The organism is Streptomyces sp. NPDC053673 (assembly GCF_055585225.1).
In genome coordinates this window covers 1-43,710 of record NZ_JBVJKN010000017.1, presented here as the reverse complement: position 1 = coordinate 43,710, position 43,710 = coordinate 1, and the positions used below count along the sequence as shown (strand labels likewise).

37 protein-coding genes and 2 pseudogenes are annotated in these 43,710 nt (G+C 70.9%); 23 read left to right on the top strand and 16 right to left on the bottom strand.

Features of this window, described 5'->3' with window-relative positions:
• Nucleotides 1-244: 244 nt before the first annotated feature.
• From ACZ6ZQ_RS23505 to ACZ6ZQ_RS23490, 4 genes are all read left to right on the top strand, one after another.
• Nucleotides 245-1,336, top strand: a complete 1,092-nt coding sequence (locus ACZ6ZQ_RS23505; protein ID WP_469770552.1) for an energy-coupling factor transporter transmembrane component T — start codon at nucleotides 245-247, stop codon at nucleotides 1,334-1,336.
• A complete protein-coding gene (locus ACZ6ZQ_RS23500) occupies nucleotides 1,333-3,261 on the top strand; it encodes an ATP-binding cassette domain-containing protein (protein WP_469770458.1) in 1,929 nt (642 codons plus the stop codon). The genes ACZ6ZQ_RS23505 and ACZ6ZQ_RS23500 overlap by 4 nt, the downstream gene beginning before the upstream one ends.
• Nucleotides 3,225-4,082, top strand: coding sequence for an ECF transporter S component (locus ACZ6ZQ_RS23495; RefSeq protein ID WP_469770551.1), 858 nt, complete (start codon nucleotides 3,225-3,227; stop codon nucleotides 4,080-4,082). Before ACZ6ZQ_RS23500 ends, ACZ6ZQ_RS23495 begins: the two co-directional genes overlap by 37 nt.
• A 302-nt stretch (nucleotides 4,083-4,384) precedes the next feature.
• Nucleotides 4,385-4,786 (top strand): aggregation-promoting factor C-terminal-like domain-containing protein, encoded by a 402-nt coding sequence (locus ACZ6ZQ_RS23490; protein ID WP_469770457.1) that lies wholly within the window; start codon nucleotides 4,385-4,387, stop codon nucleotides 4,784-4,786.
• A gap of 72 nt (nucleotides 4,787-4,858) precedes the next feature.
• Here ACZ6ZQ_RS23490 and ACZ6ZQ_RS23485 read toward each other — a convergent pair whose 3' ends face one another.
• The 3 genes from ACZ6ZQ_RS23485 to ACZ6ZQ_RS23475 form a co-directional block, all read right to left on the bottom strand.
• Entirely contained in the window at nucleotides 4,859-8,929 is a 4,071-nt protein-coding gene (locus ACZ6ZQ_RS23485) for a trypsin-like peptidase domain-containing protein (RefSeq protein WP_469770456.1), read from the bottom strand.
• Nucleotides 8,926-9,225: a trypco2 family protein gene (locus ACZ6ZQ_RS23480; protein WP_469770455.1), complete on the bottom strand. Its 300-nt coding sequence runs from the start codon at nucleotides 9,223-9,225 to the stop codon at nucleotides 8,926-8,928. The genes ACZ6ZQ_RS23485 and ACZ6ZQ_RS23480 overlap by 4 nt, the downstream gene beginning before the upstream one ends.
• A 129-nt stretch (nucleotides 9,226-9,354) precedes the next feature.
• Entirely contained in the window at nucleotides 9,355-10,524 is a 1,170-nt protein-coding gene (locus ACZ6ZQ_RS23475) for a steroid 3-ketoacyl-CoA thiolase (RefSeq protein WP_469770454.1), read from the bottom strand.
• Nucleotides 10,525-10,801: 277 nt separating this feature from the next.
• On the opposite strand from ACZ6ZQ_RS23475, the gene ACZ6ZQ_RS23470 reads away from it, so the two are divergent.
• Entirely contained in the window at nucleotides 10,802-12,052 is a 1,251-nt protein-coding gene (locus ACZ6ZQ_RS23470; RefSeq protein ID WP_469770453.1) for a cytochrome P450, read from the top strand.
• Between the two features lie 124 nt (nucleotides 12,053-12,176).
• On the opposite strand, the gene ACZ6ZQ_RS23465 is transcribed toward ACZ6ZQ_RS23470, so the two are convergent.
• The 4 genes from ACZ6ZQ_RS23465 to ACZ6ZQ_RS23450 form a co-directional block, all read right to left on the bottom strand.
• Nucleotides 12,177-12,896: a hypothetical protein gene (locus ACZ6ZQ_RS23465; RefSeq protein ID WP_469770452.1), complete on the bottom strand. Its 720-nt coding sequence runs from the start codon at nucleotides 12,894-12,896 to the stop codon at nucleotides 12,177-12,179.
• Between the two features lie 129 nt (nucleotides 12,897-13,025).
• On the bottom strand, nucleotides 13,026-15,026 hold the full coding sequence (locus ACZ6ZQ_RS23460) for an RICIN domain-containing protein (protein WP_469770550.1): 2,001 nt from the start codon (nucleotides 15,024-15,026) through the stop codon (nucleotides 13,026-13,028).
• 483 nt (nucleotides 15,027-15,509) lie between these two features.
• Nucleotides 15,510-15,776 (bottom strand): DUF397 domain-containing protein, encoded by a 267-nt coding sequence (locus ACZ6ZQ_RS23455; RefSeq protein ID WP_469770451.1) that lies wholly within the window; start codon nucleotides 15,774-15,776, stop codon nucleotides 15,510-15,512.
• On the bottom strand, nucleotides 15,733-16,584 hold the full coding sequence (locus tag ACZ6ZQ_RS23450) for a helix-turn-helix domain-containing protein (RefSeq protein ID WP_469770450.1): 852 nt from the start codon (nucleotides 16,582-16,584) through the stop codon (nucleotides 15,733-15,735). The genes ACZ6ZQ_RS23455 and ACZ6ZQ_RS23450 overlap by 44 nt, the downstream gene beginning before the upstream one ends.
• Before the next feature lie 93 nt (nucleotides 16,585-16,677).
• Between ACZ6ZQ_RS23450 and ACZ6ZQ_RS23445 the strand changes: the two genes are divergently transcribed.
• Nucleotides 16,678-17,097 carry an ATP-binding protein gene (locus ACZ6ZQ_RS23445; RefSeq protein ID WP_469770449.1) on the top strand — a complete coding sequence of 140 codons (420 nt, stop codon included), beginning with the start codon at nucleotides 16,678-16,680 and terminating at the stop codon, nucleotides 17,095-17,097.
• A 4-nt stretch (nucleotides 17,098-17,101) separates the two neighbouring features.
• On the opposite strand, the pseudogene ACZ6ZQ_RS23440 reads toward ACZ6ZQ_RS23445, so the two are convergent.
• Nucleotides 17,102-17,666: pseudogene (locus ACZ6ZQ_RS23440) on the bottom strand (SDR family NAD(P)-dependent oxidoreductase).
• A 344-nt stretch (nucleotides 17,667-18,010) separates the two neighbouring features.
• On the opposite strand from ACZ6ZQ_RS23440, the gene ACZ6ZQ_RS23435 reads away from it, so the two are divergent.
• From ACZ6ZQ_RS23435 to ACZ6ZQ_RS23420, 4 genes are all read left to right on the top strand, one after another.
• A complete protein-coding gene (locus ACZ6ZQ_RS23435) occupies nucleotides 18,011-20,158 on the top strand; it encodes a hemopexin repeat-containing protein (RefSeq protein WP_469770448.1) in 2,148 nt (715 codons plus the stop codon).
• A 287-nt stretch (nucleotides 20,159-20,445) separates the two neighbouring features.
• Nucleotides 20,446-21,558, top strand: coding sequence for a DUF2330 domain-containing protein (locus ACZ6ZQ_RS23430; RefSeq protein WP_469770549.1), 1,113 nt, complete (start codon nucleotides 20,446-20,448; stop codon nucleotides 21,556-21,558).
• A gap of 21 nt (nucleotides 21,559-21,579) precedes the next feature.
• Nucleotides 21,580-22,248, top strand: coding sequence for an O-methyltransferase (locus tag ACZ6ZQ_RS23425; RefSeq protein WP_469770447.1), 669 nt, complete (start codon nucleotides 21,580-21,582; stop codon nucleotides 22,246-22,248).
• Nucleotides 22,249-22,346: 98 nt separating this feature from the next.
• Entirely contained in the window at nucleotides 22,347-22,664 is a 318-nt protein-coding gene (locus ACZ6ZQ_RS23420; protein WP_469770446.1) for an antibiotic biosynthesis monooxygenase family protein, read from the top strand.
• Between the two features lie 125 nt (nucleotides 22,665-22,789).
• Here ACZ6ZQ_RS23420 and gdhA read toward each other — a convergent pair whose 3' ends face one another.
• Nucleotides 22,790-24,151 (bottom strand): NADP-specific glutamate dehydrogenase, encoded by a 1,362-nt coding sequence (gene gdhA, locus ACZ6ZQ_RS23415; protein ID WP_469770445.1) that lies wholly within the window; start codon nucleotides 24,149-24,151, stop codon nucleotides 22,790-22,792.
• A 350-nt stretch (nucleotides 24,152-24,501) separates the two neighbouring features.
• Between gdhA and ACZ6ZQ_RS23410 the strand changes: the two genes are divergently transcribed.
• Entirely contained in the window at nucleotides 24,502-24,981 is a 480-nt protein-coding gene (locus tag ACZ6ZQ_RS23410) for a GNAT family N-acetyltransferase (protein WP_469770444.1), read from the top strand.
• A 161-nt stretch (nucleotides 24,982-25,142) separates the two neighbouring features.
• Here the strand turns inward: ACZ6ZQ_RS23410 and ACZ6ZQ_RS23405 are convergent, their stop codons facing one another.
• On the bottom strand, nucleotides 25,143-27,209 hold the full coding sequence (locus tag ACZ6ZQ_RS23405) for an MDR family MFS transporter (protein WP_469770443.1): 2,067 nt from the start codon (nucleotides 27,207-27,209) through the stop codon (nucleotides 25,143-25,145).
• Between the two features lie 159 nt (nucleotides 27,210-27,368).
• Here ACZ6ZQ_RS23405 and ACZ6ZQ_RS23400 point away from each other — a divergent pair, with 159 nt between their 5' ends.
• Nucleotides 27,369-28,559 carry a peptidoglycan-binding domain-containing protein gene (locus tag ACZ6ZQ_RS23400; protein WP_469770442.1) on the top strand — a complete coding sequence of 397 codons (1,191 nt, stop codon included), beginning with the start codon at nucleotides 27,369-27,371 and terminating at the stop codon, nucleotides 28,557-28,559.
• Between the two features lie 50 nt (nucleotides 28,560-28,609).
• On the opposite strand, the gene ACZ6ZQ_RS23395 is transcribed toward ACZ6ZQ_RS23400, so the two are convergent.
• Nucleotides 28,610-29,398, bottom strand: a complete 789-nt coding sequence (locus ACZ6ZQ_RS23395; RefSeq protein WP_469770441.1) for a class I SAM-dependent methyltransferase — start codon at nucleotides 29,396-29,398, stop codon at nucleotides 28,610-28,612.
• A 372-nt stretch (nucleotides 29,399-29,770) separates the two neighbouring features.
• Between ACZ6ZQ_RS23395 and ACZ6ZQ_RS23390 the strand changes: the two genes are divergently transcribed.
• Both ACZ6ZQ_RS23390 and ACZ6ZQ_RS23385 read left to right on the top strand, forming a co-directional pair.
• Nucleotides 29,771-31,171: a hypothetical protein gene (locus ACZ6ZQ_RS23390; RefSeq protein ID WP_469770440.1), complete on the top strand. Its 1,401-nt coding sequence runs from the start codon at nucleotides 29,771-29,773 to the stop codon at nucleotides 31,169-31,171.
• A gap of 235 nt (nucleotides 31,172-31,406) precedes the next feature.
• Nucleotides 31,407-32,078 (top strand): HAD-IA family hydrolase, encoded by a 672-nt coding sequence (locus tag ACZ6ZQ_RS23385; RefSeq protein WP_469770439.1) that lies wholly within the window; start codon nucleotides 31,407-31,409, stop codon nucleotides 32,076-32,078.
• A gap of 456 nt (nucleotides 32,079-32,534) precedes the next feature.
• Here ACZ6ZQ_RS23385 and ACZ6ZQ_RS23380 read toward each other — a convergent pair whose 3' ends face one another.
• Nucleotides 32,535-33,119: a TMEM165/GDT1 family protein gene (locus ACZ6ZQ_RS23380; protein ID WP_469770438.1), complete on the bottom strand. Its 585-nt coding sequence runs from the start codon at nucleotides 33,117-33,119 to the stop codon at nucleotides 32,535-32,537.
• Nucleotides 33,120-33,386: 267 nt separating this feature from the next.
• A pseudogene (locus ACZ6ZQ_RS23375) lies at nucleotides 33,387-33,509 on the bottom strand (ABC transporter permease); the annotation flags it as partial.
• A gap of 281 nt (nucleotides 33,510-33,790) precedes the next feature.
• Between ACZ6ZQ_RS23375 and ACZ6ZQ_RS23370 the strand changes: the two are divergent.
• The 5 genes from ACZ6ZQ_RS23370 (at nucleotide 33,791) to ACZ6ZQ_RS23350 (ending at nucleotide 39,772) form a co-directional block, all read left to right on the top strand.
• On the top strand, nucleotides 33,791-34,444 hold the full coding sequence (locus ACZ6ZQ_RS23370; protein WP_469770437.1) for an HNH endonuclease family protein: 654 nt from the start codon (nucleotides 33,791-33,793) through the stop codon (nucleotides 34,442-34,444).
• Nucleotides 34,445-34,530: 86 nt separating this feature from the next.
• Nucleotides 34,531-36,216 carry an alkaline phosphatase D family protein gene (locus tag ACZ6ZQ_RS23365; protein ID WP_469770436.1) on the top strand — a complete coding sequence of 562 codons (1,686 nt, stop codon included), beginning with the start codon at nucleotides 34,531-34,533 and terminating at the stop codon, nucleotides 36,214-36,216.
• 31 nt (nucleotides 36,217-36,247) lie between these two features.
• Nucleotides 36,248-38,260 (top strand): FAD/NAD(P)-binding protein, encoded by a 2,013-nt coding sequence (locus ACZ6ZQ_RS23360; protein WP_469770435.1) that lies wholly within the window; start codon nucleotides 36,248-36,250, stop codon nucleotides 38,258-38,260.
• 58 nt (nucleotides 38,261-38,318) lie between these two features.
• A complete protein-coding gene (locus ACZ6ZQ_RS23355) occupies nucleotides 38,319-38,783 on the top strand; it encodes a DoxX family protein (RefSeq protein WP_469770434.1) in 465 nt (154 codons plus the stop codon).
• A 344-nt stretch (nucleotides 38,784-39,127) separates the two neighbouring features.
• The gene (locus ACZ6ZQ_RS23350) at nucleotides 39,128-39,772 is read left to right on the top strand and encodes a DedA family protein (protein ID WP_469770433.1); all 645 of its coding nucleotides are present in this window, start codon (nucleotides 39,128-39,130) and stop codon (nucleotides 39,770-39,772) included.
• Here the strand turns inward: ACZ6ZQ_RS23350 and ACZ6ZQ_RS23345 are convergent.
• Together ACZ6ZQ_RS23345 and ACZ6ZQ_RS23340 are read right to left on the bottom strand one after the other, a co-directional pair.
• On the bottom strand, nucleotides 39,741-40,001 hold the full coding sequence (locus ACZ6ZQ_RS23345) for a DUF2277 domain-containing protein (protein ID WP_469770432.1): 261 nt from the start codon (nucleotides 39,999-40,001) through the stop codon (nucleotides 39,741-39,743). The genes ACZ6ZQ_RS23350 and ACZ6ZQ_RS23345 overlap by 32 nt on opposite strands.
• 115 nt (nucleotides 40,002-40,116) lie before the next feature.
• Nucleotides 40,117-40,473 carry a hypothetical protein gene (locus ACZ6ZQ_RS23340; protein WP_469770431.1) on the bottom strand — a complete coding sequence of 119 codons (357 nt, stop codon included), beginning with the start codon at nucleotides 40,471-40,473 and terminating at the stop codon, nucleotides 40,117-40,119.
• A gap of 404 nt (nucleotides 40,474-40,877) precedes the next feature.
• Between ACZ6ZQ_RS23340 and ACZ6ZQ_RS23335 the strand changes: the two genes are divergently transcribed.
• From ACZ6ZQ_RS23335 to ACZ6ZQ_RS23320, 4 genes are all read left to right on the top strand, one after another.
• Nucleotides 40,878-41,114: a hypothetical protein gene (locus tag ACZ6ZQ_RS23335; protein ID WP_469770430.1), complete on the top strand. Its 237-nt coding sequence runs from the start codon at nucleotides 40,878-40,880 to the stop codon at nucleotides 41,112-41,114.
• Nucleotides 41,111-41,722, top strand: a complete 612-nt coding sequence (locus tag ACZ6ZQ_RS23330; protein WP_453668393.1) for an RNA polymerase sigma factor — start codon at nucleotides 41,111-41,113, stop codon at nucleotides 41,720-41,722. Before ACZ6ZQ_RS23335 ends, ACZ6ZQ_RS23330 begins: the two co-directional genes overlap by 4 nt.
• Before the next feature lie 7 nt (nucleotides 41,723-41,729).
• A complete protein-coding gene (locus ACZ6ZQ_RS23325; protein WP_469770429.1) occupies nucleotides 41,730-42,440 on the top strand; it encodes a hypothetical protein in 711 nt (236 codons plus the stop codon).
• Between the two features lie 286 nt (nucleotides 42,441-42,726).
• Nucleotides 42,727-43,164, top strand: coding sequence for a protein-tyrosine phosphatase family protein (locus ACZ6ZQ_RS23320; RefSeq protein ID WP_469770428.1), 438 nt, complete (start codon nucleotides 42,727-42,729; stop codon nucleotides 43,162-43,164).
• Nucleotides 43,165-43,562: 398 nt separating this feature from the next.
• Here ACZ6ZQ_RS23320 and ACZ6ZQ_RS23315 read toward each other — a convergent pair.
• Nucleotides 43,563-43,710, bottom strand: a 148-nt coding sequence (locus tag ACZ6ZQ_RS23315; protein ID WP_469770548.1) for a LuxR C-terminal-related transcriptional regulator, incomplete at its 5' end; no start/stop codon positions are given.

The following is a 43,710-nucleotide window of genomic DNA, read 5'->3' as shown; positions in this document are numbered from 1 at the left end:
CGACACGTTCCTCGCCCGTCCGGCGACGCCTGAAGACGGCACGTTCCCAGCCCGTCCGGCGCTTGAGGACGGACACGCCGGCCGCGCCCACGAGAACGGCGCGATTCCCGCCCGTCCGACGGCGCCTGACGACGGCGCGTCTCCAGCCCGCCCGACGACGCCTGCGGACGGACACACCGGCCGCCCCGGCCGGGACGCGGCACACCGCGGGCGCCCGGGACGGCGCCCGCCCCGCGGCGGAGTCCTGCGCGCCCCCGAGGCGAGCCGAAGCAACGCGCTGCCCCCGGGGGCGTGGTGGGTGTGGGCGCTGGGTCTGGCCACCGCCGCGTCCCGGACCACCAACCCCCTCCTCCTGGGCCTGCTGGTCGGTGTCGCCGGGTACGTCGTGGCGGCGCGCCGCACCGACGCGCCGTGGGCCCGCTCGTACGGCGCCTTCGTCAAGCTGGGGCTCTTCGTCATCGCGGCCCGGCTGGTCTTCTCCGCCGTCCTCGGCTCGCCGATTCCGGGTACGCATCTGCTGGTGACGCTGCCGGAAGTACCGCTGCCCGACTGGTCGCAGGGGATCAGGATCGGCGGCCGGGTGACGGCCGAGCAGCTGGTGTTCGCGCTGTACGACGGCGCGAAGCTGGCCACGCTGCTGATCTGCGTCGGTGCGGCGAACGCCCTCGCCAATCCTGCGCGGCTGCTGAAGTCGCTGCCGGGTGCGCTGTACGAGGCGGGCGTCGCCGTCGTCGTCGCGATGACGTTCGCGCCGAACATGGTCGCGGACGTGGTGCGGCTGCGCACCGCCCGCCGGCTGCGCGGCCGCCCGACCGGCGGGGTGAAGGTGGTGCTGCAGATCGGGCTGCCGGTGCTGGAGGGCGCGCTGGAGCGGTCGGTCGCGGTGGCCGCGTCGATGGACGCGCGGGGGTACGGGCGTACGGCACAGGTGCCGCCCGCGGTCCGGCACACCACGTCGGCCCTCACGCTCGGCGGTCTGCTCGGGGTCTGCGCCGGCTCGTACGGACTGCTCGCCGCCGAGGGAGCGGGGTACGGGCTGCCGGTGCTGCTGGGCGGGTTCGCCGCGGCGCTGGCGGGGCTGTGGCTCGGCGGGCGCCGTCAGGTCCGTACCCGCTACCGCCCCGACCGCTGGGGCGTCCGGGCCTGGCTGGTGGCCGGGTCGGGTGTGGCGGTCGCGGCGCTGATGATCCGCGCGGGTTCGTACGATCCGGAGGCCCTGCACCCAGGCGTCGTACCGCTGACCGCGCCCACCCTGCCGCTGTGGCCCGCGGTGTCGGTCCTGGTGGGCCTGCTGCCCGCGTTCGTAGCTCCAGCACCGCCGAAGGAGTCGTCGTGATCCGCTTCGAGAACGTCTCGGTGACGTACGGCGACGCCGCCGCGCCCACGATCGCCGGGGTGGACCTGACCGTCCCGGAGGGCGAACTGGTTCTGCTCGTCGGCCCGTCGGGAGTCGGCAAGTCGACACTTCTCGGTGCCGTCTCCGGGCTGGTGCCGCATTTCACGGGCGGCACGCTGCGGGGCCGGGTCACGGTGAACGGCCGGGACACCCGCACCCACAAGCCGCGTGAGCTGGCCGATCTCGTCGGCACGGTGGGCCAGGACCCGCTCGCCCACTTCGTGACCGACACGGTGGAGGACGAGCTGGCGTACGGGATGGAGTCGCTGGGCCTGGCCCCGGACGTGATGCGCCGCCGCGTCGAGGAGACCCTCGACCTGCTGGGCCTGGCCGGTCTTCGCGACCGCCCGATCGCCACGCTCTCCGGCGGCCAGCAGCAGCGCGTCGCGATCGGCTCCGTGCTGACCCCGCACCCGAAGGTGCTGGTTCTGGACGAGCCGACGTCGGCGCTCGATCCGGCCGCGGCGGAGGAGGTGCTGGCGGTCCTCCAGCGGCTCGTCCACGATCTGGGCACGACCGTCCTGATGGCGGAGCACCGTCTTGAGCGGGTCGTCCAGTACGCGGACCAGGTCGTCCTGCTCCCGGCTCCTGGCGAGCCCCCGGTGACGGGCGTCCCCGCCGACATCATGACCGTCTCCCCGGTCCACCCCCCGGTCGTCGCCCTCGGCCGCCTGGCGGGCTGGGACCCGCTGCCGCTGTCGGTACGGGACGCGCGGCGCCGCGCGGGAGACTTGCGGGCGCGGCTGTCGGGGACGGAGCCGCGCGTTCCGGGTGCGGCCGCTGTTCCCGCCCCCACCCCGCCCCTTCGCGAAGCCGTGGGCAAGCCCCCAGCCCCCCGCCGCGGACCCGCGACGCCGGCCGCCGCCCCGGGGGAGACGCGGGGTACGGAGTCGGACACCGGCCCGCTTCGCGGAACCGACGAGGCCCCGACCGCCCGAAGCCTGTTCGGCAGGCTCCTGCGGCGCAGCCGCCCCGCGGCAGCCGACGGCGGGGACCTCGCACCCGGCACACCACCCGCACAGGTGGTGGAGGGAACCCCGCCCGGCCGCCAGGCCGGGCGCGCGCACCACACGGCCGCCGGCGTACACCCGTCCGCACCGAGCACCCGACGGGGCCGGCCCGCGGCCGAAGCGCACGGCCTCGCCGTGCGCCGCGGACGGGTCGAGGCGCTCCGGCGCGTCGACCTCACCGTGACGCCCGGCGAGACCGTAGCGCTCATGGGCCGCAACGGCGCCGGGAAGTCCACGCTGCTCGGCACGCTGGTGGGCATGGTCGAGCCGACCGCCGGCGCGGTCACCGTGAGCGGGCTCACCCCGCACCGCACCCCGCCCCGCGAGCTGATCCGGAAGGTGGCGCTGGTCCCGCAGGAGCCGCGGGATCTGCTGTACGCGGACACGGTGGGCGCAGAGTGCTCCGCCGCGGACGCGGACGCGGGCGCCGCGCCCGGGATCTGCCGGGAACTCGTCACCGCGCTGCTGCCCGGCGTACCGGACGAGACGCACCCCCGGGATCTCTCCGAGGGGCAGCGCCTGGCGCTCGCCCTCGCGCTCGTGCTGACGGCCCGCCCCCCGCTGCTGCTCCTCGACGAGCCGACGCGTGGTCTGGACTACGCGGCGAAGGCCCGGCTCGTCTCCGTGCTGCGCGGTCTCGCGGCCGATGGTCACGCCATCGTCCTCGCCACGCATGACGTGGAGCTCGCCGCCGAGCTGGCGCACCGGGTGGTGATCCTCGCGGACGGCGAGGTCGTGGCGGACGGCCCGACGGCCGACGTCGTGGTGTCGTCGCCCGCCTTCGCGCCCCAGGTCGCGAAGATCCTCGCCCCGGAGCCCTGGCTGACCGTGGCCCAGGTCGAGGAGGCCCTGTGACGGCCCGCCCCGTCCGTCTCGGCCCCCGCGCCGTCGCCGCACTCGCCCTCGTCAGCGCGATCGGCGTCGTCGCCTTCGGCTGGCCGCTGCTCGCCGGCGCTGACGCGGCCGTCACTGACCACGCCCAGGACGCCCCCTGGCTCTTCGCCGCGCTGCTGCCGCTTCTCGTCGGTGTCGTCGTCGCGACGATCGCCGACGGCGGCATGGACGCGAAGGCCGTCGCGATGCTGGGTGTGCTCGCCGCCGTGGGCGCCGCGCTGCGCCCGCTCGGCGCGGGTACGGCGGGCCTGGAGCCCATGTTCTTCCTGATGGTGCTGAGCGGCCGGGTGCTCGGCCCGGGCTTCGGCTTCGTACTCGGCTCGGTCACGATGTTCGCGTCCGCGCTGCTCACCGGCGGTGTCGGGCCGTGGATGCCGTTCCAGATGCTCGCGATGGGCTGGTTCACGACGGGCGCGGGCCTGCTGCCCGGCCCCGACCGCGTCCGGGGCCGTGCCGAGCTGCTGATGCTCGCCGGGTACGGTTTCGCCGCGGCCTTCGCGTACGGCACGGTCATGAACCTGTACGGCTGGACGATCGTGCCGGGCATGGCCTCGGGGATCTCCTTCCACGCGGGCGACCCGGTCGGCGAGAACCTGGTGCGCTTCTTCGCGTACGTCCTGGCCACCTCGGTCGGCTGGGACCTGGGCCGCGCCGCCCTCACCGTCGTCCTGACGCTCACTGTCGGTCCGACGCTGCTGAAGGCGCTCCGCAGGGCGACACGGCGCGCGGCCTTCGAGGCCCAGGTCACATTCGAGGCCTCCAAAACCTCTTCCGAGGGGTGAGGCGGCCCACAGGACTTTGGTCCCAAAACGATCGGCCTTCGTAGTCGGTCTCCCAGGACCTCCGCCCACCGGCCACTGCCCCTGACCTGCACATAAACCCCATATGTCCAGCTTGGGACTTTCGACCCTCCCTGCCCCCTCTACGTCGTATCTACGGGGTGAGTCCGGTCACGGCGGCGGGTCCGGAGTCCTGGCTACAACTGTTCTCGTCGCAAGGCGCCGCAGGGCCTCGAAGCCCAGCACACGAGCCCGGCTCGGCCCGCCCCTCGCGACAGCACAGTCCCCGAACGTTAGGTGCCGCCTTGTCCCGCTCGCTGATCACCCGTTTCACTGCCCGCAACAAGTCCGTTGTCGCCAGTGCCGCCGTGCTTCTCGGTGCGGCCGGTGCGGTGATGGGGACGACGTCGACGGCCTCGGCAGCCACGCCGCAGGAGCTGGCGAAGCAGATGATGCCGGCCGCCGAGTTCCAGTGCTTCGACAAGATCGTGCAGCACGAGTCCAACTGGGACCCGACCGCCACCAACGCCTCCTCCGGCGCGTACGGCCTGGTCCAGGCCCTGCCGGGCGGCAAGATGGCCTCGGCCGGTGCCGACTGGAAGACCAATCCCAAGACCCAGATCAAGTGGGGTCTGGAGTACATGAACGAGCGCTACGGCAGCCCGTGCGGCGCCTGGAACTTCTGGCAGGCCAACAACTGGTACTGAGCCGACGGGCGGCAGGCGCAGCATCTGAGGGCCCGGTGGCCGACGCGAGGGCGTCGGCCACCGGGGCCTTTGTCATACGGCCGTGCCCTCTCCGTCGTCGCGCGGCTCCGGGTGGCGGTCGGAGATCGCCGCGAGGAGGGCGGTAGCTCTTCCCTCCGCCCTGGCCCGCTCGACGAGATCCGCCACGGACTCCATGAACGCCTCTTCGGCGCCGGCAGGGATCAGTCCCTGGCCACGGAGATGCCGAACGAGCGAGACCAGTTGGCGGTACTCGTCCCCCAGCTTCTCCGCGTCCTCCGGCTCCTCCTCGAAGCGATCGAGCATGAGCGCGATCAACCGCAGCGCCACCGGCGCGCAACGCTCGGGACCGCACACCGCCATAAGCCGCACAGGGGCAAGCGGGTCCATGCGCAGCATCTGATCGTCGTCCGCGAACGCGGCTGCTTCCGCCACCGAGGCCGCCTCGTGGGGATGTCCCGCCCACAGCAGCAGCCGCGCGACCCTGAGTTCCCGCTTGAGATCTTCCTCGCCGGCCAACGCCACGAGAATGTCGTCGGCCTCCGCTCCCAGACGTGTGAACAGGAGACGTTCCACCACGTCGAGCCGGTCTCCCGCCGGGATGCCGCCATCTCGGAGGTTCCGCAGCAGCGCGTCCACGTCCTGGAAATCGCTGGTCTCGTACCGGACCAGGCTCGTGTGGAGACGGAGAGCGGTGTGCTCCTGATCGACCGACAACGCGGCCACCGCCTCGCGGACGACATCACGAAACCCTGACCGGTCGGCGCTCCTCAGAAGATCGGCGAAATGCTCCGGTGCCTTGGGGACACACGCGAGAAGGACCGGGTCGACACCGACCGGTTGCCCTGCCGACGCCCTGATGACGTCCAACGGAACGTCAGGATCACCGGCCTGCAGCAGCGCCAGCAGCAACCGATGGATCAACTCCGCGTGGTAGCTCCTTATGTCCTTGCGTCGCGGTCCGTCCCATTCCTTCGCCGCGGCGCGGAGAACGTCGCCGGCGATCCTCGGCACGGGCTCCAGAACGCCTGCCTCCACGAGACATTCGAGCGCGGTGATGGCTTCGTCACGCGAACTGGGGACACTGGCGGCCTCGGTCGCCAACGCGACGGCGGCTCCGGTGGCACCCGATGCGAGCAGCCGTGTGATCGTGAGGCTGTCGGCCGACTCGGAGCGCAGCAGGTCCTCTACGCGGCCGGGTTCCCCGAGAGCGATGAACCCGTCGGCGAGGAATCCTCGTGTCGTCGACGCGGCATGTCCTTCCTTCCCGCCAAGACCCTCGTACGCCTCCCGCGCCATCCTCCCCGCCGTGCGCTGCGCCTCAGCGTCCTCCGACCGCGCCAGGACGGAGGCGACGATCGCGCGCGGATCCGCGGCACTGATCCACACGCCGCCGCCGCGGACGACGATGGTCTGGACTTCAGGCGGAGCCTGCGCCAACAGCCAGTGGGCCGCCTCCAGCGCTGCCTCGGCCCCGGAGTGCCGGCCGAGTGCGAGCAGAACATCGCACCGGGAGTTGAATGCCAGAGATTCGTCGGCGAGGATCCGTTCCAGGGCCTGACGACCCGGCTCCGGGTCCGGCAGCGCGTGCAGAACGTCGCCGAAGAGGTCGAAGTGGAACCGCGAGTGAACGCGCTCGGCCAGGCGTTGTGTGACGGACGAGCGCAGGCTCCCTGACATCTGAACGCCGTCGGCGAGCAATCGCCCCGCCAGCAGGCCGTACCGGTCCGGAGTGTTCCCGTCCATCACTCCGTCCCGCCCGATCATCGCCTTGCTCGTGTGGACGACATAGTCCGCGTACCGGTCGCTGCGGTCCATCAGCAGCCCGGCAAGTCGCTCCGCCGCCCGCTCGCCCCGCTCGTGCGCCCAGCACGCCACGGTCAGCAGTGCCAGGTCGTCGGGGGTCTCCGACAGCGCTGCCGTGAGGAGTTCGTCGGTCTGCCACTCCCGGCCCGGCCAGTCGTCGGGGAGACTCCTGGAGGTGTCCCGCGCCACCAGGTATTCGGCGAGGCTCCGGTGGCCCCAGCGCAGTTCACCCGTGGCGGTCACGCCGTAGAAGAGACCGGTGCCCGTCAGCAGGCCGCCGACGGTGTCCGGCCAGGCCGCGAAGAAGTCCGGCGGATCGGGTACCCGGTCCTTCGCCCAGGTGACGGCATCGTCGATGGTCACCGCAGTGTCGGAGGCGAGGGTCAGCCGGGCCAGATGGGTCAGCAGCGGTACGCGGTTGCGGTGGAGCCAGTCCGCGAGGGACTCCTCGCCCCCGGCCTCGACGACCGTTCTGCGCCACGCCGTTCGACGACCGCCGTCCGCGTCCCGGCGGTTGAGGAGGTGCTTCAGAAGCTCCTCGTAGAGGCCCGCACGGCCGGTCGGCAGACCGCCGGGCGGCATGCGCCGGTACACCATGAGCGCAATGGCGGCGAGCAGTGGGGTCCTGATGATCTGGCGCAGTCCCTTGGCGTCGATGTGCTGGAGGAAGCGCTCCACGACGTCCTCGCCCGCACCACCGCACGCGTCGGCGGCGTCGGCATCGGCATCGAGCCAGCGGCGTGCCAGCAGCCGCAGCTGCGCGTCGTCGAAAGGGGCCAGCACATATCCGGCGACACCGTCGCCCCGCAGCGAGGCCAGTTCCGCCGTCGGCATGGGGCGGGTGGCCACGACCCAACGGAACGGACTGGACGGGCGTTTCGCGTCCGTCGCGATCGCGTCGATCACATGACGCCGTACGGTGACGTCGACGATCTCGTCCAGACCGTCGACCAGGACCAGCCACTCGACGCCCGGGACGGTCTCCTCGAAGACTCCGGCCGGCAGACCGGGCGACAGCATCGCGCCGAGCCGTTTGTGCACCGATCCGCGCAGCAGTGCCGGAAGCGGCTCGGGGCCTGCGAGGTCCTGGGCCGTCACGCGTACCGGAATGACTCTCCGGTTGAGCAGTTCCGCACTGTCTCCGCCGTCGTCCCCGGTCCCGGTGGTCCAGGCTCGGGCGAGGGTGCGCGTGATGTGGTGGATGAAGGTGGACTTGCCCGCGCCCGGTGGTCCCTCCAGTACGACGTGGCGGTGCTGGGCCAGGGCCGATTCGGCCTTCACCAGCTTGCCGACGGTCATCGTCCGCGCACCCGGGGCACCCGGGGCACCCGAGACGCCCAGTGCGCCTGAGGCGTCCGGAGCACCCGAGGCGTCGGCCGTCACCTCGACCCGCTGCTGGACATAGGCGTCGTGAAGCGACGGGTCGGCCCGGTCGTGCAGCCGGTAGTGGTGCACCGGGGAGGCGTTGAGCTCGGCGTCCAGCAGCGCGTACAGCCCCCGGTTCCGGCGTACGGCCGCCACGTCGGCCGGCGGAAGGTCGACGCGGACCTCGGTCAGCCCGGCCGGGGTGAGCGGAAGCCCGATGAGCTCGTTCAGCCGTGCCGTGTCCGCGGGCGTGAGGTGTTCGTACCACCGGTCGACACGCGTGGCGGACAACTCCCCCGGTCCCTCGTCCTCGTGGTGCTCGGTGACGAGCCCGATGAGGCAGCCCATGCTCCACACGGCGGCGCCGGACATGCCTTCCCACGGGCTGTGCGCGGCGGAGGCATCGGTCTGCGGTGACGCGAGGGTGTGAATGGCCAGCCTGCGCTCACGGCTGTTGGAGAGGACCGGAGCCTTCCCGTCGGCGAGATGGTGGGCGTCCCTGAAGGGCGCCGAGCCGTCGGCGGGCCGACGCAGCTTGTACCGGGGGAAACCGAGCGAGGAGCAGGTCACCGTGCCGTCCAGCGCCGGGACGGCCCCGAACCGTACGGCGGGCAACTCCGTCTCCACGGCGGGGAATTCCTCTCCCTTTCGCTCCTCCGGGCCGTCGGTGGCGCCGATCGCGACGACGGCGATGTCGAGCAGGTCGTCCGCCCAGACGACGACGCCTTCCGCCGACCACTCGTCCGGCCGGTCGGGCCGGAAGACCACACGGAGCTCCGCGGCCGCACGGACGACGTGGGCGGCGGTGAGCAGGTGCCCCGGGGCCACCCGGTAGCCGGAGCCACGCTCGTCGCCGCCCGCGTGCGTGGTGACGAGGACTTGCGCGGCCCTGTCCTGGTCCAGACCCGAGGGGCCGGGCAGCATCCACTGCCCGGCCACGAGGTTCGCGCTCACCTCTCCCCGGTCACGGCCTCGCCGGACACATGAGGCCGCCTACCGGTGGACTTCAGCCTGGGCTGCAGCGTCAGCTTGAGGCGCTGGGTGTCGGTGCTGTTCTTCTTCTTGTCGCCGCCCAGTTCGAGGACCCAGAACTTCACCTTCCCGGATCCGCCTCCGCCCTTCTCCAGGGCGACGGACAGTTCGAGCTCGATGTCGCCGAGCTCCAGCTCCAGTTCCTCACCGTCCGCGGCCCGCCTGGCCTCGTTCAGCTGGCTGCGCAGGTCACGGATCACATGGGACAGTTCGATCAACGCGGCTCCCCTTACGGCGTTTTCGGAGGGTCGATCGTACTGCGAAACGCGACCGCACCGCCGCTGCAATCGGGCTGGAGCCACGTCCGGTGGATCAGACGCGAGCCCAGCAAGATCCACCGGACAGGACTACAGCCGCTGGATGATCGTCCCGGTCGCCAGGGCCCCGCCCGCGCACATCGTGATGAGCGCGAACTCCTTGTCCCTGCGCTCCAGCTCGTGCAGCGCGGTCGTGATCAGCCGCGCCCCGGTCGCACCCACCGGATGCCCCAGCGCGATGGCCCCGCCGTTGACGTTGACCTTCTCCAGGTCCTGCTCGAAGACCTGGGCCCAGCTCAGTACGACCGAGGCGAAGGCCTCGTTGATCTCGACGAGGTCGATGTCCTTGAGCGACATGCCCGCCTTCCCCAGCACCGCCCGGGTCGCGTCGATCGGCCCGTCCAGGTGGTAGTGCGGGTCGGCGCCGACGAGGGCCTGGGCGACGATCCGGGCGCGCGGTTTGAGCTTGAGCGCCCGGGCCATGCGCTTGGACGCCCACATGATGGCGGCGGCGCCGTCCGAGATCTGGGAGGAGTTGCCCGCGGTGTGAATCGCGGTGGGCATGACCGGCTTCAGCCCGGACAGCGCCTCCATGGAGGTGTCCCGCAGACCTTCGTCACGGTCGACGAGCCGCCACATGCCCTGCCCCGCGTGCTGTTCCTCCTCGGTCGTGGGGACCTGGACGGCGAACGTCTCGCGTTTGAAGCGCTCCTCGGACCAGGCGACGGCCGCACGCTCCTGCGAGATCAGGCCGAGCGAGTCCACGTTCTCGCGGGTCAGCCCGCGATGGCGCGCGATGCGCTCCGCCGCCTCGAACTGGTTGGGCAGATCGACGTTCCACTCGTCGGGCCAGGGCTTTCCCGGCCCGTGCTTGGAGCCGCTGCCCAGCGGTACGCGCGACATGGCCTCGACACCGCAGCTGATGCCGATGTCGATGACGCCGGCCGCGATCATGTTCGCGGTCATGTGCGAGGCCTGCTGCGAGGAACCGCACTGGCAGTCGACGGTCGTCGCGGCGGTCTCGTACGGGAGGCCCATCGCGAGCCAGGCGTTGCGGGCGGGGTTCATGGACTGCTCGCCGGCATGGGTGACGGTGCCGCCGACGATCTGTTCGACGCAGTCGGCGTGGATGCCGGTGCGTCCCAGGAGTTCACGGTAGGTCTCGCCCAGCAGGTAGGCGGGGTGCAGATTGGCGAGCGCGCCACCGCGCTTGCCAATGGGTGTGCGTACGGCTTCGACGATGACGGGTTCCGCGGCCATGAGCTCGTCCTCTCCTCAGCACAGCGGCGGGGCGTCCCGGCGACCCGCACGCAAGAACCGCAAGAAGAACTAGTACGCGTTCTAGTTCTCTGAGCAGTCTTATGAGGGTTACCCCAGGTACGCAAGGCTCCTGCACGCAACAGTTCCCGCCGCGACCCTTGCCACTTGTAGAACCCGTTACTACCTTGCGGGCAATTCTGATGGGCCGTCAGAACCTTTCAGCCGCCGCACAGCTGTCCAGCCGCCAGCTGTCCAGCCGCCAGAACTGGAGTTGCCGATGCCCTGCCCCCATCTCCCCGAAGGGTTCGACGCCACCGATCCCGATCTGCTGCAGAGCCGCATACCCTTCCCGGAGTTCGCCCAACTGCGGCAGACCGCACCTGTCTGGTGGTGCCCGCAGCCCCGCGGCATCACCGGCTTCGACGACGAGGGCTACTGGGTCGTCACACGGCACGCGGACGTCAAGTACGTCTCCACGCACCCGGAGTTGTTCTCGTCCACCGAGAACACGGCGGTCATCCGCTTCAACGAGCACATCACCCGTGACCAGATCGAGGTCCAGAAGCTGATCATGCTGAACATGGACCCGCCGGAGCACACCCGGGTCCGCCAGATCGTCCAGCGCGGCTTCACCCCGCGGGCGATACGGAGCCTGGAAGCCGCACTCCGCGACCGCGCCCGGAAGATCGTCGAGGAGGCGAGGGCGAACGCGGACGGTACCGACGGCAGCTTCGACTTCGTCACCAACATCGCCGTGGAACTGCCGCTCCAGGCCATCGCCGAACTCATCGGCGTACCCCAGGACGACCGGGCCCGGATCTTCGACTGGTCGAACAAGATGGTCGCGTACGACGACCCCGAGTACGCCATCACCGAAGAGATCGGCGCCGAGGCCGCCATGGAACTCATCGGCTACTCGATGAACCTCGCCGCCGCCCGCAAGGAGTGCCCGGCGAAGGACATCGTGACCCAGCTCGTGGCGGCGGAGGGCGAAGGCAATCTGTCGTCCGACGAGTTCGGCTTCTTCGTACTGCTGCTCGCGGTCGCCGGGAACGAGACGACGCGCAACGCCATCAGCCACGGCATGCACGCGTTCCTCACCCATCCCGAGCAGTGGGAGCTCTACAAGCGGGAGCGCCCGGCGACCGCCGCCGAGGAGATCGTCCGCTGGGCCACACCCGTGGTCTCCTTCCAGCGCACCGCGACCCAGGACACCGAGCTCGGCGGCCAGAAGATCAAGAAGGGCGACCGGGTGGGGCTGTTCTACTCCTCCGCCAACAACGACCCCGACGTCTTCGACCGACCCGAGGTCTTCGACATCACCCGCGATCCGAACCCGCACCTCGGCTTCGGCGGCGGAGGCCCGCACTTCTGCCTCGGCAAGTCCCTCGCCATCCAGGAGATCGACCTGATCTTCAACGCGCTCGCCGACACCCTGCCGGACCTGCGCCTGGCCGGCGACCCGCGCCGGCTGCGGGCGGCCTGGCTGAACGGCATCAAGGAACTCCAGGTCGCCATAGGCACCTGAGAGCCGGGCGCCGCACCCGGCCATGGGAGGCGGGGGCCATCCCCCCTACGCCCCGCCCCCGTCTCCCGCCGGAGCGGCGCAAGGAGGCGCAAGGAGGCGCAAGGACCGGACCGCCTGCCTCGGGTCAGCGGTCGGCTCGCGACCGAGCGCGCCGGGTACGCCATACGACGCCGACCGCGGCCGCACACACCAGAAGGGCTGCACCCCCCGCCACCAGCAAGGTGCCGGTGCCGGTCCCCGTACCGGAAGCAGCGGGGGCGGCGGCCGCGCCGGTCCCTTCCCCGCGGCCGGGGCGCGCGGGTCCGGTGCCACCGGAGCGCGCGGAGTCGGTGCCGCCGGGGCGCGCGGAGTCGGTGCCGCCGGGGCGCGCGGAGTCGGTGCTCGTGGTGGTCCCGGGCCGTGCCGTGCCCGGTACGGCCGAGACCTCGGGCTGCGCAGGGCCCGGGGCGGCCGTCGGCGAGGCAGGGGTGCCCGGAGAGACCGTGATCTCCTCCTGGTCACGGCCGAGCCCCGGATAGCCCACCTCCACAGTGACCTTCCAGCGCCCGGGCGGCAGCGCCTCGGCGGTGGCGTAGCCGGTCGTCGCCGCCGGGTCGCGGACCAGCTTCCAGGGGCCGACGGTCCTTCCGTCCGCGCCGACCGCGTTCACGGTGGCGGCGACCCGCTCGTCGACCGGGTCGTTGTCGTTCTCCCAGACGACGGTCGTCCGCACCCGGCCGAAGTCGTGTCCGGTGATCTCCACCTTCAGGGTGTCACCGTGGGCCTGGGCACCGGTGGCGGTGGCCAGGGAAAGAGCCGATCCCGCCAGGGCGGCGGCTACGGCCGTAAGAAGGGCTCGGCGCATGACATGTGCTCCATGGGGGTGAGGGGGCGGTGAGTGGGGTGAGGTGAGGACGGCCGGCGGGCTCAGGCCCGCCGGCCGTCCTGCGAGATGCGGGGGTCCGGAAAGATCCGGAGGACAGGCCCCGGAGACTCAGGACGCCTTCTGGACCGTCCACACCTGGGCCGGTGCACCCGCCGCGTTCTGCAGCTCGATCAGCCAGGACCCGTAGTACGGGCGGTTGCTGACGCCGAGGACATAGCCGCTGTCGCCGGCGGTCACCTTCACCCCGCCGCCGCTGCCCGCGATCCTCCACCGCTGGGCCGCGATGTCGCGGCAGGGCTGCTGCGCCACCCACATACCGGGGGCGGGGGCGCCGCCGACCTGGAGGCACTTGCCCGAGACGGCCGAGCGGATGCGGCTGTAGCCGTTGCCCGCGCCGTCGAAGTACCACTGCTGCTGGGCGTATCCGTTGCGCTGCGAGCCGACCAGGACGGTGTTGTCCGCGCTCCGGCCGCCCCAGATCTCCGCGGCTGCCCCGGTCGCGCCGTTGGTGAGCAGGTAGCGCGTGCCGGGCGTGGGCGTCGTGCCGCCGCCGTCGCCACCCGCGGTACGGAACGAGGTCGCCCTGCCCCGGCCGCTGTCCCGGCCGGAGGAGTCACGCACCGAGACGGCGACGGTGTAGTCCGTACCCGGCTTCAGGTTGTAGACGCGGACACTGGTCGTCTGCACCCAGCCCACGGCCTGGCCGTTCAGGAAGATCTGGTACCAGACCGCGCCGCTGACGGGCTTCCAGCCGGCGACGGCGGAGTCCGGGGCGATCTGGCCGACCGTGACGTCGGGTCCGGTGCCGGATCCGTTCGTCGGGGTGGGCCGCGGGGTGGGCCCCGTGGTCGGCGTCGGGCTCGGGGTCGGGCCGGGGTTCGGGGTGGTCCCGGTGGCGGCCCTCATCAGGAACTGGTTGTCGGCGATGTTCCAGTGCGTGGCCAGATAGCTGCCCGGCCTGGGGTTGGTGTGGAAGTAGTCGTCGTGGTTGCAGTCCAGACGGTTCTCGTACTCCCCGGCCTGGCAGATGCTGCGCATCTTGGGGTAGTACGGGCTGTCCGAGTAGCACATGACGTCCCACTCGTCCGTGCAGTGCGCGCCCCGGCTGGTGTTGGGGGCGCTGTTGTTCACCGCACCGAGGTTGTGGCCGAGCTCGTGCGCCGCCGTGTGTCCGCCCCAGCAGCCGGTGTCGGTACGGCCGTAGGAGGGGCCGAAGTTGCTGAGGTTGCTCTGGCCCGGACGCTCGTCACCGGCGAAGGTGCCGATACCGCAGTAGACCTGAGTGTCCGCGAAGATCATGTACTTGCGGTCGCGGCGGTCGAGGCCCTTGCCGGCCAGCGCCCTGTTGGTGGCGCTGAACTCGGCGAGCGCGGACGCCGGGAGCTCGATGTTGAGCACCGTCGGCGTGCAGTCGGCGGCCGTCACGTAGCGGATGTGCCGGACACCGCCGGTGTCCTTGGCGCTCTCCGAGTAGATGAGGTCGGCGTCGGCGGCCCACTTGCGGAACGACGGGAGGTACTCCGCGTACCGGTCCCTTCCGGGGGCGTGCGCGTACACGACCTGGACGCGATTGCCGGTGTTGCCGTCGCTGTCGCACTGCACGGTCTGCCCGGCGGGACCGTTCGCCGCGGGAGCGTTCGATGCCGAACCCCCGGCGGCGGGAGGGCCGCCGGCCTTCCGGGCCGCCCCGTCGAGTGCGGGTGCGGCGGTGCGGGGAAGTTCACCCCCGGAGGACTTCGCGCTCCCCGCCCTGGTCGGGTCCTCGGCGGGCGCGGCCGCCTTCACGGCGGGCGAGGTGTCCTTCTTGATGTCGACGCCCTTTGGAGGGGCGTCAGGGCCATGGGTGCAGTGACCGCCTGACGTGCGGTACACCCCCGCGCACGGATCCCCCTCGGGCGCGGGCTTCAACCCCTCGTAGACCATGCCCCGTTCCGGCTCGCTCTTCGGGACCTCGTCGAGCGGATCGGGTTCCTTCTCGCGCGCCGGCTCCTTCGCCGGCTCCGAGGCCACGGCGGGCTCCCCGGCGGTCTCCCCCTGGGCGAGCGGCAGCGGGCGGTCCTCCCCTCCCGGCTGCGCCACCTCGTATGCCAGTCCGGCCACGACCGCCATCACCGCGACGGCGGCCGTGCCGAGTATGAGTCGGCGGGACCTACGACGCTGAGGCTTCTTGAGTCTTCGACGTCCGGGCAAGTTGCACCTCTTCCTTGGTCAGGGAACGGTGCGCGGAAGCTTGCCAGAACGAAAAGATGGAGAATTCAGACAAACGGGACGGCCATTTACTGAAGTCGTCCCGTTACCGGCGCTATTGAATTGATGAACTGTCAACTCACTTGCGACGCAAGGTAGTTACGCGCGCCACGCGGCCGTGGTCCAGCCCTTCTTAAGGATGTCGTAATCTGATCGAGATCTGGATCCGGGTTTGAATTGAGTTTCCGTCAATCGCGTTACTTACAGGCCGAATTGCTGCGATCACGAACGGTATGGAACGCCGGAATCGCCGATGCTCCGGAACGGACCGACGGGTCGACGGGTCGACGGGTCGACGGACTGACGGGCCGGTCGCCGGGAGGTCGCGCCCAAGGAGCGCCCGTATTACCGCAGCGAGTCGACGAAGGCACTGAAGGCGTCCGGGGTGAGGGTGAGGTGCGGGCCGTCGGGGACCTTCGAGTCGCGGACGGCGACGAGGTGGGGGGTTTCGGCGATCTCGACGCAGTCGCCGCCCTGGTCACCGCTGTAGCTGGACTTACGCCAGGCGGCGCCGCCGAGGGGGGCGCACTCGACGCAGGAGCCCCCCTGGTCGCTGCTGTAGCTGGACTTACGCCACTGGGCGCCGGTCGGATGCGAGTTGCTGCTCCCCATAGCGATCCTCCATCGTGCGCCGAATCAGCGCGGCCGAGTCCTTGATGGACAGGGCGGCGGCCTGGAGGTGATCGTAACGGAGCGAACAGTCCTTGACCGTGTCCGGGTTGGCCGTCGGATGCCCGGCCCCATAGCCCTCGGTGTAGACAATGGCCGGGTCGCCCGCGAAGCGGTAGAGGTTGAATGAGCCTTGCAGACCGGCATGGGCTCCCGCCGAGAACGGCAGCACCTGGATGTTCACGCGGAGGTCGTCCTCGTACGCCAACAGCTGGGCCAGTTGCTCCCTCATGACCACCGGGCTGCCGATCTCCTGGCACAGCGCCGCCTCCCCGAGGATCGCCCAGAACGCGGGCGGCTCGCCCGTGTCCAGAATGCGCTGCCGAGCGAGCCGGACCGTCGTGCGGTCGTCGAGTTTGCTGCGGTCCAGGGCGCCGAGGACGGCACGGGCGTACGCCTGCGTCTGCAAGAGCCCGTGCACCATGTGCGTCTGGAAGGTGCAGATCTCCGTCGCGCGTGCCTCCAACTCGGCCACCTGTTGGAACCACGCGGGCAGTTGACTCCGCAGCACCAGCCCGAGCATCCGGGTCAGCAACCCACCCGTCCCCAGCGCCGTGTCCACGGCCTGACTGAATGCCTCCGTCGGCAGCTTCCGCGCCGTCTCGATCTGCCCGACCAGCGACCCCGTGTAGTTGATGATCGCGCCCAGCTGCTTCTGCGTGAGCCCGGCCGCTTCGCGGTAGCGACGGAGTTCGTAGCCGTAGTAGTCGAGCGGCGAGGCGCCCGGGTCGAGGACGTTGATGTGGGTCACGCCGGTACCCCCTCGTACGCAACGCCGCCCACTCCAGGACGGGTTGTATTCGGTCGGTAGCCGAGAGTAGCCGCCCGCCTCCACTCTCGTACCGTGAACGAAGACATCGCCCCCACCCCCGCCCCCCAGTACGGCATGCACTTCACGGTCGGAGACCACTCGGCCCGCCATGTACGCCGCATCCTCCGCAGCTACCTGACCCTGTGGGACATGGCGGGCCTGGCCGACGACGCCGCGCTCGCGCTCACCGAGCTCCTCGCGAATGTCGTCCACCACGTCCCGGACCGACGCTGCGCGCTCGTGATCGAGCGCTGCCCGGCGGGCGTCCGGGTGGAGGTCCGCGACGAGTTCCCCGCTCTCCCCCGCCTGCTGGGCGCGTCCCCCGACGCCGAGATGGGGCGCGGGCTGGCGCTGCTGGACGCGGTGGTCCACAAGTGGGGGGTGGAGCAGAGCGGCGCGCCCGGCAAGACCGTCTGGTTCGAGTGCCGTGAACACCCGGTGGTCCAGGCCTGAGACGTCATCCTGCCGTTGTGGTGGACGGGCTCATGGATTCGAAGTGGAAGGCGTTGATGTAGCAGTCCCGTGGCTGCTGGATCGCGAAGCTGATGCGGTCGAGCAGGGACTGCGCGGCAAGGGGGTCATGGGCGCCGCGCGGTGTCGCGTCCCACTCCGGCGACAGGGGGTCGCGGGCACTGTCGAAGTCCGACGGGAACAGCGAGATGATGCGGTGCCCGTACCACCTGAGGCGAGGGTATCGGCACGTCCTCGTCGGTGGCCGAGAACAGGTCCGGGCCGTCCAGCCGGCGGGCTCCGTTGTTGACCAGAACGTCGACGTGGTCGGTGCGTTGACCGGCCTCCTGGGCGAACGCACGTATCGAGGCGGGATCGGACAGGTCACAGGCGAATGCGTGCACCCGGTCGTGACCGCGGTCGAGGATCTCGGCCCGGGTGCGCTCAGCTGCTTCCCGGGTGCGTGCGGCGAGGAAGACCTCCGCGCCGAGGCCGGCGAAATGGTGAGCCAGGGCGCGGCCGAAATCCCGGTCGGCGCCGGTGATGACCACGCGGCGGTCGGCGAGGCTCATGCGGCGGCTCCACCGGAAGCGGCAACTGCCGAGCGCCGGATGGGAGAACGCCGCCGGGCGGCCGGTGTGCTGGGGATGCGAGGCGACCAATCGTGACCGACGCTGGAGACATGAGAGTCCTGTAGTCCTCTCGTGATCCCCTCTCGAGGCGGTAGGACCCGCCACCCGTCGCCGCTGCCTCAGCGCGACCCGGGCGCCGGGTTGCTCACCCTTCTGAAGCCTCTGGGGTCGCCCTTCCACCGTGAGGAGCCGAACCGATGCACGACGTCTTCCGGCTGGCAATCCGTGGAGAACCGACCTATCGCCGGGGGGAACCGGTCTCTCTCACTTTCGAGATTGAGAACGTGACCGACACCGATTACAGGATTCTGGTCTGGAACACACCGCTCGAAGGTGAAGTCTTCAACTTCCTGGAGGTACGGTGCGGGGAATACGTCGTTCCCTATGACGGGCGTCTCGTGCGACGCGGAGACCCGACCCCCAACTCCTACCGCAAGATCACGGCCGGTGAAACCGTCGTCGAAGAGCTCGACATCTCGGAGTCGTACGCGCTGGACGAGCCCGGCTGCTACGACATCACCCTGCGGGTGAGGTTCGCCGACGTCATCCCGGACGTCGGGATGGCGCTCACCGCGCGGACCCGTCAGGAGCACCGAGGATTCGCCCTCGATCCGGTGACCACACGGTTCGAACTCCTTCCGGACGGCAGCCCACGCCCCACTGCCGGCGAACGGGCGCGCCGCGAAGAGCCGAAGGACGGGCCTCAGCGGCTCACGGTCGATCCCCGTACTGTGCAGCGGGACGCCGAGCTGCTGGATCTCCCGCCGGGGTTCGCCGAGGTCTGGGCCGCGCATACGAACGCCTGCGCCTGGCTGGACGCGGCGAACGCCGAGCTGGCGAGTTGGAGTGGTCAAGCGGACAACACTCTCTACACGGAGTGGTTCGGGGCCGACAGCGCCTCCCGATACCAGAAGGTGCGAGACCGCTTCTCCGCGATACGCGCATGGATGAACGGACCCTTTGTCTACGATCTGAGCCCGCCGCACTGCCCGCCCGACTACTACGCCTACGCCTACCACGGATCCAGAACGGTCCACATCTGCTCGGGGTTCTTCACCGCACCGGCAACGGGCTTCGATTCGCAGTTCGGCACCATCGTGCACGAGTGGAGCCATGCAGCCGTCCGTACTGAAGACTTTGAGCACGGACAGACCAAATGCCTTGAGCTCGCCGCCACCAATCCGGACGGAGCGCTGAACAACGCGGACAATTACGGCTACTTCGTCGAAAAACTCGGCAGCCGCATGGTGACCGCGCCCGTCTTCTGGCCCAACGGCAAGGTGTACCTGTTCACCGGTGGCTGGTACTACCGCTACGACCCCGCCCTGCAGAACGTGGATCCCGGCTACCCGAAACCGATCGCCGGCAACTGGCCGGGCCTGTGGGGCGACCGGATCGACGCGGGCGTCGTGTGGCCCAACGGCAAGGCGTACTTCTTCCGCGATTACGAGTACATGCGCTACGACATCGCCGCGGACAGGGTGGACGACGGGTACCCGCTGCCCATCGACCCTTACTGGCCAGGCCTGTGGGGCGACCGGATCGACGCGGGCATCGTGTGGAACAACGGCAAGGCGTACTTCTTCCGCGACAACCAGTACATGCGCTACGACATCGAAGCGGACAAGGTGGACGCCGGCTACCCGCTGCCCATCGTCCCCAACTGGCCGGGCCTGTGGGGCGACGGAATCCAGGGCGCAGTGATGTGGAACAACGGCAAGGCGTACCTGTTCCGCGGGTGGCAGTACACGAGCTACGACATCGCCGCGGACAGGACCGACCCGGCCTATCCGCGAGCGATCGGGGAGAACTGGCCCGGACTCTGGAACGAGGGCGGTATCGACGCGGCGATCATGTACAACAACGGAAACGCCTACTTCTTCCGCGGGGAGTACTACAGGGCTTTCGACATCGCGCAGGACCGAGTCATCTACCCCAATTACCGGCTGCCCGTCGCCGGTAACTGGCCCGGCCTGTGGAAGAGGGTCGAATCGGGCATCCCCTGGCCCAACGGCAAGGTGTACTTCTTCCGCGGTCCGCAGTACATGCGCTGGGACATCGCGACCAACCGGGTGGATCCCGGCTACCCGAAGCCGATCGCCGGCAACTGGCCCGGACTGTGGAGCGACCGGATCGACGCGGCCGTCCTCTGGCCCAACGGCAAGGCGTACTTCTTCCGCGATTACGAGTACATGCGCTACGACATCGCCGCGGACAGGGTGGACGACGGGTACCCGCTGCCCATCGACCCTTACTGGCCAGGCCTGTGGGGCGACCGGATCGACGCGGGCATCGTGTGGAACAACGGCAAGGCGTACTTCTTCCGCGACAACCAGTACATGCGCTACGACATCGAAGCGGACAAGGTGGATGACGGCTACCCGCTGCCCATCGGACAGAACTGGCCCGGCCTGCCGGGCCGAGTCCGCTAGCTGGTCGGCGGACGTACGTCGTCAGAACTCGCCCACCCAAGGTGACCGTGACCTGCACCCGATACGACGGCTGCAGGTGAGCCGCAGACCACTTGCAGGCAAGCCGCAGCCCCTCTGCGGCCAGTCCGCAGACCACCTGCCGGCCGGTCGTCGCGTGATCGAATGGCGCGACCACCGCAATGGGCGGATCATGGCTTGACGCGGCGATCCACCCGAGGGGGCGCCCTGTGGGCGCCCCCCGGGCCGACGTCCGGAACCGTACAGTCCATCGCGTCGTCCGAATGGGCATGCGGGGGATGAACAGAATTCTGCTGGTGGTGTGCGCGCTGTTCGCGCTGCAGCTGGGCTCACTGATCGCACCGGCGTACGCGTGCGGCTGCGGGGCGATGATCCCGGACGGGAAGTCGCGGATCCAGGTCGATCACGAGACGTCGGCGGTCCACTGGGACGGGCGTACGGAAGAGATCGTCATGCGCTTCACGGTGGACGGGGACGCGCCCCGGGCCGCCTGGATCATGCCGGTGCCCGGCCGGGCCACGGTCGAGCTCGGTGACGGCGCGCTCTTCGACGAGCTGTGGGAGCTGACCCAGCCCGAGGAGCGGACCCGGCACTACTTCTGGCCGCGCCAGGGCGACTGGCCGTTCGACGTGACGGATGGCGTCGGGGCCGCGGAACCGCCTCAGGATGCCGCCGGGGCACCCGTCGGCGTCGTCGGCCGTGAGCGCCTCGGCGACTTCGACGTGGCCCGGCTGACGGCCACGGACCCGGACGCGCTGCGCGGCTGGCTCGACGAGAACGGCTTCGAGCTGCCGGACCGGCTGGCGCCCGAGCTGCAGCCGTACGTCGACCAGAAGTGGGAGTACGTGGCCGTGCGGCTCGCGCCGGACCGTACGGACACGACGCTGGGCGGCACGCTCGACCCCCTGCGGATCCGCTTCGCGAGCGAGCGGCTGGTCTACCCGATGCGGCTGTCGCGGCTCGCGCGGACGTCCCAGTCGCTGGGCCTGTACGTCCTCGCGCCGCACCGGATGGAGCCGCGTGACCGGATCGGTGGGGAAGCGCCCGAGGTGACGTTCGCGGGCGAGATCCGGCCCGAGGGCGCGGTCAAGGAGCTGGCCGGGGGCACGTCGGCGTTCCTCACCGCGTTCGAGCAGCAGTTCCCGGAGCCGTCGCGGATCGACGGGGACCACGAACTGCGGGCGGCCGAAGCCGATACGCCGTTCCGGCGGGTGGTGTACGAGAACGAGCTGCTGACGGTCGCCGGGGTGCCGGTGTGGATGCCGACGGTGGGCGGGGTACTCGCCGCGGTGGTGACGGCGGTGCTGCTGCGGGTACGGGCACGGCGCCGCCGTCCGGTGGTGCCGCCGACGGCGGTGTACGTTCCGCCTCCGCTGTCCTGAGGCCTGGGATACGTTTCCTGTATGTCTGAACAGCAATGGAACGCCGTAGACGCTTACTTCACCGAGCTGCTGGCCCCTGCCGACGAGGCCCTGACCGCGGCACTGGCCGCGAGTGACGCGGCCGGGCTGCCGCAGATCGCCGTCGCACCGAACCAGGGCAAGCTGCTGCATCTGCTGGCCCTCGCCCAGGGCGCACAGAAGATCCTGGAGATCGGCACGCTCGGCGGCTACAGCACGATCTGGCTGGGCCGTGCGCTGCCCGCCGACGGACAGTTGATCTCCCTCGAATACCTGCAGGAGCACGCGGACGTGGCGCGCGCCAATCTCGCCGGCGCCGGTCTCGACAAGACCGTCGAGGTGCGGGTCGGCCCTGCCCTCGACTCCCTGGCGCAGCTGGAGGCGGAGGGCGCGGGCCCGTTCGACCTCTTCTTCATCGACGCGGACAAGGTGAACAACCCGAACTACGTCGAGTGGGCGGTGAAACTGTCCCGGCCGGGCAGCCTGATCGTCGTCGACAACGTCGTACGCGGCGGTGCGGTGGCCGATGCCGCGAGCGAGGACGCGGCGGTCCGCGCGACCCGCCGGATGTTCGAGCTCGTGGCGGAGAACCCGCGGCTCACGGCGACGGCGGTGCAGACCGTGGGTGCGCGCGGGTACGACGGATTCCTGCTGGCACGCGTCACCGGCTGAGCCCGGCGCCGTCACCGGCTGAGCCCGGGGCCGTCAGCGTCCGGGGCGGTCGCGTGCGCGTCCGACGAGCGCCGCGTTCCGCCCCATATGCTGCCCGTATGAGCGTAGTCAAGATCAACGTACTGACGGTGCCCTCCGAGCAGCGGGAGACGCTGGAGAAGCGCTTCGCCTCCCGCGCGCACGCCGTCGAGAGCTCCGACGGCTTCGAATGGTTCGAACTTCTCCGCCCGGTCGAGGGCACCGACGACTACCTCGTCTACACGCGGTGGCGCGACGAGGAGTCCTTTCAGGCCTGGATGGAAGGCCCCATGAAGGCGGCGCACCAGGGCGGCGGCGACCGTCCCAAGCCTGCGGCCAGCGGGTCCGCACTGTGGTCCTTCGAGGTGGTGCAGCAGGCCGCGCCGAAACAGGGCTGACGCCCGTCGCCCGCCGGCGGCGCGGACGCTGCACAGACGCGTTCGACGACCCGGCGGGCAGCCGTGCTGTCCGGCACAACCGCCCCCTGGCGCCACACACTTGTGTGCCAGGGGGCGGCCTCGTGTCAGATGAGGCCCTGGGCCAGCATCGCGTCCGCCACCCGCTCGAATCCGGTGATGTTCGCGCCCGCGACATAGTCGCCGGGCCGCCCGTAGCGTTCCGCCGTCTCGTGGACGGTGTCGTGGATGCGGCGCATCACCTGAGCCAGTTCCTCCTCGACCCGGGCGGAAGGCCAGCTGTCGCGGGCAGCGTTCTGTCGCATCTCCAGGGCGCTGGTGGCCACACCGCCCGCGTTCGCCGCCTTCGCCGGGCCGAAGGCGACGCCCGCCTCGCGCAAGACGCGGACGGCCGCCGGGGTGGTGGGCATGTTCGCGCCCTCCGAGACGGCCTTCACACCGTTGCGTACGAGCGTGACGGCGTCCTCCGCGGTCAGTTCGTTCTGGGTCGCGGACGGCAGTGCCACATCGGTGGGCACGTCCCACACGCTGCCGCCCTCGACGTAGCGTGCGGAGGCGCCGCGGCAGGCCGCGTAATCGCTCACCCGGCCGCGCTCGACCTCCTTGATCTGCTTCAGCAGGGGCAGATCGATGCCCTTCTCGTCGACGACGTAACCGGCCGAGTCGGAGACGGTGCGGACGTGAGCGCCCAGCGCCTGGGCCTTCTCGACGGTGTAGAGGGCCACATTGCCCGAGCCCGAGACGGTGACCTGCTGGCCGGCGAGGTGCTCGCCGCGCACCTTCAGCATCTCGGCGGTGAAGAGCACATTGCCGTAGCCGGTGGCCTCGGTGCGTACGTGGGAGCCGCCCCACGCGGTGCCCTTACCGGTCAGGACACCGGACTCCCAGCGGTTGGTGATGCGCCGGTACTGGCCGAAGAGGAAGCCGATCTCCCGGCCGCCGACCCCGATGTCGCCCGCGGGCACGTCGGTGTGCTCGCCGAGGTGGCGGTGGAGCTCGGTCATGAAGGACTGGCAGAATCGCATGACTTCGGCGTCCGACCGGCCGCGCGGGTCGAAGTCGCTGCCGCCTTTGCCGCCGCCGATTCCCAGGCCGGTCAGGGCGTTCTTGAAGATCTGCTCGAAGCCGAGGAACTTCACGATCCCGAGGTTGACGGAGGGATGGAAGCGCAGTCCGCCCTTGTAGGGGCCGAGCGCGCTGTTGAACTCCACGCGGAAGCCGCGGTTGACGTGGATCTCGCCGCGGTCGTCCTGCCAGGGCACACGGAAGATGAGCTGCCGCTCCGGCTCGGCCATGCGCTCGACCAGCTTGGCCTCGCGGAACTCGGGGCGGAGGCTGATCACCGGTGCGAGCGTCTCCAGCACTTCGCGTACGGCCTGGTGGAACTCGGGCTCACCGGGATTGCGCTGCTGAACGGCTTGCTCCAGGGCTTCGAGCCATGCGGTGGCACTGGAGGCGGTGGATGGCATCAGGTGCGTTCCTTTTCCTTCGGCACTACTTCGGCACTGCTTCTGCAGTAGTTCGGCAGTACTTCGACGGGCACTCGGCGGGTGTCCTCCGAGCTTCGGTGCGGCTCAGGCTGTGAAACGGTTCCGACCAGGGCGGGGACACGACGCGACGGCCTTCGTGGGCTCCGTACTCGGACTTGCACTTGCACTTGTACTTGGACTTGGACTCGGACTCCTGCTCGGACTCGTAGGTATACGTAGATCCGGCCGTCGATCGTCGATCATGGGACCGCCTGCTCGGGCGGCCGTCACGGACGCACGCCGCCAAATTCGTTCGCCGGGCGGCCGCCGGATCAGGTACAGAGATCAACATGACGACCTGGTCCGTACTCCCCGAGCGCTTCGACACCCCGGCCGCCACCACTCTTCGGCGCGACTACTACGCCGAGGTCGCCGGCCGCTACTGGGACCGGCCCGCGACCGAGGCAGAGGTCGACGAGGGCCTTGCCGGCGACGGGGTGGAGCGACTCGCGGCCCCCACCGGGGAGTTCGTCATGGGCCGGTACGGCGGTGCGGCCGGTTCGTGCGGAGGGGTACTGATGCTGGACGGGCGGACCGCCGAGCTGACTCGGGTGTACGTGCGGCCCGAGTTCCGCGGGTGCGGGGGCGGGCCCCTGCTGCTGGCCGCGCTGGAGTCCGCGGCCGCCGGGCTGGGCGCGCGGCGCATGGTGCTCAACACGCGGCTGGACCTGATCGAGGCCCGCACCCTGTACACGAGGAACGGCTACCGGGAGATCCCGGCGTACTGCGAGGGTCCGTACATGGAGGTCTGGTACGGCAAGGACCTCTGACCGGCTCGGACGCGGCGGACTCGGGCTCGGGCGGCTCAGGTTCGGGCTCAGGCCCGGACTTCGGGCTCAGGCTCAGGCCCGGATTTCGGGCTCGGATTCGGGCTCAGGTCCATGCCCAGGCGCAGGCCCAGCCGGAGCCCGAGGCCGAGCCCGAGGCATTGTCAGCGGTAGTGCCAGGCCTGGTGGTCGCGGTGCGGGGCGCCGGTGTGCGGGCGTTCGCCGTCCGAGCCGCAGAGTTCGGCGGTGAGTTCCTTCACCAGCTGGATCAGGTCCGTGGGGCGGTCCGGACCCCACCAGTCGCCGAGCAGCTCGGCCAGCGACTCCTCCCGGGCCGCCGCCAGCTTCGCCGCCGTTTCGACACCCTTGTCGGTGAGCATCAGCGACATCCCCTCGCGCCGGGCCAGCCCGCGCTCCTCCACCTGCCGCGACGCCTCGGTGATCGCCTTGATCGGTACGGGAGTGACATCGGCGAGCCGGGCCGGCTCGACCATGCCGTGCCGTTTGATGCGCAGCAGCAGCCAGCTCGCCGCGGGGGTCAGGCCCACACCGGCCTTCGTGGTGATCTTGACGTAGATCGCCTTCCGGCCCTCGCGGGAGCCGAGCACCGACAGGGCGCGGGCGCATTCGTCGTACGAGGAGCGATGGACCGGGTTGGAGGCGAGAGTCTCGCTCGCCTCGGGCGCGGTGACCGAGCCGCGCAGCTTGTCCTCCCTCAGGAAACAGGCGACGACGAACGCGATGACGACGACCGGCGCCGCATAGAGGAAGACGTCCGTGATCGAGGTCGCGTACGCGTGCAGGACGGACTGCCGCAGGTCGGGCGGGAGTTGTGAAATGGCCCGCGGATCGGCGGCGAGTTCACCGGGCCCGGTACCGGGTGGCAGTGGCCGCCCCGCGAGCGCGTCGGCGAGCCTCTCGCGGAGCCCGCTCGTGAAGACGGTGCCGAAGGCGGCGACGCCGAACGACGCCCCGATGGAACGGAAGAAGGTCGCGCCCGAAGTGGCGACGCCGAGGTCCTCGTAACTGACGGAGTTCTGCACGACGAGCACCAGCACCTGCATCACCAGGCCGAGTCCGGCGCCGAAGACGAAGAAGTAGACGCTCATCTCCCAGGTGGAGGTGGATTCGGTCAGGTGGTGCAGCAGAAGCAGACCGATGGCGGTCACGGCGGTGCCCAGGATCGGGAAGACCTTCCACCGTCCCGTACGGCTGACGATCTGGCCCGAGAGGGTGGAGGTGATCAGCAGACCGAACACCAGCGGCAGCAGGTGCACCCCGGACAGGGTGGGGGACACGCCCTGAACGACCTGCAGGAACGTCGGCAGATAGACCATCGCGCCGAACATCGCGAAGCCGACGATGAAGCTGATGACGGAGACGAGCGTGAACGTACGGATCCGGAAGAGCCGCAGCGGCAGTACGGGCTCGACGGCGCGGCGTTCCGCGTACACGAACGCGACGAGCAGGACGATCCCGAGGACGGCGAGACCGATGATCTGCGCCGAGTCCCAGGCCCAGGTGGTGCCGCCGAGGGACGCGACGACGACCAGGCAGGTGGCGACGGAGGCGATCAGGAACGTACCGAGGTAGTCGATGGTGTGCCGGGTCGCGCGCACCGGGATGTGCAGAACCGTGGCGATCACGAAGAGGGCCACGATGCCGATGGGCAGGTTGATGTAGAACACCCAGCGCCAGGTGAGGTGTTGGGTGAAGAGCCCGCCGAGCAGCGGTCCGAGCACGCTGGTCGTTCCGAAGACGGCGCCGAACAGACCCTGGTACCTGCCTCGTTCGCGGGGCGAGACGATGTCGCCGACGATCGCCATCGACAGCACCATGAGGCCGCCGCCGCCGAGGCCCTGAAGCGCGCGGAAGCCGATGAGCTGCGGCATGTTCTGGGCGATGCCGCACAGCACGGAGCCGATGAGGAAGATGACGATCGCGGCCTGGAAGAGCTTCTTGCGGCCGTACTGGTCACCCAGCTTGCCCCAGAGCGGGGTGGCGGCGGTGGAGGCCAGCATGTACGCCGTGACGACCCAGGACAGATGCTCCAGGCCGCCGAGGTCGCTGACGATGGTCGGCAGGGCGGTGGAGACGATGGTCTGGTCGAGCGAGGCGAGGAGCATGCCGAGCAGCAACGCGCTGATCGCGACGAGAACGGTCCGGCGGTTCTGCCCTTCGCCGGGCGCCGGGCCAGGGCTCACGGCCGGGTGCCTGAGTTCCTGCGCCATGGAGCACTCCTCTGGTCGGCAGCACCCTTTCTGCTTCTCCTTCTGCTTCTCCCATCCTGGGTGTTCCGGTCGGTTACGGCCTGCCGGAAGGGGAGCCCGTGGGGGCGGCCGACGGATGGGCTGCATAATCGCAGGCAGCTCAAGGGGAGGGGACCCACGATGACGGGACACATATGTCCTGAATGCGGCAGGCAGGTGGACGCGGACGGCAGACCCGGCCAGGGCCGCGGCTGCGCCTGCGCGGAGACCACGGCCGCGGAGGACTTCAATCCGCTGCGCATCCGCCCGTATGTGGGCCTCCCGTCCCCGACGGCGCCGTCCGCGCCGGAATTCTCGCCCGTAACGGGGATCTCGTCCGCGCCGGGGATTCCGTCCACGCCGGAGATCTCGTCCGTACCGGGGATTCCGTCCGTACCGGGGATTCCGTCCACGCCGGACATCTCGTCCGTACCGGGGATTCCGTCCGTACCGGGGATCGCGTCCGTACCGGAGATCTCGTCCGTGCCGGGGCCGGAGGCCTCGCTTCCGGCACCGGACGGGGCCGCGGAGCCCCCGTACGGGTACGCCGGGCCCGGCGACGGCGAGGCGACCGCGCCCCTGCCGGTGATCCCCGGGCCGACCGACGAGGCTGCGTACGCGGTGGCGGACACTACTGAAGACACGACTGAAGACGCGTCTGAAGACACGATTGCGGACACTCATGTGTACGTGACCGGTCACCGCCGGGTCGAGAAGCGCGGGCGACGCCGGGGGCCCGGGGTACTGCTCGCCGCGGCGGCCGTCGTCGCCGTTCTCGGGGCCGCCGCGTTCGCCGGCGGGCTGCTCACCAGGGAGGACGACGGGCAGGACCGGGCGCTGCCCGATCTGGAGAGCCCCGAGCCCTTCCTGACCACCGCCCCCGACGGGCCCTCGTCCTCGCCCTCCGCGTCCTCGGCCCCCGACAGGCCCACCACGTCCGCGTCGGCGACGTCCTCCCCCGGCGGCGGCCCGTCGTCCTCGGCCGCCGCGCCGTCCACCACGGCCCGGGCGTCGCTCCAGGTCTCCCGGGCGACCCCGTCCACCTCGGCCGGCAGCGTCACGACCTTGAGCCCCGGCGACAGCGGCGCCGAGGTCGTCGAGCTCCAGCAGCGCCTCGACCAGGTCTGGCTCTACGACGGCCCGCCCCACGGCCGCTACGACGGCCGCGTCGAGGACGCCGTGGCCGAGTACCAGGCCTCCCGGGGCATCGAGGGCGACCCGGAAGGCGTCTACGGCCCGGAGACCCGCCGCGCCCTGGAAGCGGAGACGGAGTACCCGTACGACGGCTGGGACGGGGACGGCGGCGGGGGCCGCGGCGGGAAAGGTCACTAGGGAGATGGCTTGTGGATCTTGCCGGGCAAGATCCACAAGCCACCCACTGGCTAGCCGTGTGTGACGCGGAGTTTCGACTGGCCGTGCGGCAGGCGTTCCCAGTCGTCCATGAAACGGGCGGCGAGGCCGTGCTTCTCAGCCAGTCGGACCAGCGTCTCCGTGCGGTAGTAGAAGTCCTCACGCAGGACTTGGTGCTCGGCTCCTTCGGTGCGGTCGTACGTGAAGTCGAAGAAGCCGCCGGGGGCCAGCACGCGCCCGACGTTCGAGAGGCATTCGTCGATGACTTCCAGAGGCGAGTGCGAGAAGACACTGTGGGCGTGTACGACCGTGAACCAGGCGTCCGGGAGGAAGTCGAACGTCAGGTTGTCGACAGGGGTCAGGTGGGGCAGCTTCCGCTGGACGCTGTACCGGACCAGGGTCCTCTTGGCCTCGATGAGGATGTCGGGCGAGATGTCGATGCCGTAGTAGTGACCGGGCTCGAGGTGATCGATGAACCGCCACCCGGCACGCAGATTGCCGCAGCCGATCTCCAGCAGCCGGTCCTGGGGCTTCAGCCCGTGCTCGACCAGGTAGTCGAACTGCATCTGTCCGATGGCCAGCCAGCGGGCGTGCGACGGTGTGCCGCCGACCGCGGCCTCCGGGCTTCGCGCCGTGTCCGAGGCCATCACCGCCCGGTAGTAGCCGACGTGGTTCCCGCGGTGTCTGACCCTCAGCAGGCTGTCCCGCCCCGCCCGGCGCAGATGCGGCAGCACACGTCCAGGGTGGCTCAGCACGTATCGCACCTTGTGGCGGAGGGTCGAGCGGTTCGTCGACAGACGCGAGGCGGGTGTGTGCGGCATGACGGCCTCCAAGCATCCACGGCCTTCGAGTTTCGATGCATACCTTCGGATTCTCGGATAATCCTCCGGATTCTCGGATGATCCTCGCGGATGGGTAGCCCGGCGACGGTACGCGCAGCTGTGGAATCGCCGCCTCCACTCCTTTGGGCAAGCCGTTCGGCCGAGTGCCACTCATGTGTGGTGAGCTACGGCGGTCCCTCGGAGCGTGGAAGGGCAAGCACCCGGAACCGCTTCGAGTGAGGTCGCGCCATGCCGGAATCACGCTTGGCCTCGCAGAGAGCGGCGCGAGTACGCAGGCGCAAGGACAGGGACAGCGGCAGGGACTGGGGCTGGGACCCTGGCTCGCCAGAGGCTCCGGCGCCCGCTCGCCCGGTGCCCTGGCTCGCGGCCGTCGCCGTGGCCTTCACGCTCACCCAACTGGTCCTGGTTGCGCCTGGGCTGGGACTGGGCTGGGACGAAACCGTGTACGTCAGCCAGGTCAGCCCGCAGGCCCCCGCGGCGTTCTTCAGCGCGCCCCGGGCTCGGGGCATCACGTTCCTCGTTGCCCCGGTCGCGGCATTGACCACCTCCGTGGAGGCTCTCCGCGTCCACATGGCCGTGCTGTCCGGCTGCGGGCTGTTCCTCGCGCTGTGGGTGTGGCGGCGAATGCTGCCCGCGCCCGTGCTCGCGGTCGCCGGGACGGCTTTCGCGAGCCTGTGGATCACGGCGTACTACGGCCCGCAGGCAATGCCCAACCTATGGGTCGCCTACGGGGCGCTGGCCGCGACCGGCTGCTTCTTGAGGGCGGTCGGGGACCCTGGTGACCGCCGTGCACTGGCCGGCCTCGGTGCCGCTGTGGCGTTCGTGGCGCTGATGCGGCCGTCGGACGCGCTGTGGCTGGTTCTGCCTCTCGCGGCGGTGGCCCTGCTCGTGGGCGGAAGCCGCCGGCCGGTGCTGCTCGCCGTCCTCGCCGTCTCCATGGGCCTCGGCTGCGCCGAATGGATCATCGAGGCGTACCTCCGTTACGGCGGCCTGTCCGCGCGGTTGCGGCGGGCGAGCGAGATCCAGGGGCACCTGGGCTGGTACCTGGCGGTCGACGACCACGTCCGGGCGCTGGGCGGGCGTACCCTCTGCCGTCCCTGCGACGTGCCGTGGCGGAACCCGGTCACCGCGCTGTGGTTCTTCGCGGTGCCGTTGCTCGTCGCGGGGGGAGTGTGGGCCGCTGCCCGGGCCCGGCTCCGGACCGAGATCCTGACCGCGTCGCTGGTGGGGCTGTCGCTGGCGGTGCCGTACCTGTTCACCGTCGACTACGCGGCCCCGCGCTTCCTGCTGCCTGCATACGCGCTCCTGTCCCTGCCCGTGGCGCTGTGCCTGGTCGGCGTCCGCCGAGCCTGGCGCCCGGCTGCGGTCGTTCTGGTCGCTGTGGCCGTCGTGGCGCATCTGGCCATCCAGTACGTCGTGCTCAACTCGGTGGTGCAGCGCGTACGCACCGACAGGGCGGTCCACAACCGCATCGCCGCCGTACTGCGAGCCCATGGTGTGCGCCCGCCGTGCCTGGTCACCGGGGAGGAGGCCATCCGCGTTGCGTTCCGCACCGGCTGCGCCTCCCGCCAGCCGGGCGGACATGACGGCAGCATCACTCCGGCGGGCATCGCCGCCGCGGCCCGTCGCCAACCGGTCGCGGTCCTGCTCGCCGGCGATCGCCCGCCCCCGTCGTACGCGCGCACTTGGCGCGTTCAGCCCCTGCCGGCCCTGGGCGGCCGGGCGGACTACCGGGCCTATCTGTCGCCCTAGCTGTTCTGTCCCGGGAGCCTGTCGCCCTGGTCCGGGGGCCTGTCGCCCTGGCCCGGCAGTCGGGGGCCTTCGCCGTCCGGCACCGGTCCGCGATGCCTGTCCGGCCACGGCGCCGAGGGTGCACTGGCGCCCGGGCGCGCTGTTTTGTATCGTAGGAGAACAAAGTGGCTCCCGCTCGCACTCCCTGACCGGTGAGCGGGAGCCGCTCTGCCCTTCCTTCCCCTGGAGTACGCCTATGCCGGCCACCGCCACCCCGTCCGCACTGACCGCCGGCGCCCTCCTGCTCGACATGGACGGCACCCTCGTCAATTCGGACGCGGTCGTGGAGCGCGTCTGGCGGCGCTGGGCCGTCGAGCACGGCTTCGACCCGGAGGAGACGCTCAAGGTCGTCCACGGCCGGCAGGGCTACGCCACGATGGCCGCCCTCATGCCGGACCGGCCGATGGAGGAGAACCACGCCGAGAACCGCGTGCTGCTCGCGCAGGAGACCGCCGACCTGGACGGCGTCGTCCCGGTCGCGGGCGCACCCGCCTTCATGGATGCCATCGCCGCCCTGCCGCACGCGCTGGTCACCTCGGCCGACGAGGCCCTCGCCCAGGCCCGGATGGGCGCCGCGGGCCTGCGCATGCCGGAGGTGCGGGTCACCGCGGAGTGCGTCGGCGCCAGCAAGCCCGACCCGGAGGGCTTCCTCAAGGCCGCGGCGGAGCTGGGCTTCGCACCGGCGGAGTGCGTGGTGTTCGAGGACTCGGACGCGGGCATTACGGCCGCACGCGCTGCCGGGATGCGGGTGGTGGGGGTCGGTCCGCGTGCAGCCGCGTTCGCCCCGGACGTCCACGTCCGGGACCTCACCGCGCTGCGGGTGACGCCGACCGCCGACGGCTCGATCCGCCTGACCGCCACGACCTGACCCGCGCCGGCCCACGTCGCGGTGCATTTGCCCGCCCCGCTCCTCCCCGCGCCGGCCCCGCAGCATCGATGTGCGGCTCCGCCGCGTTGGGGCTCCGCCGCGTGGGGGCTCCACCCCAGACCCGTCCGAGACTCCGCCTCGGAGCCCCGCCTCACTCGCCGACGGGGCTCCGAAGCAGTCCGCCGGCGTTCGGGGGCCCCCGAGCCGCGCGATCCCCCCGGCGGTGCCCATGTTCCGCCCGTCCGGCGCTTGAGGACGAACACGCCGCCGCACCAACAGGAACCAGCACGCCCCCGCCAGGGCCCCAGGACAGGGCACATGCCCAGCCCGTCCGGCGCTTGAGGACGAACACCCCGCCGCACCAACGGGAACCGGCGTTCCCCGCCAGGGACCCGGGGCGCACCCCCGCCAGGGGCGCGGGGCAAAGCCCCGCCAGCAACCCAGGGCGCCCCCGGTTCAGCCCGCGATCGCCTCGTACAGGCTGAATCCCGCCAGCGCCAGCATCAGCCCCGCCGCCACCTTGGTGATCAGCCGCAGCGGCGCGTACTTCATCAGCGTCCGGCCGCCCACGATGCCGAGGCCCGCGACCGCCCACAGGGCCAGCACCGCGCCGAGGCCGACCGAGAGCGGGTTGTCGTAGCGGGCGGCGAGGTTCGCGGTCATGATCTGGGTCAGATCGCCGAACTCCGCGATCAGGATCAGCATGAATCCGGCGCCGGAGACCTTCCAGAAGGACTGGTCGGCCGGCGCCTTGATCTTCTCCTCGTCCTCGTCGTCCTTCTTCAGCAACAGCATCGCCGCGCCCGCGAGGAACAGCACGCCGACGACCGCCTGGACCAGCCGGTGCGGCAGCAGCGTCAGCACGCTGCCCGCGGCGATGGCGAGTCCGACGTGGACGGCGAAGGCCGCCGCGACTCCGGCGAAGACGTACGACGACCGGTAGCGCGTCCCGAGCATCAGCCCGGCGAGGGCCGTCTTGTCGGGCAGTTCGGCGAGAAAGACGACGCCGAAGGCGATCGCCATGATCGTGAAGCTCAGCACGGGTGGGGTTCCTCAATCGGTCGGGCACCGCCGCACCGAGAGACCTGAGCGTTTCAGGGGTCGCTTCGGCACGGCAGCGCCATGAATGGTCATGGGTCACTGCTGGCCGAAGGTCTCGCTGGCGAGCCACGCCGGGCGGCCGCCTCCGGGCGCCGGCCGAGACGAGCTCGGCAGTATGTCGACGTTCCGGCGAAGAGCTACTCCCCTTCCGCTCCGACCAGGGTACGCGAAGCCCGAGCCGCTCCGTCAGGGACCACGGTCCTTGGCTCCGTCGAACGCGCCCGGGAGCGTGACCAGGCTCACCGTCCTGGTCCGGTCGAGCCCCGGCAGCAGCGCGTCGCGGTGAGCTGCACCGCGGCGCGCACCCCCGCGGCGCCGATCTCGCGGGAGCGGGAGCGGGCGCGTCCGAGGTGCGCGAGGGCGGCGGCCGCGGCTGCCGGCAGCGCGGCCAGTACGACCCCGAATGTGACGTTCACCGGCAGGAGCACGCGCCAACCCTGAGCAGACGGAAGTGAATTGCCGGGGCGTCAGAAGCCTTGTCGTGACGTGTTCATGTCGCCACTCTGTTACCTGGCGCCCATCCCCGAGCAACCTGGCGCCGACACGATGGCCCGGAGCCCTGCCGCAGGGCTCGCAACCGGCCAACGCCCCCCACCTCCAGAGGAGTTCGCATGTCAGGTGTCTACGCGCGTCGACTTTCCCGCACCGCCATGCTCGCCGCATCCGCCGCGCTCGCCTCGGCCGCCACACTGCTCAGCGCGCCGGCCGCCCAGGCCGCCCCGCCCACTCCGGTCAGCGCCGCCACCGCCCGCACGTACCTGAGCCAGCTGACCGTCAAGGCGGAAGGTTCCTCCACCGGTTACAGCCGGGACAAGTTCCCGCACTGGATCACCCAGTCGGGCACCTGCAACACGCGCGAGGTCGTCCTCAAGCGCGACGGTTCGGGCGTCGTCCAGGACTCCAGCTGCGCCGCGGTCAGCGGCAGCTGGTACTCCCCGTACGACGGCGCCACCTGGACCGCCGCCTCGGACGTCGACATCGATCACATCGTCCCGCTCGCCGAGGCCTGGCGCTCCGGCGCCAGCTCCTGGTCCACCTCGTCGCGCCAGGCCTTCGCGAACGACCTGACCCGTCCGCAGCTGATCGCCGTCACCGACAACGTGAACCAGGCCAAGGGCGACCAGGACCCGGCCGAGTGGCTTCCGCCGCGCTCCTCCTACAACTGCACCTACGCCCGGATGTGGGTGCACACGAAGTACTACTGGAACCTTTCGGTCGACTCGGCCGAGAAGTCCGCACTGCAGTCCATCCTGAACGGCTGCTGAACAGCGGCTGACCGGCCCGTCCGGCAAGGAACCGCGCTACCCTCCCCCGTCGTTCCGTACCGTACGAGGGCGACGGAGGAGGGCATATGGCAGCCGGGCTGCGCCTGGGACCACTACTGCGGCATGTCGACTGGGAGGCCGGTGAGCAGGCGACCGTCTGGGTCGAGGCCGACCGGCCGTGCACGGCCGAGGTGCGATGCGCGGACGGCGCGGGCGGCTCGGTCCGTACGTTCCAGATCGAGGGCCACCACTACGCGCTGGTCCCGGTGACCGGCCTCACCCCCGCCTCCTCGACCCCGTACGAGGTACTGCTGGACGGCCGACGCGTCTGGCCCCTGGAGGACTCCCCCTTCCCGCAGAGCACGATTCGCACCCCTGCGATCCCCGCCGAAGGCGTCCGGGTCGCCTTCGGCTCCTGCCGCTGGGCCGCGCCGCCCGCCGACGAGCACGACCCGGTCGGCCCCGACGCGCTGGACACCCTCGCCGCCCGGCTGGCCGCCGACCCGGAAGCCGAGCGCCCGGACGTGCTGCTCCTGCTGGGCGACCAGGTGTACGCGGACGCGACGTCCCAGGCGACCCAGCGCTGGCTGGCCGCCCGGCGTGATCTGCGCGAGCCACCGGGCATGGAGGTCGCGGACTACGAGGAGTACACCCGGCTGTACGACGAGTCCTGGCTGGACCCCGAGGTCCGCTGGCTGCTCTCCACCGTCCCCAGCTGCATGATCTTCGACGACCACGATGTGATCGACGACTGGAACACCAGCGCGTCGTGGCTCGCGGAGATGCGGGAGACGGACTGGTGGCAGGAGCGCTTGCGCAGCGGGCTGATGTCGTACTGGGTCTATCAGCATCTGGGCAATCTCACCCCGGCCGAGCTCGAAACGGATCCGGTCCACGCGGCCGTACGGTCCAGCCCCGACGGCACGGACGCACTGCGGCGGTTCGCGGCGAAGGCCGAGACCGATCCGGCCGCGGTCCGCTGGAGCTACCGGCGCGACTTCGGCAGGACCCGGCTGCTGATGGTCGACACCCGGGCCGCGCGCGTGCTGGACGAGCAGAAGAGGGCGATGCTCGACGAGTGCGAGGCTCGCTGGCTCCGCGAGCAGGCGCTGGAGGCCCCGGGCTCGTACGACCACCTGCTGGTCGGGACCTCGCTGCCCTGGCTGCTGCCGCCGCTCATCCATGACGCGGAGAGCTGGAACGCGGCACTGTGCCGGGGCGAACGAGGCGCGCGCTGGGCACGTTTCGGCGAAGACCTGCGCAGACGGTCCGATCTGGAGCACTGGGCGGCGTTCCCGGCATCGTTCGAGAAGCTGACGGCGCTGATCGCGGAGGCGGGCAGCGGCCCGCTGGCACCGGCGACGGTCTGCGTGCTGTCCGGAGATGTGCACCACGCGTACGTCGCCGAGCCGGTCTGGCCGGACGCGGCGCCGGACGCGCGGGTGCTGCAACTGACCTGCTCCCCCGTCCACAACGCGATCCACTCCTCGGTAAGGCTCGGCTTCCGCTTCGGCTGGAGCCGGGCGGGGCGGCGGCTCGGCCATGCGCTGGCCCGGCACGGGCGGGCGGGGCGGCCCGTCATCGACTGGCACCGGAGCGGCGGACCGTGGTTCGGGAACCAGCTGATGACACTGACGCTGCGCGGGCGCTCGGCCGACCTCCGGCTCGACCAGGCACGCGCGGACGGCAGACCGGCCGGGGGCAAGCGGGCGGATCGTGCGGGTACGCGGCTCGTGACCGTCGACGAGCGGAACCTGACGAATGGTCCGTGACACTTCACACAGCAGCAGATGATCCTCACCCATGCCCCTCCGGCTCCCCACACAGCAACGGCATGATGAGGCGGACGATCCGCTTCCCGTACCGTCAAGCCCCCACATTGCCCCGGGAGTCAGTACTTTGTCCGTGTTGCCCGCAGTTCCGCACGCCATAGCCCTGGTCGGCGCAGGACCCCGCGGCACCTCGGTCCTCGAAAGACTCTGCGCCTCCGTGCCGGAACTGGCCCCACAGACCCCGCTGACGGTGCATGTCATCGACCCCGCCCCGGCGGGCCCGGGCCAAGTGTGGCGAACGGACCAGCCCGCCGAGCTGCTGATGAACACGGTCGCTTCCCAGGTGACGCTCTTCACCGACGACAGCGTGGACTGCGAGGGGCCGGTACGGCCGGGGCCGAGCCTGTACGAGTGGGCCGCCGCCCGCCCGGCCGAGGGGCTCGGCCCCGACGACTATCCGACCCGCGCCTGCTACGGGCGCTATCTGGAGTGGGCGTTCCGCGAAATCGCCGACCGCGCGCCGCGGACGGTACGGGTGGAGGTGCACCGGGCCCGCGCGGTGCGCCTCGACGACGCCGAGGACGGTTCGCAGACGCTGGCACTGGACGACGGGACCTCGCTGACCGGCCTCAGCGCGGTGGTGCTGGCGCAGGGGCATCTGCCGGTTGCGCCCGGGGCGGTTCCGGCCCGGCTCGGCGACCACGCGGCCCGGCACGGCCTGCGCCACTTCGCCCCCGCCAACCCGGCGGACCTCGACCTCTCCGCGATCGCCCCGGGTGAATCGGTCCTGCTGCGCGGCCTCGGCCTCAACTTCTTCGACCACATGGCGCTGCTGACGACGGGCCGCGGCGGCGCGTTCGTCGGTGCCGGGAACCGTCTCGTCTACCGGCCCTCGGGACGCGAACCACGGATGTACGCGGGCTCACGGCGCGGCATTCCGTACCAGGCACGGGGGGACAACGCGAAGGGCGCTTCGGGCCGGCACCGCCCGCTGGTGCTCACCCCGGACGCGATCGCGGTCTTCCGCAAACGCGCGCAGGCCGGCGATCCGCCGGACTTCCTCACCGAGATATGGCCGCGGGTCGCCAAGGAGGTGGAGACGGTCTATTACGAGGCGCTGCTGTGCAAGGGCCCAGGCCGCGCGGCGGAGTTCCGGGCCCGCTTCCGCACCCGCTTCCTGGACACGGCGCACGGCAGCAAGGAGGAGGCCGCGGTCCTGGACGCCTACGGGTGCACGGAGGCCGACCGCTGGTCCTGGGAGCGGATCTCACGGCCGTACGCGGGCGAGACCTTCACCGGCCCGGCCGCCTTCCGCGACTGGCTGCTGGGGCATCTGCGGCGGGACGCCGAGCACGCGGCGCTCGGCAATGTCGCGGGTCCCCTCAAGGCGGCTCTCGACGTCCTGCGGGACGTACGCAACGAGGTGCGGCAGATCGTGGACCACCGCGGGCTGTCCGGCGGGTCCCGGCGCGACCATCTGGACCGCTGGTACACGCCGCTGAACGCGTTCCTCTCCATCGGACCGCCGCGCCGCCGGATCGAGGAGATGACCGCGCTGATCGAGGCCGGAGTGCTGAAGGTGGTCGGCCCGCGGATGACGGTACGGGCGGTGGGCGGGGCGTTCGCCGCCGAGTCGCCCGACGTGCCGGGGTCGGCGGTGACGGCGACGACGCTGATCGAGGCACGGCTCCCGGAGCCGGACCTCAGGCGCAGCCGTGACGAGCTGCTCGCGCGGCTGCTGCGCACGGGGCAGTGCCGGCCGCATGCGGTGGGCGGTTACGAAACCGGCGGCTTGGACGTGACAGCGCGGCCGTACCGTCTGATCGATCGTCAGGGGCGGGCGCATCCACGGCGGTTCGCGGTCGGCGTGCCCACCGAGGGAGTGCACTGGGTGACTGCGGCGGGGGCCCGGCCCGGGGTGGACTCGGTGACGCTGTCGGACGCGGACGCGGTGGCGCGGGCCGTGCTGCGCGTGGCTGCCGACTGTGAAATTCCGATGAAGAGCGACCGTTGGCTGAATGTTGAACTTGCAAGCATTGATTAGGTCCACCTAACTTGAGTCCCATCGGTTTCACGTCCCCAGACCGAAGGAGACCCCCCAGATGGCCACTCGTCAGTCGTCCTCGCGACTGGACCAGGCCCAGCCGTACGTGCTCGGCCTGTTCCGCATCGTCGTCGGCCTGCTGTTCGCCAGCCACGGCGCCGCCTCGCTGTTCGGCGTCCTCGGCGGAATGAACGGCGGCACCGTGCCCACCGGCACCTGGCCGGGCTGGTACGCGGCCGTGATCGAGCTCGTCGCCGGCGGCCTGGTGCTGATCGGCCTCGGCACGCGCGCGGCCGCGTTCATAGCGTCGGGCTCGATGGCGTACGCGTACTTCAAGGTGCACCAGCCCGAGGCGCTCTTCCCGCTGCAGAACCACGGCGAGGCTGCCGCGTACTTCTGCTGGGCGTTCCTGCTGCTGGTCTTCACCGGCTCGGGTGCGCTGGGGCTGGACCGGCTGTTCGCTCCGCGCGGCGCGGCCGAAGAGAAGAAGCCCGAGGAGTCCGCGGCGGCTGTCACGGCCTGACGTTCCAGGCGCTGTCACGGCCTGACGTTCCAGGTGGTGTCACGGCCTGACGTTCCAGGTGGTGGGCCCGGGGCCGGCGGCTGGTGCCGTGCGGCCCCGGCCCCACCCGCGTTCTCCTCTCCATTCGCACCTCACCTCGCTCGCCTCGCACCTCACCTCGCGGGCGGGGCCGCGGCCCTCCGGGGCGCTGCTCCACGCCGCGGGCCGCCCCGTAAGGCCGCCCCCGACTTCAGCCCACCCCTGATGATCTCTCCGCAGGGCGCGGGCGTACGCTGTATGGCTGTCATGCCGCCCCTGCCGCTCCCCTGCGACGTCGCGGCGTTGTCATCAAGGGGGGAGTCCAGGTGCTCGAGACTGTGGGGTCGCTGACCGGCAGCCCGTGGATCTATGCCGTCGTGGCCGTCTCCGTACTCCTGGACGTCTTCGTGCCCGTGCTGCCCAGCGGTGTGCTGGTGATCACGGCCGCGACGGCGGCCGCAGCCGGATCGACGGCCGCGGGATCGACGACGGTCGCCGAGGCCGCCGGCCAGGTGCCCCAGGAGGTGCCCTCACTGCTGGTGCTGCTGCTCTGCGCGACGACCGCGTCCGTGCTCGGCGACCTCGTCGCCTACCGGCTGGCCTGGCGCGGCGGCGACCGGCTGGACCGGGCGATCGCGCGCTCCCGCCGGCTGAGCAGGGCGCAGCAACGTCTCGGCACCGCCCTCAGCCGCGGCGGCGGCATGCTGGTGGTCATCGCCCGCTTCGCCCCCGCGGGCCGCTCGGTCGTGTCCCTGGGCGCGGGCGCGTCACGCCGCAAGGTGACGGAGTTCCTGCCCTGGTCGGCCCTCGCGGGAGTGGCCTGGGCGGGCTACAGCGTCGGCCTCGGCTACTTCGGCGGCCAGTGGCTGGGTGCGACATGGGTGGGCGTGGCGGTGTCGGTCCTCGCCCTCTTCGCCGCGGGGTCGCTCGCGGCCTACGTCATGCGGCGTCCGGCGCCGGAACCGGCATAGCCTTCCTGGCCGCGCTCCCGCCGCCACGCACCTCCAGCCCGTCGAGGAGCTTGCGGGTCGACTCCGCTATCTCGTCCACGGCCCGGTCGAACACCTCCCGGTTGTGCGCGGCGGGCGCCCGGAACCCGGACACCTTCCGTACGAACTGCAGGGCTGCGGCCCTGATGTCCTCGTCGGTGGCTTCTTCGGGGAGGACGGGCGGTCGGAGAGTCTTGATGCTGCGGCACATGTCTCCAGTGTGGGCCACGCCACTGACAACGCGCCTCGGTCGGCGTGTGTACGCCACGCACGCCTCACGCGTGCCGTGAGTGCGTCACGCACGCCTCACGCGTGCCGTGAGTGCGTCACGCGGCGTCGGCGATCCCGGCGCCCGAGGTGCCCGGAGCCGCACCGACACCTGTGCTCAGACCCGCAGCCGGTGCCGGTGCCGGTGCCGCCCCCGCACCCGCACCCGACGCCGCCCCCGCAGCGACACCCGTGGTCGCACCCGCGCCCAGGATCACATCGGCGCCCGTCTCCACGTCCGCCCCCGCGTCCGTCTCCGCCCCGACCGCCGCCGCCCATTCCACGAGCAGCTGCTGGTACCGGGCCTCGTCCACGGCGGACAACCGCGCCCCGGACCGCGCCCACAGTGCGCGAATCTCCGCATTCACCACAGCAGCGGACCGTACGGAACCAAGCTCGCGAAGGGTTGGGGACATGGTCACAAGGTTACGGGCCCGGACTGACAACGGTGACCCACAGACGTGCCCCGGTGACGGATACCACTTACGCGGATGCCACGTTCATATGCCACATATGGCGTCCGTCACACGCCCCAACACCCGGAACGCTGCCCAGAGTTTGCGCAAAGAGTGATGGCTCCGCAGCCCGCTCCGGACGGGCCGCAGGTAGTCCGGCGTGACTCGCGAGTACACCAGGGGTGGCGGGCGTCGGCGATACCCAACTGCAAACGTATGCACCGAGTTGCTGTAACCATCTGGTTGCTGTCCGCCAGATATTCGTTGTCAGACGTCTCCACGTTTCGCGGTGCGAAACCGCTTTGCTGTCCGCACGAGCAATGACGCTCCAGGCACCGGGGCGTGCGAAAGCAGCGGGGATCCGAGTGCCGACCGACAGCGAACGTAAGGACAGCACCGAAGTGAAGTTCGACGAAGCCGCCCTCGTGCTGGCCATCGCGGCCGCCGCGAGAGCGTACGCGCCCGATGTCCGGGCGTTCACGCGGCGCCTGCTCGGCGCGGGTGTACGTGTCGGAGCCGCCAGCCTGATCGAACAGCGCCACCCCACCTCCCCGCCGGCACTCCCCGATGCCGACGGGCCCGACGAAGAAGGCCGCTCATGAGCGGCCGGCAGCCCAAGGATGTGAACAGGCGGGCGATGCAGGGACTCGTCAATTCCATGCCACCGCCCTTCCGGGCGTTCCACACCCAGTACCACCAGCCGTACTTCGAGTACGCGCGTATCCAACTGGGCGACTGGGACGCCGCCGACGAACTCGTCCACGGCACCTTCCTCTACCTGGCCTTCAACTGGCAGCACTTCACCCGCCAGGGCAGCTTCGAGGCCGACGCCTGGGCCCTGCACAAGGAGCGGGTGGCCACCGAACTGACAGTGACGGGCCGCCCGCCCGCGGGCCCCGAGACGCTGGCCTTCGCCCGTGCGATACGTGCCGCCACGGATGCCGTCATGGGCACCTTCCGCGAACACTTCCGGGCACAGGTCGACGAACTCGAGCACAGCATCGGTCTCTACCGCGCCATGACCCACCTCCCCGAGCGACAGTTTGACGTGGTCCTCCTGCGCTATGCGCTGGGCTACACGACGAAGCACACGGCCTCGGTCATGGGCATCACCCCGGCCACGGTGCGGACGCTGCGCTGCAGTGCCAAGCGGCGGCTGGCGGCCGAACTCGATCTCGACATGGAAGTGGACATCGACGATGAGGAGTGAGAGCCCTATGTCACGCCGGCCGCGCGGTGTCGAGGAGGCCCTCGCCAGAGCCAGGGTCTTCGAGGGCGACTACTCGAAGGAACAACTGGAGGCATCCCGCCGGCGACTCGCGCACGACCTCGCCGAGGCCCGCTGGACGCAGATGTTCACGGGCGGCGCCTCCCCGTGGGGCCGCCCCACGGCGACGCTCCACCAGCAGGCGCGGGACGGACTGTGGTCGCTGTCCCAGAACGTCATCACGAACGACGAGGCCGCCGGCTACATCGCCCGCTTCGAGGACGACCGCGACCCGGACGGGGCCCTCGCCTTCGCCTGCCTGCTGGACCTGGCCGACGCGGAGGAAGGCGCCCAGTTCTGGTGGCAGTTCGCCGCCGGAGCGGGGAACGCGACGAGTGCGCTGTGTCTGTACCTGCTGCATCTGCGCCGGGGCGAACTGCGGGACGCCCAGCACTGGGCGGCGCAGATTCCCGCGCTGGAGACGGGCACCCAGGACCAGTTCAGACCCGTGCCGCACGAGGCGGTCGACCCGGGTGCCCCACCCTCCGGCATCACGGTGCGCTTCGAGGCGGCGGGAGACGACGCGTTCGTACCCGAGGACGCCGTCAGGGACACCGTCGGCCACCTGGACGTCGACGAACTCGACGACTTCGGCACCATCCCGCGCCCGAGCGCGGCGCTGGCGGGCCGGGTGAAGGACCTGGTCACGGTTACCCGCTGACGTCCGAGAGCCCCGGGTCACGGGGCCCTCGGACGGGTCGTGGGTCCACTGCGACGCTGCGAGCGAAGTCGGCACGGACCGCGGGCTGTGGCGCTCGGGAAGCTCGGGGCACTACCGGGCGCGGACTGCAGCGCACAGGGTGCTACCGACCGTGACCGGCAGACGGCGGGCGGCGGGCTGCGGGCTGCGGATGGCAGGCGTAGGGCGGCGGACGGCAGGCGGCAGGCGGCAGGCGGCAGGGAGCTTCCCCGGCCGTGCACGCACCGCCTCGGCTACCTTGGCCACCGTGACCGAGCCCTGGCACCCGACCGCCCCCGGAGTCCTCCGCCTGCCCTCCGGCCGGCTCGTACGGGGCCGCGCCCTGCGCCGCCCGCTCCCGCCCGGCCCACCGCCCACGTACGCCGTCCATCTGCTGGGCGGACAGCCCCCTGAGTTCCCCTGGGAATCCCGCTGGCTCCGCTGGCCGGACTTCCGTCTCCCCAGCGATCCCGCCCACGCCCGAGCCGTCCTGCACGACGCCTGGACCCGCTCCGCCACCGACCGCGTCGAGATCGCCTGCGGAGGCGGCCGCGGCCGCACGGGCACGGCCCTGGCCTGCCTCGCCGTTCTCGACGGCGTCCCGTCCGCCGAGGCGGTGGCCTTCGTACGCCGCCACTACGACCGGCGTGCCGTCGAGACCCCTTGGCAGCGGCGGTACGTTCGCCGCTTTCCGGCCGTCCCGTAGCCGCCCCCGCCATGGCCTGCGCATCCTTTACCGAGAAACCGGTCGAAAATCGCACATAAGCGTCGCCATCGGGCGCCTGGAGCGTTATCCTGAGTAAAGACCTGCGGGATGAGCGAGGGAGTTCAACCGGAGTAGCCGACTTTGGCGGAAGGGTTTGGTTCCGCTGGGGCCGACGTCGACGGTCGGGCTGAGAGGCTGAAAGGTCGCAGGACCGGACGGCGACCCCCACTACCTGATTCGGGCAATGCCGACGAAGGGAGCCCGTCTCGTAGGTCGCTTTGTGCGCGTGTACGTCGAAGACCCCCGGCCGTGATCGGCCGGGGGTCTTCGTTTCGGTGAGCGCGGACAAAATCCGAACCGCCGACACGGCCGGACCCGGGTGGCCAGGCATGGGGTTGTCACAGGCCGAGGGAGATGGCCAGTCGGGTGAGTTCGGCCGTGCTGCTGATGTCGAGCTTGGCGCGGATGCGGCGGAGGTAGGCGTCGACGGTGTGCTTGGAGAGTCCCATGTGGCGGGCCGTCTGCAGGTAGGTGCGCCCGGCGGCG

Excerpts from the sequence above, each read along its gene's own strand:
- ACZ6ZQ_RS23420 (WP_469770446.1), top strand. The coding sequence starts at position 22,347 with ATGAGCGTAGTCAAGATCAACGTACTGACGGTGCCCTCCGAGCAGCGG.
- ACZ6ZQ_RS23345 (WP_469770432.1), bottom strand. The coding sequence starts at position 40,001 with ATGTGCCGCAGCATCAAGACTCTCCGACCGCCCGTCCTCCCCGAAGAA.
- ACZ6ZQ_RS23385 (WP_469770439.1), top strand. The coding sequence starts at position 31,407 with ATGCCGGCCACCGCCACCCCGTCCGCACTGACCGCCGGCGCCCTCCTG.
- ACZ6ZQ_RS23325 (WP_469770429.1), top strand. The coding sequence starts at position 41,730 with ATGTCACGCCGGCCGCGCGGTGTCGAGGAGGCCCTCGCCAGAGCCAGG.
- ACZ6ZQ_RS23360 (WP_469770435.1), top strand. The coding sequence starts at position 36,248 with ATGCCCCTCCGGCTCCCCACACAGCAACGGCATGATGAGGCGGACGAT.
- ACZ6ZQ_RS23475 (WP_469770454.1), bottom strand. The coding sequence starts at position 10,524 with ATGGCCGCGGAACCCGTCATCGTCGAAGCCGTACGCACACCCATTGGC.
- ACZ6ZQ_RS23330 (WP_453668393.1), top strand. The coding sequence starts at position 41,111 with ATGAGCGGCCGGCAGCCCAAGGATGTGAACAGGCGGGCGATGCAGGGA.
- ACZ6ZQ_RS23400 (WP_469770442.1), top strand. The coding sequence starts at position 27,369 with ATGACGGGACACATATGTCCTGAATGCGGCAGGCAGGTGGACGCGGAC.
- ACZ6ZQ_RS23465 (WP_469770452.1), bottom strand. The coding sequence starts at position 12,896 with ATGCGCCGAGCCCTTCTTACGGCCGTAGCCGCCGCCCTGGCGGGATCG.
- ACZ6ZQ_RS23395 (WP_469770441.1), bottom strand. The coding sequence starts at position 29,398 with ATGCCGCACACACCCGCCTCGCGTCTGTCGACGAACCGCTCGACCCTC.
- ACZ6ZQ_RS23455 (WP_469770451.1), bottom strand. The coding sequence starts at position 15,776 with ATGGGGAGCAGCAACTCGCATCCGACCGGCGCCCAGTGGCGTAAGTCC.
- ACZ6ZQ_RS23460 (WP_469770550.1), bottom strand. The coding sequence starts at position 15,026 with ATGGCGGTCGTGGCCGGACTGGCATACGAGGTGGCGCAGCCGGGAGGG.
- ACZ6ZQ_RS23405 (WP_469770443.1), bottom strand. The coding sequence starts at position 27,209 with ATGGCGCAGGAACTCAGGCACCCGGCCGTGAGCCCTGGCCCGGCGCCC.
- ACZ6ZQ_RS23430 (WP_469770549.1), top strand. The coding sequence starts at position 20,446 with ATGCGGGGGATGAACAGAATTCTGCTGGTGGTGTGCGCGCTGTTCGCG.
- ACZ6ZQ_RS23470 (WP_469770453.1), top strand. The coding sequence starts at position 10,802 with ATGCCCTGCCCCCATCTCCCCGAAGGGTTCGACGCCACCGATCCCGAT.
- ACZ6ZQ_RS23370 (WP_469770437.1), top strand. The coding sequence starts at position 33,791 with ATGTCAGGTGTCTACGCGCGTCGACTTTCCCGCACCGCCATGCTCGCC.
- ACZ6ZQ_RS23355 (WP_469770434.1), top strand. The coding sequence starts at position 38,319 with ATGGCCACTCGTCAGTCGTCCTCGCGACTGGACCAGGCCCAGCCGTAC.
- ACZ6ZQ_RS23410 (WP_469770444.1), top strand. The coding sequence starts at position 24,502 with ATGACGACCTGGTCCGTACTCCCCGAGCGCTTCGACACCCCGGCCGCC.
- ACZ6ZQ_RS23365 (WP_469770436.1), top strand. The coding sequence starts at position 34,531 with ATGGCAGCCGGGCTGCGCCTGGGACCACTACTGCGGCATGTCGACTGG.
- ACZ6ZQ_RS23425 (WP_469770447.1), top strand. The coding sequence starts at position 21,580 with ATGTCTGAACAGCAATGGAACGCCGTAGACGCTTACTTCACCGAGCTG.
- gdhA (WP_469770445.1), bottom strand. The coding sequence starts at position 24,151 with ATGCCATCCACCGCCTCCAGTGCCACCGCATGGCTCGAAGCCCTGGAG.
- ACZ6ZQ_RS23340 (WP_469770431.1), bottom strand. The coding sequence starts at position 40,473 with ATGTCCCCAACCCTTCGCGAGCTTGGTTCCGTACGGTCCGCTGCTGTG.